The 55813-nt window shown below is 72.3% G+C and carries 52 protein-coding genes (2 of these 52 running past the window's edge); 37 read left to right on the forward strand and 15 right to left on the reverse strand.

Translation table 11 applies throughout. The annotated features are described in order from the left end of the window. Positions 1 to 139, forward strand: the 3' end of a protein-coding gene (locus ACTMTU_RS06220) for a metallophosphoesterase family protein (RefSeq protein ID WP_441262435.1). It extends 383 nt beyond the left edge of the window; only the last 139 of its 522 coding nucleotides appear in the window; its start codon lies beyond the left edge, outside the window; it ends in the stop codon at positions 137 to 139. 492 nt (positions 140 to 631) lie between these two features. Here ACTMTU_RS06220 and ACTMTU_RS06225 read toward each other — a convergent pair whose 3' ends face one another. Beyond that, positions 632 to 1333, reverse strand: coding sequence for a cupin domain-containing protein (locus tag ACTMTU_RS06225; protein ID WP_441262603.1), 702 nt, complete (start codon positions 1331 to 1333; stop codon positions 632 to 634). A 214-nt stretch (positions 1334 to 1547) separates the two neighbouring features. Then, positions 1548 to 2519, reverse strand: a complete 972-nt coding sequence (locus tag ACTMTU_RS06230; RefSeq protein WP_441262436.1) for an acetylxylan esterase — start codon at positions 2517 to 2519, stop codon at positions 1548 to 1550. A gap of 410 nt (positions 2520 to 2929) precedes the next feature. Here ACTMTU_RS06230 and ACTMTU_RS06235 point away from each other — a divergent pair, with 410 nt between their 5' ends. The 15 genes from ACTMTU_RS06235 to ACTMTU_RS06305 all read left to right on the forward strand — a co-directional run bounded on the left by ACTMTU_RS06235 (position 2930) and on the right by ACTMTU_RS06305 (position 17663). Beyond that, the gene (locus ACTMTU_RS06235; protein WP_441262437.1) at positions 2930 to 4399 is read left to right on the forward strand and encodes a cellulase family glycosylhydrolase; all 1470 of its coding nucleotides are present in this window, start codon (positions 2930 to 2932) and stop codon (positions 4397 to 4399) included. A 128-nt stretch (positions 4400 to 4527) separates the two neighbouring features. After that, complete coding sequence (locus ACTMTU_RS06240; RefSeq protein WP_441262438.1) at positions 4528 to 5829, forward strand: alpha/beta fold hydrolase; 1302 nt, start codon at positions 4528 to 4530, stop codon at positions 5827 to 5829. A gap of 32 nt (positions 5830 to 5861) precedes the next feature. Next, positions 5862 to 6608, forward strand: a complete 747-nt coding sequence (locus ACTMTU_RS06245) for a PIG-L deacetylase family protein (protein WP_441262439.1) — start codon at positions 5862 to 5864, stop codon at positions 6606 to 6608. A gap of 66 nt (positions 6609 to 6674) precedes the next feature. Beyond that, entirely contained in the window at positions 6675 to 7262 is a 588-nt protein-coding gene (locus tag ACTMTU_RS06250; protein ID WP_441262440.1) for a helix-turn-helix domain-containing protein, read from the forward strand. Between the two features lie 78 nt (positions 7263 to 7340). Next, positions 7341 to 8309 carry an NADPH:quinone oxidoreductase family protein gene (locus tag ACTMTU_RS06255; protein WP_441262441.1) on the forward strand — a complete coding sequence of 323 codons (969 nt, stop codon included), beginning with the start codon at positions 7341 to 7343 and terminating at the stop codon, positions 8307 to 8309. After that, a complete protein-coding gene (locus ACTMTU_RS06260; protein WP_441262442.1) occupies positions 8306 to 9493 on the forward strand; it encodes an acyl-CoA dehydrogenase family protein in 1188 nt (395 codons plus the stop codon). The genes ACTMTU_RS06255 and ACTMTU_RS06260 overlap by 4 nt, the downstream gene beginning before the upstream one ends. Then, complete coding sequence (locus ACTMTU_RS06265) at positions 9490 to 10563, forward strand: acyl-CoA dehydrogenase family protein (protein WP_441262443.1); 1074 nt, start codon at positions 9490 to 9492, stop codon at positions 10561 to 10563. The genes ACTMTU_RS06260 and ACTMTU_RS06265 overlap by 4 nt, the downstream gene beginning before the upstream one ends. A gap of 98 nt (positions 10564 to 10661) precedes the next feature. Next, on the forward strand, positions 10662 to 12257 hold the full coding sequence (locus tag ACTMTU_RS06270; protein ID WP_441262444.1) for an ABC transporter substrate-binding protein: 1596 nt from the start codon (positions 10662 to 10664) through the stop codon (positions 12255 to 12257). Between the two features lie 23 nt (positions 12258 to 12280). Continuing rightward, positions 12281 to 13246, forward strand: a complete 966-nt coding sequence (locus tag ACTMTU_RS06275) for an ABC transporter permease (protein WP_441262604.1) — start codon at positions 12281 to 12283, stop codon at positions 13244 to 13246. Beyond that, positions 13239 to 14105 carry an ABC transporter permease gene (locus ACTMTU_RS06280; protein WP_441262445.1) on the forward strand — a complete coding sequence of 289 codons (867 nt, stop codon included), beginning with the start codon at positions 13239 to 13241 and terminating at the stop codon, positions 14103 to 14105. The genes ACTMTU_RS06275 and ACTMTU_RS06280 overlap by 8 nt, the downstream gene beginning before the upstream one ends. Further along, complete coding sequence (locus ACTMTU_RS06285; protein ID WP_441262446.1) at positions 14102 to 15118, forward strand: ABC transporter ATP-binding protein; 1017 nt, start codon at positions 14102 to 14104, stop codon at positions 15116 to 15118. The genes ACTMTU_RS06280 and ACTMTU_RS06285 overlap by 4 nt, the downstream gene beginning before the upstream one ends. After that, positions 15111 to 15773, forward strand: coding sequence for an ABC transporter ATP-binding protein (locus ACTMTU_RS06290; RefSeq protein WP_441262447.1), 663 nt, complete (start codon positions 15111 to 15113; stop codon positions 15771 to 15773). The genes ACTMTU_RS06285 and ACTMTU_RS06290 overlap by 8 nt, the downstream gene beginning before the upstream one ends. 167 nt (positions 15774 to 15940) lie before the next feature. After that, a complete protein-coding gene (locus tag ACTMTU_RS06295; RefSeq protein ID WP_441262448.1) occupies positions 15941 to 16813 on the forward strand; it encodes a phosphatidylinositol-specific phospholipase C/glycerophosphodiester phosphodiesterase family protein in 873 nt (290 codons plus the stop codon). A 126-nt stretch (positions 16814 to 16939) separates the two neighbouring features. Beyond that, positions 16940 to 17134, forward strand: coding sequence for a hypothetical protein (locus ACTMTU_RS06300; protein WP_005307764.1), 195 nt, complete (start codon positions 16940 to 16942; stop codon positions 17132 to 17134). An 82-nt stretch (positions 17135 to 17216) separates the two neighbouring features. Next, positions 17217 to 17663, forward strand: a complete 447-nt coding sequence (locus tag ACTMTU_RS06305) for a nitroreductase family deazaflavin-dependent oxidoreductase (protein WP_441262449.1) — start codon at positions 17217 to 17219, stop codon at positions 17661 to 17663. A gap of 21 nt (positions 17664 to 17684) precedes the next feature. Here ACTMTU_RS06305 and ACTMTU_RS06310 read toward each other — a convergent pair whose 3' ends face one another. The 3 genes from ACTMTU_RS06310 to ACTMTU_RS06320 all read right to left on the reverse strand — a co-directional run bounded on the left by ACTMTU_RS06310 (position 17685) and on the right by ACTMTU_RS06320 (position 22700). Then, positions 17685 to 18266 carry an N-acetylmuramoyl-L-alanine amidase gene (locus tag ACTMTU_RS06310; RefSeq protein ID WP_441262450.1) on the reverse strand — a complete coding sequence of 194 codons (582 nt, stop codon included), beginning with the start codon at positions 18264 to 18266 and terminating at the stop codon, positions 17685 to 17687. Positions 18267 to 18537: 271 nt separating this feature from the next. Further along, positions 18538 to 19830 (reverse strand): SWIM zinc finger family protein, encoded by a 1293-nt coding sequence (locus tag ACTMTU_RS06315; protein WP_441262451.1) that lies wholly within the window; start codon positions 19828 to 19830, stop codon positions 18538 to 18540. Further along, a complete protein-coding gene (locus tag ACTMTU_RS06320; protein WP_441262452.1) occupies positions 19827 to 22700 on the reverse strand; it encodes a DEAD/DEAH box helicase in 2874 nt (957 codons plus the stop codon). The genes ACTMTU_RS06315 and ACTMTU_RS06320 overlap by 4 nt, the downstream gene beginning before the upstream one ends. 333 nt (positions 22701 to 23033) lie before the next feature. On the opposite strand from ACTMTU_RS06320, the gene ACTMTU_RS06325 reads away from it, so the two are divergent. Together ACTMTU_RS06325 and ACTMTU_RS06330 are read left to right on the forward strand one after the other, a co-directional pair. Then, the gene (locus ACTMTU_RS06325; RefSeq protein ID WP_441262453.1) at positions 23034 to 24122 is read left to right on the forward strand and encodes a fatty acid desaturase family protein; all 1089 of its coding nucleotides are present in this window, start codon (positions 23034 to 23036) and stop codon (positions 24120 to 24122) included. Between the two features lie 94 nt (positions 24123 to 24216). Continuing rightward, positions 24217 to 24399, forward strand: coding sequence for a hypothetical protein (locus tag ACTMTU_RS06330; RefSeq protein ID WP_005307749.1), 183 nt, complete (start codon positions 24217 to 24219; stop codon positions 24397 to 24399). A 264-nt stretch (positions 24400 to 24663) separates the two neighbouring features. On the opposite strand, the gene ACTMTU_RS06335 is transcribed toward ACTMTU_RS06330, so the two are convergent. From ACTMTU_RS06335 to ACTMTU_RS06345, 3 genes are all read right to left on the reverse strand, one after another. Then, positions 24664 to 25467 (reverse strand): hypothetical protein, encoded by an 804-nt coding sequence (locus tag ACTMTU_RS06335; protein ID WP_441262454.1) that lies wholly within the window; start codon positions 25465 to 25467, stop codon positions 24664 to 24666. 76 nt (positions 25468 to 25543) lie between these two features. After that, entirely contained in the window at positions 25544 to 25858 is a 315-nt protein-coding gene (locus ACTMTU_RS06340; RefSeq protein WP_441262455.1) for a hypothetical protein, read from the reverse strand. A 131-nt stretch (positions 25859 to 25989) separates the two neighbouring features. Beyond that, on the reverse strand, positions 25990 to 26619 hold the full coding sequence (locus tag ACTMTU_RS06345; RefSeq protein WP_441262456.1) for a class I SAM-dependent methyltransferase: 630 nt from the start codon (positions 26617 to 26619) through the stop codon (positions 25990 to 25992). 264 nt (positions 26620 to 26883) lie between these two features. On the opposite strand from ACTMTU_RS06345, the gene ACTMTU_RS06350 reads away from it, so the two are divergent. The 10 genes from ACTMTU_RS06350 to ACTMTU_RS06395 all read left to right on the forward strand — a co-directional run bounded on the left by ACTMTU_RS06350 (position 26884) and on the right by ACTMTU_RS06395 (position 37124). After that, on the forward strand, positions 26884 to 27729 hold the full coding sequence (locus ACTMTU_RS06350; RefSeq protein WP_441262457.1) for an MHYT domain-containing protein: 846 nt from the start codon (positions 26884 to 26886) through the stop codon (positions 27727 to 27729). A 51-nt stretch (positions 27730 to 27780) separates the two neighbouring features. Next, positions 27781 to 30363, forward strand: a complete 2583-nt coding sequence (locus ACTMTU_RS06355; RefSeq protein WP_441262458.1) for a sensor histidine kinase — start codon at positions 27781 to 27783, stop codon at positions 30361 to 30363. Then, positions 30360 to 30782: a roadblock/LC7 domain-containing protein gene (locus ACTMTU_RS06360; RefSeq protein ID WP_441262459.1), complete on the forward strand. Its 423-nt coding sequence runs from the start codon at positions 30360 to 30362 to the stop codon at positions 30780 to 30782. The genes ACTMTU_RS06355 and ACTMTU_RS06360 overlap by 4 nt, the downstream gene beginning before the upstream one ends. Before the next feature lie 41 nt (positions 30783 to 30823). After that, positions 30824 to 31336 (forward strand): DUF742 domain-containing protein, encoded by a 513-nt coding sequence (locus ACTMTU_RS06365; protein ID WP_441262605.1) that lies wholly within the window; start codon positions 30824 to 30826, stop codon positions 31334 to 31336. A gap of 178 nt (positions 31337 to 31514) precedes the next feature. After that, complete coding sequence (locus ACTMTU_RS06370; protein ID WP_441262460.1) at positions 31515 to 32129, forward strand: GTP-binding protein; 615 nt, start codon at positions 31515 to 31517, stop codon at positions 32127 to 32129. Positions 32130 to 32231: 102 nt separating this feature from the next. Then, positions 32232 to 32636 (forward strand): roadblock/LC7 domain-containing protein, encoded by a 405-nt coding sequence (locus ACTMTU_RS06375; protein WP_005307718.1) that lies wholly within the window; start codon positions 32232 to 32234, stop codon positions 32634 to 32636. Between the two features lie 109 nt (positions 32637 to 32745). Next, positions 32746 to 33798 (forward strand): DUF6397 family protein, encoded by a 1053-nt coding sequence (locus ACTMTU_RS06380; RefSeq protein WP_441262461.1) that lies wholly within the window; start codon positions 32746 to 32748, stop codon positions 33796 to 33798. A 147-nt stretch (positions 33799 to 33945) separates the two neighbouring features. Then, positions 33946 to 34974, forward strand: coding sequence for an L-threonine 3-dehydrogenase (gene tdh, locus ACTMTU_RS06385; protein WP_441262462.1), 1029 nt, complete (start codon positions 33946 to 33948; stop codon positions 34972 to 34974). A 45-nt stretch (positions 34975 to 35019) separates the two neighbouring features. After that, the gene (locus ACTMTU_RS06390; RefSeq protein ID WP_441262463.1) at positions 35020 to 36213 is read left to right on the forward strand and encodes a glycine C-acetyltransferase; all 1194 of its coding nucleotides are present in this window, start codon (positions 35020 to 35022) and stop codon (positions 36211 to 36213) included. Further along, on the forward strand, positions 36210 to 37124 hold the full coding sequence (locus ACTMTU_RS06395) for a LysR family transcriptional regulator (RefSeq protein ID WP_441262464.1): 915 nt from the start codon (positions 36210 to 36212) through the stop codon (positions 37122 to 37124). The genes ACTMTU_RS06390 and ACTMTU_RS06395 overlap by 4 nt, the downstream gene beginning before the upstream one ends. Positions 37125 to 37268: 144 nt before the next feature. Here ACTMTU_RS06395 and ACTMTU_RS06400 read toward each other — a convergent pair whose 3' ends face one another. Then, a complete protein-coding gene (locus tag ACTMTU_RS06400; RefSeq protein WP_441262465.1) occupies positions 37269 to 37778 on the reverse strand; it encodes an SRPBCC family protein in 510 nt (169 codons plus the stop codon). 342 nt (positions 37779 to 38120) lie between these two features. Between ACTMTU_RS06400 and ACTMTU_RS06405 the strand changes: the two genes are divergently transcribed. From ACTMTU_RS06405 to ACTMTU_RS06415, 3 genes are all read left to right on the forward strand, one after another. Continuing rightward, positions 38121 to 38495: a hypothetical protein gene (locus ACTMTU_RS06405; protein WP_441262466.1), complete on the forward strand. Its 375-nt coding sequence runs from the start codon at positions 38121 to 38123 to the stop codon at positions 38493 to 38495. Between the two features lie 282 nt (positions 38496 to 38777). Further along, entirely contained in the window at positions 38778 to 39218 is a 441-nt protein-coding gene (locus ACTMTU_RS06410; protein WP_441262467.1) for an N-acetyltransferase family protein, read from the forward strand. 176 nt (positions 39219 to 39394) lie between these two features. Beyond that, a complete protein-coding gene (locus ACTMTU_RS06415) occupies positions 39395 to 40162 on the forward strand; it encodes an NPP1 family protein (protein ID WP_441262468.1) in 768 nt (255 codons plus the stop codon). 148 nt (positions 40163 to 40310) lie between these two features. Here ACTMTU_RS06415 and ACTMTU_RS06420 read toward each other — a convergent pair whose 3' ends face one another. Continuing rightward, positions 40311 to 41588 carry a ricin-type beta-trefoil lectin domain protein gene (locus ACTMTU_RS06420; protein WP_441262469.1) on the reverse strand — a complete coding sequence of 426 codons (1278 nt, stop codon included), beginning with the start codon at positions 41586 to 41588 and terminating at the stop codon, positions 40311 to 40313. A gap of 237 nt (positions 41589 to 41825) precedes the next feature. Here ACTMTU_RS06420 and ACTMTU_RS06425 point away from each other — a divergent pair, with 237 nt between their 5' ends. Then, positions 41826 to 43094 carry an MFS transporter gene (locus tag ACTMTU_RS06425; protein ID WP_441262470.1) on the forward strand — a complete coding sequence of 423 codons (1269 nt, stop codon included), beginning with the start codon at positions 41826 to 41828 and terminating at the stop codon, positions 43092 to 43094. A gap of 248 nt (positions 43095 to 43342) precedes the next feature. On the opposite strand, the gene secD is transcribed toward ACTMTU_RS06425, so the two are convergent. Both secD and ACTMTU_RS06435 read right to left on the reverse strand, forming a co-directional pair. Further along, the gene (gene secD / locus ACTMTU_RS06430) at positions 43343 to 45682 is read right to left on the reverse strand and encodes a protein translocase subunit SecD (RefSeq protein WP_441262471.1); all 2340 of its coding nucleotides are present in this window, start codon (positions 45680 to 45682) and stop codon (positions 43343 to 43345) included. A gap of 161 nt (positions 45683 to 45843) precedes the next feature. After that, positions 45844 to 46266: a hypothetical protein gene (locus ACTMTU_RS06435; RefSeq protein ID WP_441262472.1), complete on the reverse strand. Its 423-nt coding sequence runs from the start codon at positions 46264 to 46266 to the stop codon at positions 45844 to 45846. Positions 46267 to 46588: 322 nt separating this feature from the next. On the opposite strand from ACTMTU_RS06435, the gene ACTMTU_RS06440 reads away from it, so the two are divergent. Genes ACTMTU_RS06440 through ACTMTU_RS06450 form a run of 3 tightly spaced genes read left to right on the forward strand, consistent with a single transcriptional unit; the run spans position 46589 to position 49010 of the window. After that, complete coding sequence (locus ACTMTU_RS06440) at positions 46589 to 47356, forward strand: ABC transporter substrate-binding protein (RefSeq protein WP_441262606.1); 768 nt, start codon at positions 46589 to 46591, stop codon at positions 47354 to 47356. Further along, positions 47323 to 48153, forward strand: a complete 831-nt coding sequence (locus ACTMTU_RS06445) for an amino acid ABC transporter permease (RefSeq protein ID WP_441262473.1) — start codon at positions 47323 to 47325, stop codon at positions 48151 to 48153. Before ACTMTU_RS06440 ends, ACTMTU_RS06445 begins: the two co-directional genes overlap by 34 nt. A 53-nt stretch (positions 48154 to 48206) precedes the next feature. Then, positions 48207 to 49010: an amino acid ABC transporter ATP-binding protein gene (locus tag ACTMTU_RS06450; protein ID WP_441262474.1), complete on the forward strand. Its 804-nt coding sequence runs from the start codon at positions 48207 to 48209 to the stop codon at positions 49008 to 49010. A gap of 66 nt (positions 49011 to 49076) precedes the next feature. Here ACTMTU_RS06450 and ACTMTU_RS06455 read toward each other — a convergent pair whose 3' ends face one another. The 3 genes from ACTMTU_RS06455 to ACTMTU_RS06465 form a co-directional block, all read right to left on the reverse strand. After that, entirely contained in the window at positions 49077 to 49727 is a 651-nt protein-coding gene (locus ACTMTU_RS06455; RefSeq protein ID WP_441262475.1) for a DUF4360 domain-containing protein, read from the reverse strand. Positions 49728 to 50028: 301 nt separating this feature from the next. Further along, entirely contained in the window at positions 50029 to 50943 is a 915-nt protein-coding gene (locus ACTMTU_RS06460) for a hypothetical protein (protein ID WP_441262476.1), read from the reverse strand. Further along, a complete protein-coding gene (locus ACTMTU_RS06465; protein ID WP_441262477.1) occupies positions 50940 to 51971 on the reverse strand; it encodes an SPFH domain-containing protein in 1032 nt (343 codons plus the stop codon). Before ACTMTU_RS06465 ends, ACTMTU_RS06460 begins: the two co-directional genes overlap by 4 nt. 142 nt (positions 51972 to 52113) lie before the next feature. Between ACTMTU_RS06465 and ACTMTU_RS06470 the strand changes: the two genes are divergently transcribed. Then, positions 52114 to 52923: a class I SAM-dependent methyltransferase gene (locus tag ACTMTU_RS06470; RefSeq protein WP_441262478.1), complete on the forward strand. Its 810-nt coding sequence runs from the start codon at positions 52114 to 52116 to the stop codon at positions 52921 to 52923. 390 nt (positions 52924 to 53313) lie between these two features. Continuing rightward, on the forward strand, positions 53314 to 55813 hold the 5' portion of the coding sequence (locus ACTMTU_RS06475; protein WP_441262607.1) for a glycoside hydrolase family 9 protein. It continues 50 nt past the right edge of the window; the window shows 2500 of its 2550 coding nt (coding positions 1-2500); the start codon lies at positions 53314 to 53316; its stop codon lies beyond the right edge, outside the window.

Raw genomic sequence — 55813 nt, forward strand, 5'->3', positions numbered from 1 at the left:
GCTCAATCCGGGCTCGCCGACCGACCGCCGACGTCAGCCGCACTGCACGTACATGACCGCCAGGGTGTCGCGCGGCAGGCTGTCGGAGGTCGAACTGCACCGTCTGCCCCGCTCCGGGGCGGCGGCCGTGAGCCCTTGAGGTCAGCGGGCCGCCCGTGGCTCCGCGAGTACGAGAGCCCGTGAGCCGTGATCTCCGTGGCTCCGCGCCCGTGCCCGTGCCCGTGAGCCTGGGGGCTGCGAGAGCCATGCCATCCGCGTGTCCGCTCCGGTGACCCGGAGCCCGGACCTGCGAGGCCGGGAGACCGGGAAGTTCGGCGGTCCGTGAGCCCGCGCCCGTGACCCTGTGGCAGCGAGAGCTCGTGAGCGTGTCGAGGTCCGTGGGCCCGGAGCCCGTGGACCCGGAGCGCGTGCCCGCGAGGCCGGGACACCGGGAAGTCGGCGGTCCGTGAGCCCGCGCCCGTGGCAACGAGAGCGTGAGCGTGTCGAGGTCCGTGGGCCCGGAGCCCGTGCCGGCGAGGCCGGGAGGCCGGGCAAGTCGGCGGTCCGTGAATATCGCGGGCCCGTGCCCCTGAGCCGGGCGGACCGTCGCGTTTCGCGCGGAAGGCCGGACGTGCGGCGCGGGGGACGCCCGTCAGCCGATGTCGTACACGTCGAGGCGTCCGCACATGCCGAAACGGCCGTGCGCGGAGGGCTGTTCGGCCCGGACCCGCGCCTCTGTCAGGTGGCCCGCGCCGCCCTGATCCAGCTCGTCGAGCTGTGCGGCCGTCGCCGCGGCGGCGGCGGCCGCGCCGTCGCGCCAGCGTTCGCGCCATGCGCCGACGAGCGGCCGTACCAGGGCCGCGGCGGCCCGGTGGAACGCGGCCAGAGGCTCGGGATCGCCGACCTCCGTCGCGTTGCGCAGCGCCTCGAATCCTTCGACGGCGAGGTCGCGACGGCGGCGGGCCGCCCGCTCCAGCTCCTCCTCGGTCCCGCCCTGCGGCAGGGCGACGGCGGCGCGGTAGGCGGCGGGGTCGGCGAGCAGACGCGGCGGCAGGGTCAGCACCGCGTCGCCCGCCTCTGGGAGGCCGCAGTTCTGCATGAGCACCACGATGGTCAGACCGCCCTCGTTGACCAGCCGGTGGATGGTGCCCGGGGTGAACCAGACCAGCGAGCCCGGCGCCAGGGTTGTCTGTTCGAACCCGGATGCGGTCAGGGTCTGCACCGCGCCGCGACCGCCGGTCACGGCGTACCCCTCCGAGCAGGTCAGGTGGATGTGCGGGGTGCCTCCACGCAGGCCGTCGGCTGCGGGCCAGTCGTAGACCCGCAGCCGCGACACGCCGATACCGCCGGGCAGCCCGCCGTAGCCGGAGGCCGGACCGGCCGGCCGTGCAACGGTCGCCGCCGCGCCGGCGGCCGTGTCCGCGGCCGTGTCCGCAGGGTCAGTCGTGCTCACCACTCGTCTCCTCCGGTCGGGCGGCGGGCCGCCGAGCTCGCATGCAGTAAGCGCTTTCCCGGGAAACGTAGGCTCCCCTGCGGACACGGTCAAGGCCGCGTCCGTGCCCCGGGCGTCAGGTCGTCAGTCGCTTCGGCAGCCAGCGCAGCCGGGCGGCTTCCTGGAACGGGCCGCCGCCCTCGTGATCGTTGAAGTCGTAGACCTCGATCTGCTTGTCCTCGTGGCCGTACGCGTTGAAGGCGGCGAACACCGTCGACGGCGGGCAGGTCTGGTCCTCCATCGCCACGGAGAAGAGCGCGGGCGCCCGGCCGCGTGCCGCGAAGTGCACGCCGTCGAAGTAGGCCAAGGTCCGGGCCGCCTGCTCGCTCCGGCCGCGGTGGGTCTTCAGGTAGTGGCCCACCTCCCGGTACGGCTCGCGGTCCGTGAGCGTCGTCGCCCGCGGGAAGTCGCACAGGAACGGCACGTCGGGTGCCACGGCCGCGAGGTCGGGCACGAGGCCGGCGGCGGCCAGGGTGATCCCGCCGCCCTGGCTGGCGCCGACGGCCGCGGTGCGGGAGGCGTCGGTCAAGGGGTGCGAGCGTGCGGCCTCGATCGCGCGGACCGCGTCGGTGAACACCCGTCGGTAGTAGTACTCGTGAGGGTCCTCGATGCCCCGCGTCAGGAAGCCGGGGTACGAAGGCGCACTGCCCACCGGGTCCGGAGTGCTGCCGGTCGACCATCCGCTGCCCTGGCCGCGGGTGTCCATCACGAAGTGCGCGAATCCGGCCGACGCGTACAGCAGATGCGTGTGCGGCAGGCCGCGGCCGCCGCCGTAACCGAGGAACTCGACGACCAGGGGCAGCGGCTCCTCGGCCCCGGCGGGCAGCACGAGCCAGCCCTTCACCGGGTGGCCGCCGAAGCCGGCGAAGGTCACGTCGTGCACGTCCACCGTGCTGAGGCCGGTCGCTACCCGCTCGAAGCGGGCGTCGAGGTCGTGGCCGCGGGCCTCCTCGAGCGTCTTCGTCCAGAACGCGTCGAAGTCCTCCGGTTCCGCGGAGGCGCTGCGGTAGGCGCGGAGCTCCGACAGAGGCAGGTCGAACAGGGCCATGGGGCCGCCTTTCCTACGAGAGTGTCAGCAGATCAACACGGGCTGCCACCACGGGGCAAGAGCCCGCCCGACAGGTGGAACGTCGAGGGCCGGACGCGCGGACCCGCCCTCCCGCGGCGGCGCGTGGCGTCGCACCGTGGCCGGGTGGCCGGGCCGCCCGCCCTCCGTTCGGCCCCGCTGACCTGCCCGAACCGGCTCGCGCCCGCACGCTGGAAGCGGCGGACGGCCGCGTGCGTGAGCCGGGCCGCATCTGTCGGACGTGCGGCGGGCGGAGGTCCTTGTTTTGTCATGCCCCTTGTCGCGGGAGCGGGGCCCCTGCTAAACCCTTCGGTTAGGAAAGTTTCCTTCCAATCATTTCCCGGCCGATTCTTCGGCCTGTCCGGCTATCCGCCCAGCCAACGGAGTCCCCCATGAGACCGGCACGGTTCTGGCTACGCCCCCTGGGCAGCATCGGCGCCCTCGGCGCCGCTCTGCTCCTCACCCTCACCACCGCACCCGCCGCACCGGCGGCCCCCACACCCGCACCGCCCGCCCCGGCGGCCGCTGTCACCCACGAGGCCGAGAACGCGACCGTCTCGCGTGGTCTGGTCGAGTCCAACCACGCCGGCTTCACCGGCAGCGGATTCGTCAACTACGACAACGTCAGCGGCAGTTACGTCCAGTGGACGGTCCAGGCGGCCCAGGCGGGACGGGTCGGCCTCAAGCTGCGCTTCGCCAACGGCAGCACGTCCGGCAGGCCCATGGACATCACCGTCAACGGCGCGCTCGCCGCCGACAACCGCGCGTTTCCCGGCACCGGCGCCTGGACCTCCTGGTCCACGACCACCGTCACCGCGGACCTCAAGGCGGGCGCCAACACCATCAGGGCGACCGCCGCCGGACCAGACGGCGGCCCGAACGTGGACCACCTCGCCGTCGAGACCACTCCCACCACCGGCGGCACCCCGGCCGGAATCAACGGTCAGCTCAAGGTCTGCGGCACCAAGCTCTGCAACCAGTACGGCAACCCGATCCAGCTGCGCGGCATGAGCACCCACGGCCTCCAGTGGTACAGCCAGTGCGTCACCAACGGTTCCCTCGACGCCCTGGCCACCGACTGGAAGGCCGACGTCCTGCGGATCTCGATGTACGTCCAGGAGGGCGGCTACGAGACGGACCCGCGCGGCTTCACCGACAAGGTCCACTCGGTCATCGAGCAGGCCACCGCCCGCGGTATGTACGCGATCGTCGACTGGCACATGCTCAGCCCCGGCGACCCGCACCACAACCTCTCGCGGGCGAAGACCTTCTTCACCGAGATCGCGCAGCGCCACAAGGACAAGACCAACGTGCTGTACGAGATCGCCAACGAGCCCAGCGGCGTGAGCTGGTCGAGGATCAAGAGCTACGCGGAGGAGCTCATCCCGGTCATCCGGCGCTACGACGCCGACACCCCGGTCCTCGTCGGCACGCGTGCCTGGTCCTCCCTCGGAGTCTCCGAGGGCTCGAACGAGAGCGAGGTCGTGAACAGCCCGGTCAACGCCTCCAACATCATGTACACGTTCCACTTCTACGCGGCCTCGCACAAGGACGAGTACCTGAGCGCCCTGTCCCGGGCGGCCGACCGCGTGCCCATGTTCGTCACCGAGTTCGGCACGCAGGACTACGCCGGCGAGGGCGCCAACGACTTCACCATGTCGCAGCGCTACATCGACCTGATGGCGAGCAAGAAGATCAGCTGGGTCAACTGGAACTACTCCGACGACAACAGGTCGGGCGCCGTGTTCAACAGCGGCACCTGCGCCGACAACGGCCCCTGGGCCGGCACCGGCTCGCTGAAGCCGGCCGGCGTCTGGGTCCGTGACCGGATCAGGACGGCGGACAACTTCCCGACCGGCTGACCCGGTCGGCCTGCCCTGTCCGGTGCCGTCGGCGAGCGCACCGCCCGCCGCCGGCCACCCCCCGGCGCCCCCGCCCGTCCGCTGTGATCCACTGGACGGGCGGGGGCGCACAGGGAACAGGAGCAGCAGTGGCCAGCTACCGGCAGCCGGGAGTCGTCCTCACCGACCACCACTTCACCGTCCCGCTCGACCACGGTGACCCGGCCGGGGAGCAGCTCGAGCTCTACGCCCGCGAGGTCGTGTCCGCCGCGGACCACCCGGACACCGGCAAGCCGTGGCTGGTGTACCTGGAAGGCGGCCCCGGCAACGCGGTCCGCCGGTTCATCGGCAAGCAGACCTGGCTGGGGCGGGCCGTACAGGACTTCCGCGTGCTCCTGCTCGACCAGCGGGGCACCGGCCGCTCCACGCCGCAGAACCGCCAGACCCTCGCACAGCGGGGCGGACCGCGGGCGCAGGCCGATCACCTCGCCCACTTCCGGGCCGACAGCATCGTCCGCGACTGCGAGACGGTCCGGCGGCGCCTCACCGGCGGAGCGCCCTGGACGGTGCTGGGCCAGTCCTTCGGCGGCTTCTGCGCGACGCACTACCTGTCCACCGCGCCGGAAGGACTGGACACGGTCCTGATCACCGGCGGCCTGCCGTCCCTCGACGCGCACGCCGATGACGTCTACCGGGCCGCCTACCCGCGCATCCGGCGCAAGGCCGAGGCGCACTACGCCCGTTACCCGCAGGACGTGGAGCGCGCCCGGCGGATCGCCGCCCACCTCGCGGAGCGTCCGGCACGGCTGCCCGGCGGCTACACCCTCACGCCGGAGGCCTTCCAGTCGCTGGGCATCCTGCTCGGCGGCGCGGACGGCAGCCATCAGCTGCACTACCTGCTCGAGAACGCCTTCGTGCGCACGGCATCGGGCCACGAACTGTCCGACGCCTTCCAGGAGGGCGTTCGTCCGGTCCTCTCGTTCGCCGCGAACCCGCTGTACGCGGTGCTGCACGAGGCCATCTACGCACAGGGCGGGCGGTCGACGGACTGGGCCGCGGAGCGGGTGCGCGCCGAGTTCCCCGAGTTCGACGCGGCGGCGGCGCTCGAGGGCGACCGGCCGCTGATGTTCACCGGCGAGACCGTCCACCCCTGGCACTTCGAGGTGGATCCCGCCCTGCGGCCGCTGCGCGAGACCGCGGAGCTCCTCGCCGCCCGTACCGACTGGGCGCCGCTGTACGACCCGGCCCGGCTCGCCGCCAACGAGGTGCCGGTGGCGGCGGCCGTCTACCACGACGACATGTACGTCGACACCGCCCACTCGCTGCGCACCGCCCGTGCCGTGCGCGGGCTGCGCACCTGGGTCACCGACGAGTACGAGCACGACGGAGTGCGGGTGAGCGGACCGCGGGTGGTGGACCGGCTGCTGGCACTCGCCCGCCAGGAGCTCTGACACATGATCAGTTGGTCCGTATCCTGCGGGACATGACCGATCAGAAGACCGAACAGCTCGAAGAGATGCCGGCCGACTGGCAGCGCGCGCTCGCGGTCGTCGCCCACCCCGACGACCTCGAGTACGGCTGTGCGGCCGCCATCGCCGGATGGACCGACCAGGGCCGCGAGGTCGCCTACCTCCTTGCCACCCGGGGAGAGGCCGGCATCGACGGCATCGCCCCCGAGGAGTGCGCGCCGCTGCGCGAGCGGGAGCAGCGGGCGAGCGCGGCCGTCGTCGGCGTCTCCGTCGTCGAGTTCCTGGATCACAAGGACGGTGTCATCGAGTACGGGACGGACCTGCGCCGGGACATCGCGGCGGCCGTCCGCCGGCACCGGCCGGAGCTGGTCATCACCCTCAACCACCGTGACACCTGGGGCGGCACGGCGTGGAACACGCCCGATCACCGGGCCGTCGGCCGGGCGACCCTCGACGCGGCCGGCGACGCGGGCAACCGCTGGATCTTCCCCGAACTCATCTCCGAGCAGGGCCTCGAGCCCTGGGACGGCGTGCGCTGGGTGGCGGTGGCGGGTTCCACCAGCCCCACCCACGCCGTCGACGCGGGCCCCGGACTCGAGAGATCCGTCGCGTCGCTGCTGGAGCACCGTCTGTACATCGAGGGCCTGACGGAGCAGGACCCGCAGGAGTACTGCCGTACGTTCCTGACCCGCATGGCCGAGATGGCGGCTCCGCGTTTCGGCGGCCGCCCGGCCGTCACGTTCGAGCTGTTCGGGCGCTGACGCCTCCGCCCCCGCAGTGCGGTTTGTTCATTTGACAAATGACGTTGCCGTTCCTGCAATGGGTGCATGAGTGATGACGACACGCAGCTGGACGCCGTACTGAACGAGGTGGGCCCCCGGCTCCGCCGGATCCGGCGCGAGCGGGGGGCGACCCTCGGTGCGCTCTCCGAGGCGACCGGTATCTCCGTGAGCACGCTGTCCCGGCTGGAGTCCGGGGGGCGCCGCCCGAGCCTCGAACTGCTGCTGCCGATCGCCCGTGCCCACCAGGTCCCGCTGGACGAACTCGTCGGCGCCCCGCCGGTCGGGGACCCGCGGGTGCGCGCCAAGCCCATCGTCCGCGGCCACCGGACGATGTACCCGCTCACCGCGCGGCCGGGAGGGCTCCAGGCGTACAAGGTGATCCACAAGCCGTCCGGGGAGCAGCCGGAACCTCGTACCCACGAGGGGTACGAATGGATGTACGTCCTGTCGGGCCGCGTGCGGCTGGTGCTCGGCGACCACGATGTGGTGCTGGGGCCGGGCGAGGTGGCGGAGTTCGATACGCGGGTGCCGCACTGGTTCGGGTGTGCCGACGACCGACCGATCGAATTTCTGAGCCTCTTCGGGCCGCAGGGGGAGCGGATGCATGTGCGGGCGCGGCCCAAGGAGGAGTAAAGGGTCTTCACGGACGGGCAAGCGACCGCTTAGTATGCGGCGCAGCACAGAACTGCCCTACGTGTGGGAGGCCCCGAAATGCAGGCATGGCGAGTGCACCGCAACGGCGAGCCGAGCGAGGTGATGCGGCTCGAAGAGGTGGACCGGCCCACGCCCGGCGAAGGACAGCTCCTCCTCAAGGTCCGTGCGGCCAACATCAACTTCCCCGACGCCCTGCTCTGCCGGGGGCAGTACCAGGTGCGGCCGCCGCTGCCGTTCACCCCGGGAGTCGAGGTCTGCGGCGAGACGGAGGACGGCCGGCGCGTCATCGCCAACCCCGCCCTGCCGAACGGCGGGCTCGCCGAGTACGTGGTCGCCGACGCGGCCGCCGTGCTCCCCGCACCCGACGCGCTCGACGACGCGGAGGCCGCCGCCCTGCACATCGGGTACCAGACGGGCTGGTTCGGGCTGCACCGCAGGGCCGCCCTGAAGGAGGGCGAGACCCTGCTCGTCCACGCCGCCGCGGGCGGCGTCGGCAGCGCCGCCGTGCAACTCGGCAAAGCGGCCGGCGCCCGGGTGATCGGCGTCGTCGGCGGCCCGGAGAAGGCCGCCGCCGCGCGGGAGCTGGGCTGCGACGTCGTCATCGACCGCCGCACCGACGACATCGTCGCCGCCGTGAAGGAGGCTACCGGCGGACGCGGCGCGGACGTGGTCTACGACCCGGTGGGCGGCGACGCGTACGCCAAGTCCGCCAAGTGCGTGGCCTTCGAGGGCCGCATCGTCGTCGTGGGCTTCGCCAGCGGCGACATTCCGGCCCCCGCCCTCAACCACGCCCTGGTCAAGAACTACTCGATCATGGGCCTGCACTGGGGCCTGTACGCCACCAAGGACCCGGGCGCCATCGGCCGCTGCCACCGGACGCTCACCGACTACGCGGCCAAGGGTCTGATCAAACCGCTCATCAGCGACCGGGTCGCCTTCAAGGACGCCGCCGGAGCCGTGCAGCGCGTTGCCGACGGCACCACCACCGGCCGCCTGGTCGTCGTTCCGGACGGAGCGGGCCGATGACGGACGCAGCCGAACTGACCGACCGCACCAGCAAGCTGCTGGCCGCGCACCCGCCGGCCACCACCGACCGCGCCGACTTCCTGAAGGCACGCTTCGACGCGGGCCTCGCCTGGGTCCACTTCCCCGAGGGCCTCGGCGGCCTCGGCGCCCCCCGCTCCCTTCAGGCCGTCGTGGACGCCGAACTGGCCGCCGCCGGAGCGCCCGACAACGACCCGCGCCGTATCGGCATCGGACTCGGCATGGCCGCGCCCACGATCCTCAAGTACGGCTCCCAGGAGGTGAAGGAGCGCTTCCTGCGCCCCCTGTGGACCGGTGAGGAGGTCTGGTGCCAGCTGTTCAGCGAACCCGGGGCCGGCTCCGACCTGGCGGCGCTCGGCACCCGCGCCGTACGCGACGGGGACTCGGGGGACTGGATCGTCGACGGCCAGAAGGTGTGGACCTCCAGCGCGCACGTCGCACGCTGGGCGATCCTCATCGCCCGCACCGATCCCGACCTGCCCAAGCACCGCGGCATCACCTACTTCGTCTGCGACATGACCGACCCCGGTGTGGAGGTCCGGCCGCTGCGCCAGATCACCGGCGAGGCGGAGTTCAACGAGGTCTTCCTGACCGGCGTGCGCATCCCCGACGCGCACCGGCTCGGCGAGGTCGGCGAGGGCTGGAAGGTCGCGCAGACCACGCTGAACAACGAACGCGTCGCCATCGGCGGCATGCGGCTGCCCCGCGAGGGCGGCATGATCGGCCCCATTGCCAGGACCTGGCGCGAGCGCCCCGAGCTGCGCACCCACGACCTGCACCAGCGGCTCCTCACACTGTGGGTCGAGGCCGAGGTCTCCCGGCTCGCGGGGGAGCGGCTGCGCCAGCAGCTCGTCGCCGGCCAGCCGGGCCCCGAGGGCAGCGCGATGAAGCTCGCGTTCGCCCGCCTCAACCAGGCGATCAGCGGCCTGGAGGTCGAACTGCGCGCCGAGGAAGGGCTGCTGTACGACGACTGGACGATGCGCCGGCCCGAGCTCGTCGACTTCACCGGACGTGATGCCGGCTACCGCTATCTGCGGTCCAAGGGCAACTCGATCGAGGGCGGCACCACCGAGGTGCTGCTGAACATCGTCGCCGAACGCGTCCTCGGGCTTCCCTCCGAGCCGCGCAACGACAAGGACGTCGCCTGGAAGGACCTCGCGCGATGACTGATCTGCTCTACTCGGAGACCGAGGACGACCTGCGCGCCGCCGTGCGGTCCCTCGTCGCCGCCCGCGGCGACACGGCGGCACTCGCGGCCCGCGCCGAGGCCGGCTCACCCTACGACCCGCGGCTGTGGAGTTCGCTCGCCGCCGAGATGGGCGCCGCCGGGCTGCTCGTCCCCGAGAAGCTCGGTGGCCAGGGCGCGTCCCACCGGGAGGCCGCGGTCGTCCTGGAGGAGCTGGGGCGGGGCGTCGTCGCCGCGCCGTACCTCACCAGCTCGGTCGTCGCGACGCAGGCGCTGCTGTCGCTCGACACGGAGACGGAGGCCGTGGCCGCGCTGCTCGCGGAACTGGCGGAGGGCCGGCGCACGGCCGTCGTGGCCGTGCCGCTGTCCACGGCGCCGGACGGTCCGCTGCCCGACGGCGCCGGGCGTATCACGGGTGTCGCCGACGCGGCGACGGCCGATGTACTGCTGGTGCTCAGGGCCGACGGGCTGTACGCGGTCGAGGCGGCGCAGGCCGTCGTCGAACCGCTGACCCCGCTCGACCTCACGCGTCCCCTCGCGGCCGTCACCGCCGGGGAAGGCGGCACGCGACTGGCGGACGCCGCGGCGGGCTCCGCTGCCGTGCGCCGTGGCCTGCTCGCCGGGGCAGGCCTGCTCGCCTCCGAGCAGCTCGGTCTCGCGGAGTGGTGCCTGGAGGAGACCGTCCGGCACACCGGCGAACGGCACCAGTTCAACCGTCCCGTCGGCTCGTTCCAGGCGCTCAAGCACCGCATGGCGCAGCTGTGGCTCGAGGTCGTCTCCGCGCGGGCGGCCGCTCGTGCCGCCGCCGACGCCCTGGCGACCGGCAGCCCGGAGGCGGCGCTGTCGGTGGCCGTCGCCCAGGCGTACTGCTCACGGGTCGCTGTCCACGCGGCCGAGGAGTGCGTGCAGTTGCACGGAGGCATCGGCATGACCTGGGAACACCCCGCCCACTTGTACCTCAAGCGCGCCAAGGCCGACGAGATCGCGCTCGGCACGCCCGGACGGCACAAGGAGGCAGTGGCGGCCCTCGTCGATCTTCAGGCTCCGTAGACGCGGGCTGTAATACCCCCCGTTCCGTCGCGCCCTTACATGCTGTTTAATGCGAGACGTTTGCAACAACAGCTGATCTTCAACAGGGGTGGACGTTCATGACGGGCCGATCGATACGGGCTGCCGCCGCCACGGCCGTGGCCGCCGCGCTGACCTTCGGCGCGGCGGCCTGCTCGAACCCGGGCGGCGGCGCCGCGGGGTCGGGCGCGAAGGACTCGGCGGTCGTCGGCATCGCCTACGAACCGGACAGCCTCAGCCCGCTGCTCGGCTACGGCAAGGACGGCAATTCCAAGATCTTCGACGGGCTGCTCGCCCACGACAAGGACATGAGGCTCCGGCCCGCCCTCGCCGCCGAGCTGCCCGAGGTCGGCCCCGACCGCCTCACCTACACGTACAAGCTCCGCAAGGGCGTGAAGTTCAGCGACGGCACACCCTTCAGCGCCAAGGACGTCGTCTTCACCTACCGCACCGTCCTGGACGAGAAGACCAACAACGCCTCCAGGACCGAGCTCGACGCGGTCAAGGATGTCAGGGCCGAAGGCGACGACACCGTCGTCTTCACACTCAAGTACCCCTACGCGCCCTTCGCGCAGCGCACCGTACTGCCCATCGCCCCGGAGCACATCGCGGGCCGGCAGGACGTCAACACCGGCCCGTTCACCACCAAGCCGATCGGGACCGGCCCGTACATCCTCACCGGCTGGTCCAAGGGCGAGAAGATCAGCTTCAAGGCCAACCCGGACTACTGGGGCGGCGCGCCCGCGGTGAAGAAGTTCACCATGGCGATCATCAAGGACGACGACGTCCGCGCCACCCGGCTGCGCGCCGGTGACCTCGACGGCGCCATCCTGCCGCCCAACCTCGCCAAGGGGTTCGAGGGCGAGCAGGGCAGGAAGACGCACCGCGCCACCACGTACGACTACCGGACCGTCACGCTCCCCACCCACAACAAGGTCGCGGGCGACACCGCGGTGCGACGGGCGCTCGACATCGCCGTCGATCGGCAGGCCATGGTGGACAGCATCCTCGACGGTGCCGGAAAACCCGCCTACGGCCCCGTCCCCACCGGCAACGAGTGGTTCGCCGAGGGGACGGAGCGCCGCCACGACCTCGCAGGCGCCAAGAAGATCCTCGACGAGGCCGGCTGGAAGCCCGGCAAGGACGGCATCCGCGTCAAGAACGGCGTCCGCGCCGCGTTCCCGCTCTGGTACCTCACCGGCGACAAACTCCGCCAGGACCACGCCCTCGCCTACGCCTCCGACGCCAAGAAGGCCGGCATCGACATCACCACCAAGGCCGGCACCTGGGAAGTCATCGAACCGCGGATGGAACACGACGCCGTGCTCGCCGGCGGCGGCGCGCCCGGCGACCCCGACTTCGACCAGTACCTGCTGCTCAACTCCGCCCTCGCCGGCGACGGCTTCAACAACATGGCCGGGTACGACAACCCGGCCGTCGACAAGGCACTCGACACCGGCCGCCGCACCGACGAGAAGGCCGCCCGCAAGGCCGCGTACGACACCGTCCAGCGCGAACTGGTCAAGAACCCCGGATACACCTTCCTCACCCACATCGACCACCTGTACGTCGTGAACGACACCTGGGACGGCCTCACCACCCAGACAGAACCGCACGACCACGGCCTGGCCTCCGGCCCGTGGTGGAACGTCGAGGACTGGACACCGAAGAAGTGAAACGCGCCGTCCCCGCCGCGGCGATGGCGCGGATGGCGGGACGGCGGGCGCTGCTCGCCGTCCCCGTCCTGCTGACCGTGACCTTCGCCGTCTTCGCCGTGGCCGCCGCCTCGCCCTTCGACCCCGTCAAGGCCTACACCGGCAGCGCCGGCCTCACCGCCTCGCAGGAGAACCTCGACCAGATCCGCGCCAACCTCGGCGTGGACCAGCCGCTCGTCACCCGCTGGTGGGACTGGCTGACCTCCGCGCTGACGGGCGACCTCGGCGACTCCAGCGTGATGCGGCAGCCGGTCGCCGACGTGATCGCCGAGCGGATCGGCTGGTCCGCGCTGCTCGCCCTCACCGCCTTCGCGCTGGCCATCGTGCTCGGCACCGCCCTCGGCGTGCTCGCCGCCCGTCGCCGCGGCGGACTCCTCGACCGGTGCGTCAGCTCACTCGCGTACACCCTCGAGGCCGCACCCGCGTTCTGGCTCGGCCTCCTCGCGATCTGGTTCTTCGCGCTCGAACTCGGCGTCCTGCCGGCCGGCGGGCTCACCGACACGGCCAGTGACACCGTGACCGCCGGACAGGTCGCCACGCACCTGGTGCTGCCCGCCGCGGTCCTCGGCGTCAGCCAACTGCCGTGGTTCTTCCTCTACGTGCGCCAAGGCGTCGGCGACGCCCTCGACGAGGACCCGGTGCGCGGCGCCCGCGCACGCGGCCTCGCCGAAAGCACCGTGCTTCTCGGCCACGCGCTGCGCTCCGGCATGCTGCCCATGCTCACCCTCATCGGTTCCCGCGTACCCGAACTCATCACCGGAGCCCTGCTCGTGGAGACCGTCTTCAGTTGGCCGGGCATCGCCGCCGCGACCGTGCAGGCCGCCACTTCCGTGGACTTCCCGCTGCTCGCCGCGCTCACCGTGCTCGCGACGGCGGCCGTCCTGCTCGGCAACCTCCTGTCCGACCTGCTGTACGGACTGGCCGACCCGAGGGTGGGCTTCCATGGCTGACCTCGCCTGGAAGTCCCAGGGCCGCACCCGCCGCTCCACGCGCACCGTACGCGTCGCCGTGTCCACCGTGGTCGTAGTGGCCGTCGCGCTGGCGGTCCTGCTCGTCCCGCCGCTCGTGCAGCTCGACCAGCAGGCCGTCGACCTGTCGATGAAGCTCCGGCCGCCGTCCCTCGCCCACCCCTTCGGCACCGACGACGTCGGCCGCGACCTGCTGCTGCGCTGCGTCTACGGACTGAGGGTCTCGCTGCTCGTGGGACTGGTCGCGGCCCTTGTCGCCACCGTCATCGGCACCGTGGTCGGCGCGGCCGCCGCGGTGTTCGGGGGCTGGACCGACCGGGCCCTGATGCGGCTGGTGGACACCTTCTCCTCGGTACCGCACCTGCTGCTCGGCATCTTCGTCGTGGCCATGTTCCGTCCGGGAGTCGGGCCGGTGATCGTGTCCGTCGCCCTGACGCACTGGCTCTCCACCGCCCGCATCGTCCGCTCCGAAGTGCTGTCGCTGCGCGCACGCCCGTACATCGACGCGGCGATCAGCGGCGGCGCGACCCGGTGGCGGGTCGCCGCACGCCATCTGCTGCCAGGGGTGCTGCCGCAGGCCGGACTCGCGGCCGTGCTGATGGTGCCGCACGCGATGTGGCACGAATCGGCGCTGTCGTTCCTCGGCCTCGGGTTGCCGACCCACCAGGCGAGCCTCGGCAACCTGGTGCAGTCCGCCCGCGGTTCACTGCTCGCCGGCGACTGGTGGCCGACGCTGTTCCCCGGCCTGTTCCTGATCGTTCCCACGCTCGCCGTGGCCGGGCTGGCCGGTGCCTGGCGCGAACGGCTCAACCCCCGCCGCCGATCGGAGCTGATGCTGTGACCGTGCCGTCCACCGACCCGTCGCCGGCCGTTGGGCCCGAGACCCCGGCCGCCTCCTCCGCCTCCTCCGCGGCGCGGCGCGTGCTTGCCGTGCGCGGCCTGTCCGTGCGCTTCAAGATGCGCGACGGGCGGCATGTGGCAGCCGTCAACGACGTGGCGTTCGACCTCGCGGCCGGAGAGTGCCTCGCACTCGTCGGAGAGAGCGGCTGCGGCAAGTCCGTCCTCGCCTCCGCCCTCCTCGGACTGCTTCCCGCGAACGCCCGGACCGCCGGGTCCGCCGTCATCGACGGTGTGGAACTGCTCGGCGCCGGCGAACGCACCCTCGCACGCACCGTGCGGGGACGCCGGATCGGTCTCGTCCCCCAGAGTCCCGCCGCGCACCTCACCGCCGTGCGGACCGTCGGCGCGCAACTCACCGAGACCGTGCGCGCGCTGACCGGGCTGCGCGGCGCCGAGGCCCGCGAAGCCGTCCTCACGGCAGCGGCACGGGCCGCGTTCCCCGCCGGCCACCTCGACCGGTACCCGCACGAGCTCTCCGGAGGACTGGCACAGCGCGCGGCCACCGCGATCGCGCTCGTCGGCGACGCGCCGCTGCTGCTCGCCGACGAGCCGACGACCGGCCTGGACCGGGAACTCGTCGACCACACGGCCGACGAACTGCGCCGGCACGCCGACGAAGGGCGCGCACTCCTGCTGATCACCCACGATCTCGCGGCAGCCGCCCGGACGGCCGACCGGGTCGCCGTCATGTACGCCGGCCGCATCGTCGAAATCAGGTCCGCCGAGACCTTCTTCGGCGGCCCCGGACCGCGCCACCCGTACGCGCGCGGTCTGCTGAACGCCCTGCCGGAACGGGAGTTCGCCCCCATCCCCGGCCTGCCCCCCGAGCTGGGCGACCTGCCGGCCGGCTGCGCGTTCGCCCCCCGGTGCGCCCGGGCCGACGACGCCTGCACGGTCCTGCCCCGGTTCGACGGCGGCGTCGCCTGCCACCATGCGGAGGACCGGCATGTTTGAACTGCGGGACGTCATCGCCGGGTACGACCGCCGCGAGCCGGTCGTACGTGGCGCCTCACTGACCATCGCCCCCGGCGAGGCGGTCGGCCTGCTCGGCCCCAGCGGCTGCGGCAAGTCCACCCTCGCGAAGGTCGCAGCCCTTCTGCACCGGCCGGCCGCCGGCCGGGTCGTCATCGACGGCGAACCCGTGAACGGATGGCGCCACGCGGCCCCGCGCACGCTGCGCACCGCCGTTGGTGTCGTCTTCCAGCAGCCCCGGCTCTCGGCGGACCCAAGGCTGCGGCTCCGCGAGGTGATCGCGGAGCCCTTGCGGGCCGCGGGCCGAAGCCGAGCCGACGCCGCCGCCCGCGCGCTGGAGACGGCGGAGACCGTCGGTCTCACCGGCGAACTCCTCGGTCGGCGGCCGCACGAGGTGAGCGACGGCCAGCTCCAACGCGCCTGCCTGGCCAGGGCGCTGGTGCTGCGGCCGCGCTGGCTGGTCTGCGACGAGATGACGGCCATGCTCGACGCGTCGACGACCGCCGCGCTGGTGAACGTGGTCGAGGACTACCGCCGCGAACACGGGGCGGGCCTGCTCGCGGTGGGCCACGACCGCGTCCTGCTCGACCGCTGGTGCGACCGCACGGTCGAGTGGTCCCGCATCGCGCAAGCGTGAGCCCTGAGCGGCGTACGACCTTGTTCCCCGGCAGGGCCGGCCCCGGACGGTGGGCCGACGCGCCACATGACGGATGGCCGAACTCTTGGTGCCACCCTGCCCATTGAGGCCGGCCCGACGGATACTCACCGGTGTCCCTCCCGACCCGCAGAGCCCGGAGGTCATCAGTGCCGACCACTCGTCGCACAGCCGTCACCACCCTCGCCGCCGCACTCGCCGGTGCCGCCGCGGTGCCGTCCCAGGCCCGCGCCGCGGCACGCAGCGGCGCACCGGACGCGCCGGCGCCGCTGCGCAGGGCCCACGCGCACAACGACTATCTGCACGAACACCCCCTGCACGACGCGCTGTCGCACGGCTTCACCAGCCTCGAGGCCGACATCTTCCTCGTCGACGGCGAGCTGCTCGTCGCCCACGAACCGGCCGAACTCGACCCCGCCCGCACCCTGCGCTCGCTCTACCTCGATCCACTGCTCGCCCGGGTGCGCGCCAACCACGGCAGCGTGTACCGGGGCCGTCGCCGCCCCGTCCAACTGCTGATCGACATCAAGACGGACGGCGTCGCGGCCTACCTGGAGCTCGACCGCCAACTGCGCGAGTACCGGCGCATGCTGAGCAGCTGCGCCCACGGGCACGTACGCCTCGGCGCGGTCACCCCGGTCATCTCCGGGGACCGCGCGGCCCGCGCGCCGATGGAGGCGCAGCGGGTGCGGTACGCCTTCTACGACGGCCGCCTCGACGACCTCGCCGCGGCCGATCCCGCTCCGGCCACCTTCATCCCGCTGATCTCCAGCAACTGGACGCACAGCTTCAGCTGGCTCGGCACCGGTGAATTCCCGGCGGCGGAACGCGAGAAGCTGCACACTCTCGTCACCACGGCCCACCGGCGCTCCCAGCGGGTCCGCTTCTGGGCCACGCCCGACCTCGAGGGGCCGGCCCGCGACGCCGTCTGGCACGAACTGCTCGCCGCCGGCGCCGACCACATCAACACCGACGACCTGGCCGGTCTGGAGCGCTTCCTGCGCGTTCACGACCGCGGGTGACCACCTTTCCGCCCGATCTCCGAGATGCACCCGTACGGCGGACACGCCAGTCGGCCGTACGGGACCTCCGCTGCGCCAGACTGGCCGCCGAATGCCGCAATTCCGGCGCGGCGAAGGAGGTTGGCGATGGCCATTTCGATCTCGGTGGTGCTGCTCCTGCTGGTGCTCGCAGTGATTTTTCTGCGGAGCGGAGGGCTGAAGATGAGCCACGCGGTCGTCTGCGCGCTGCTCGGCTTCTTCCTGGCGGGCACCAGCATGGCGCCGACCATCCAGGAGGGCATCGCGGCCACGGCCAACGTCGTCGGGAGCCTGCGTCCCTGAGTAAGCAGCCCGCAGGCCGGGCATCCGCACGGCGAACCGGTGCCGAACCGACGGCAGAGCACAAGGCGATGGGAAGAACGCAATGCCACTCGAGGGTGAGTACGAGCCGAGCCCCGAACAATGGGTCCGCGATCAGGTCGAGGAGTACGAGAAGTCCGGCGGTACGAGCGGCACCACGCTGCGCGGGATGCCGGTCGTCATCCTCACCACCCGCGGTGCCAGAAGCGGAAAGATCCGCAAGACACCGCTGATGAGGGTCGAACACGCGGGCGCGTACGCCCTGGTCGCCTCCCTGGGCGGATCGCCCAAGCACCCGGTCTGGTACTACAACGTCAAGACCCACCCACAGGTCGAGCTCCAGGACGGCCCGGTGCGCAGGGACATGACGGCGCGTGAGGTGACCGGCGCGGAGAAGGCCGTGTGGTGGGCGCGCGCCGTGGAGGCGTTCCCCGACTACGAGGGTTACCAGCAGAAGACCGAACGGGAGATCCCGGTCTTCGTCGTCGAGCCGCCGGACCGGGACCGCTGATCCGCCAGGACCGTCGCCGGATCAGGAAAGGTTGACGAGGCGGATGTAGCGCACCCAGTCCCAGTGGGGGCCCGGGTCGGTGTGGGTGGCGCCGGGCACCTCGGAGTGGGCGATGATGTGCGCCCGGTCCTTGGGGATGCCGTAGCGGTCGCAGACCGACGCGGTGAGCGCCGCGGACCGCTCGTAGAGGGCATGGGTGAAATACGCGGGCCGGTCGACCCAGCCCTCGTGCTCGATGCCGATGCTCCACGTGTTGTAGTTCCAGTTGCCCGCGTGCCAGGCGACGTCACGCTCCCGCACGCACTGCGCGATGTGTCCGTCGGAGGAACGCACCACATAGTGCGCGGACACCCGCCTCGCCGGGTCACGGAAGATGGCGAGCGTGTCCTCGTAGGTCTCCTGGGTGACGTGGACGACGACGTACCGCACCGGGTAGGCGGTGGGCCTGCTGGAGGCCGTGTAGTTGGCGGACGAGGCCGGCCGCCACTCGGCTGACGGGTAGTCCGTCACCGCGGTGGTGCCCGCCTGCGCGCGGGGCGCGGGCAGCAGGGCGTGGGCGGCGGCCGTCGCGGCGGCGCCCCGAAGCAGAGATCTGCGGTCCATGGGCCTTCTCCTGGTGGGGGTGTGCGGGGACACGGCAGGACAAGGCCGATGAGAGCCTTGGGCACCACGGTACTGGCGACCGGGTGAACGGCGGAAGAACGCGACCGCCCAACTGCCCGTAGCTACAACGGAATTGGTGATTGGCCGCCGGGGCGGCCCCCGGCCGTTCGCGCGGCTGCGGCGAGGGCAGTGCGCACGGACCGTTCCGGGCCCGGTCGCGTACGGGCTCCGGGACGCCCACGCAGTCCCGGAGCCCGTACCCGACGGTGTGTCAGTCGGCCTCGCCCGACGCGCCCGCGAGGGCCTGTTCCGGGTCGGGCGACCCGGGTCCGGCCGGCGCCCAGGCGCCCCGCTCCTTGCGGAAGGGCCACCAGTTCCCGTCGCGGCCCAGGCGCAGCTGCTCGCCGGTTCCGACGACCGTCCACCGTGCGGGGCCCGAGGGGCGCAGCCGAGGGCGGTCCGGCTCCGCCGCCCACGCCGCCGCCAATGCCGTCGCCGCACGCGTCTGCTGCTCCTCGTCCGGTGCGAAGTCCTCCTCGAGCACCGCGAGTCCGGCGGCCCCGCCGTACCGCCACGCCCGTGCCGCGAGGTCGAGATCACCGCGGGTGCGCTCCGTGCCGGCGGCCAGCCGGGCGGCGATCACCGGTCCGGGGACCGACGCGGCCATCCGCACCGCGTCCTCGCCCCGCGTCAGGACGGGCTCCGGAGGCTGCCCGGCATGGCCGGGCGCCAGTGCCTGGGCCAGCATCCGGTGCGCGCGTGCCGCCGCGTCGGCGGCGAGGAACTCCAGCGCCGCGGCGTCCGGACCGCCCTCCGGAGCCGTCCCGGTATCGAGGGCCGGAGCGGGGCCGGGCCCGTCGGGCAGCGCCGGCGGAGCGGGCAGCGGCGGCAGGATGCCGTCGGCCGCGAACGTCTCGTCGGCACGCACCCCGGCCGGGTCCGCCGCGTTGTCCTCGTCGTCCGCCCGGCCCGCCGCCGGCGGGTTCGCCCGGGCGACGCTCCGCAGCTGAAGTTCGTCCAGTACGCGGCGCTCCCCACGTCCGCGCATGAGCAGCAGTACGAACGGGTCCTGGTCCAGCAGACGCCCCACCTCGTAGCAGAGCGCGGCCGTGTGCGGACAGTGGTCCCAGGCGTCGCACGTGCATTTGGGCTCCAGGTCACCGATCCCCGGCAGCAGCTCCACGCCGGCAGCCGCGGCGTCCTCCACAAGATGCGGCGGCATGTCCCGGTCGAGCAGCGCCGCGATGTGCCCCGCGCTGTCCGTGGCCACGTCGAGGAAGCGTTCCCAGTCCTGCTCGCCGAGTTCCTGGAGCAGTACGTCGCTGCGGTACGCCGTGCCGTCGCGGTCCCGGACCACCGCGGTGATCCGGCCCGGACGCACCGAGACGGCCCCGACCGCCCCCTCCCGTGCGTGCCGGCGGCCCTTCTTCAGCTGCGCGCCGTCAAGTGCCGTGTCCTGAAGGGCCTTGAGCCAGGCCTGCCCCCACCATGTCTGCGCGAAGCCCCTGCCACGCGCGGGCGGGAGGGCGTCGAAGGTCCGCGTCAGTGCCTCGGGTCCGGTCATCGTCCCGCTCCTCGCAGTTCCACCAGGCCGGCCAGCTCGGCGTCGGTCAGTTCGGTGAGGGCGGCCTCGCCGGCCCCCAGCACCGAGTCGGCCAGGTCCTTCTTGCGTTCCAGCATCTGCGCGATGCGGTCCTCGATCGTTCCCTCGGCGATCAGCCGGTGCACCTGCACGGGCCGGTCCTGCCCGATGCGGTAGGCGCGGTCGGTCGCCTGTGCCTCCACGGCCGGGTTCCACCAGCGGTCGAAATGCACCACATGCTCGGCCCGGGTGAGGTTCAGACCGGTGCCCGCCGCCTTCAACGACAGCAGGAACACGGGCACTTCGCCGTTCTGGAAGCGGTTCACCATCGCCTCCCGCTCGGGTACCGGCGTGCCGCCGTGCAGGAACTGCGTCCGCACGCCCCGCCGGGCGAGATGCCCCTCGAGCAGCCGCGCCATCTGCACGTACTGGGTGAACACGAGCACGCTCGCGTCCTCGGAGAGGATGGTGTCCAGCAGCTCGTCCAGCAGTTCCAGCTTGCCGGAGCGGCCCTCGACCCTGGGCCGTTCCTCCTTGAGGTACTGCGCCGGATGGTTGCAGATCTGTTTGAGCGCGGTGAGCAGCTTGACCACCAGACCACGCCGTTCCATGCCGCCGGCCTCGGAGATCGCGGCGAGCGTCTCGCGTACCACCGCCTCGTACAGGCCGGTCTGTTCGGCCGTCAGCGACACCGCGCGGTCGGTCTCCGTCTTGGGCGGCAGCTCGGGCGCGATGCCGGGGTCGGACTTGCGCCTGCGGAGCAGGAAGGGCCTCACCAGTGCGCCCAGTCGCCGGGCGGCAGCCGGGTCGGCGCCGCCCTCGACGGCCTGCGCGTAACGGCTGCGGAAGGTGCCGAGCCGCCCGAGCAGGCCGGGGGTGGTCCAGTCGAGGATCGCCCACAGCTCGGACAGGTTGTTCTCCACCGGCGTTCCGGTGAGCGCCACACGGGCCTTGGCGCCGATGGTGCGCAGCTGCCTGGCGGTCGCCGAGTAGGGGTTCTTGACGTGTTGCGCCTCGTCGGCGACGACCATGCCCCAGTCGGCCTCCGCGAGCCGGGCCGCGTCGAGGCGCATGGTGCCGTACGTGGTGAGGACGAACTCCCCGTCACCGAGCCCTTCGAGGGACCGGGCGGCGCCGTGGAAGCGCCGTACGGGCGTGCCGGGAGCGAACTTGCCGATCTCCCGCTGCCAGTTGCCCGTCAGGGACGTCGGGCAGACCACGAGGGTCGGACCGGCGGCCGAGGGGTCCGTCTGCCGGTGCAGATGGAGGGCGATGAGCGTGATGGTCTTGCCGAGTCCCATGTCGTCGGCGAGGCAGCCGCCGAGGCCGAGGGACGTCATCCGGTGCAGCCAGTTGAGGCCGCGCAGCTGGTAGTCGCGCAACGACGCACGGAGCGCCGCCGGCTGACCGATCTCCTGCGGCCCGCCCTCCGGTTCGGCGAGCCGTTCGCGGAGCCGTTCGAGCGCGCCGGACGCCTCCACCTCGACCGTACGTCCGTCGACCTCCGCCGTGCCGGTCAGCACGGCGCCGAGCGCGTCCACGGGGGACAGCTTGCGGTCCTCGCTCTCGCGGGCGCGCCGGGCCTCCGTCGGGTCGATCAGCACCCACTCGTCACGCAGCCGCACGACCGGCCGGCCCGCCTCGGCCAGCTGGTCGAGCTCGGCCCGGGTGAGCCGGTCCTCACCCAGGGCGAAACGCCAGTTGAAGGACAGCAGGGCGTCCGACGACAGGAACGAGGGGAGCCCTGACGACTCCTGGCCCGCTGCCTGCTCGCCGTCGTCGGGCGGGCCGATCACGGCGCGCGCCGTCAGGCGCCGGGCGAGCTGCCGGGGCCAGTGCACCTGGACTCCGGTGGCCGCGAGCGCCCGTGACGCGTCCCCCAGCAGCTCGGTGACCTCCTCGTCGGCGAGGTCGACGGCGTCCGGCACGGCCGCCTGCAGCAGCGGCGTGAGCGAAGGCCAGGCGTGGGCCGCCCGGCGCAGCGCGAGGAGGGCGTCGAGCCGGGCCCGCGGCCCGAACGCGGCTGCCAAGGACCCGGATCCCGCCCACACGTCGGCGGCATCGGCCACGAGCGCCGGGTCGCTGACGCTGTGGATCTGGAGGACGGCACGGAACCGGGGAGCGTCGTCCGCCGGGCCGGCGTCCTCCAGGCCCGGCAGTTCGACCCGCAGCGAAAGTCGTACCCCCCCGTCGTGCCCGGCGGCGATGTCCGCCGCCCAGGCCCGCAGCCCGGGCAGATGCTGCGCCTCCGGCGCGGCGAACGCCGTTGCTCCGGCGGCGAGCGGAGCGGCGGGGGAGCGGGGCAGCCCGTCCGCGACCGCGTCGAGGAACTGGCGCAGCAGGCGCTCAGGTCGGGGCAGCAGCAGCGTCCCGGCCGGTTCGTTCACGGGTACGGCGTGTGCGGCGGGCGGCATGGAGGCGGCCAGCGTACGCATCCCCTCCAGGTCCTCGGGTGCGAGCGGTCCCATCCGCCAGGCATCCATGCCGGTGGGGCTCAGGCCGGGCAGGAGGAGTCCGCGGGCGGCGAGTTGGAGGGCGAGGAGCGAGGCCGCTCCCCAAAAGGCCGCGGAGCCGGAGGAGTCCGCCCCGGCGCGGGCGCGGGTGAGGACGGGCAGTGCCTCCGGTACGGCCAGCAGCAGCGCCGGCACGGTGACCGTACGGGGGCCGGGGACGACGACGGTGAGCGGGGCGAGCCCGGCGTCGTCGACGGGCAGCTCCTTGCCGTCGGAGCGCCAGAAGGCGAAGCGGCCCGTGCGCGCGGGATCGCCCGGGAGGAAGATCGCCGAGCAGGCGGCGAGGGCGTGAAGGGCGGAGGAGTCGACAGCGGGGGAGGAGGTTCCCGAAGGGAGCACATGCACGACGATGACGCATTCCTCAAATTTGACTACCGCAGGACGGAAGCGCTGAGGGTACACCACCGCCACGAGTTCACGGCGGCCGTCACGCGGTGATGTGGCTCACTCCACGCCGTCGACGGGACTGCCGTACCGTCGGGGGTACAGCCAGCGCCACCCCGACGGGCGGGATTGCCCCCGCCGAGCCCCGGGTGGTGGCGCCATCGCCCCCAAGGGCCCCGGTCCATACGTTTATCAGGCCGGAACAGTCGGACAGTTCCCGCATCCGGCGCAGCAACTTTCTTTCGCGCGCGTCCGGCACACCCGCCGTCCACAGACCGGAGACCCACCATGCCGCAGGGCACCGCCGTCCTTCCCCCGCCCACCGCCGCCACCGAGGTCCCCACGGGCCGCCGGTCCGGCGCGGGCAGCGAGTTCGCACCGCTGCTGCGCACGGTGAAGGAACAGGGCCTGCTGGAGCGCCGCACCGGCTGGTACGCGCGTGGCATCACCGTGAACCTGCTGGCCCTCGCCGCCGTCGTCACCGGCGTGGTGCTGGCCGGTGGCTCCTGGTGGGTGCTGCTCCTGGCACCGCTGCTTGCGCTCTTCTCCACCCGTGCCGCCTTCTTCGGTCACGACGCCGGCCACGCGCAGATCGCCGCGGACCGGCGCAAGAACCGGATCATCCAGCTCGTGCACGCCAACCTGCTCCTCGGCATGAGCCAGGAGTGGTGGAACGACAAGCACAACCGGCACCACGCCAACCCCAACCACGTCGACAAGGACCCGGACGTCGCCGCCGACGTCCTGGTCTTCAGCGAGAAGCACGTGGCCGGCCGCGCCGGGCTGCGTGGCTGGCTCACCCGCCACCAGGCATGGCTGTTCTTCCCGCTGACCACCCTCGAGGGCATCGCCCTCAAGATCTACGGTTTCCAGGCGGTGTTCTCCCGCGCCGGCGGCCGCCAGAAGCGCGGGGAGCGTGTCCTCGAAGGCGCGCTGCTCCTCGCCCACGTCGCCGGGTACGCCGCCCTGCTGCTGACCGTCATGCCCGTCGGCCAGGCCGTGCTGTTCGCCCTCGTGCACCAGATGGTCCTCGGCCTCCACCTCGGCATGGCCTTCGCCCCGAACCACAAGGGGATGGAGATGCCCGACGAGGAGACCGGCAAGGACTGGGGCCATCTCCGCCGGCAGGTCCTCACCTCTCGCAACATCCGCGGCGGCCGCGTCACGGACTGGTTCCTCGGCGGCCTCAACTACCAGATCGAGCACCACCTCTTCCCGAGCATGCCCCGCCCCCACCTGAGGCTCGCCCAGCCGCTGGTGCGCGCGCACTGCCGGGCGCTGGGCATCCCGTTCACGGAGACCGGGCTCGTCGAGTCCTACCGCCAGGCCCTCACCCACCTCCACGAGGTCGGCGAGCCGCTGCGGCGGACCGCATAGTGGAAAAGCCGCGCGGGACCGCATAGTGGAACCGTGGGGCGAGTGCGCACGTTCTCACAGCAGGAGCGGCCACAGCCGCGGAGGAGGCGTCGAAATGTCGACACGTACGAAGATCGTGATCGGGGGAGTGGCCGTAGGCCTGCTCCTGATGCCGCTGCTCGGATTCTGGCTGTCGCTGCTGGTGGTGCTCGGCGTGCCGGCGGTGGCGTACCTGATGCTGGACCCGAGCCAGCGCCGCAGACTGCGGCGCGTCTCCCGCAAGGAGATCGGTCGCTGAGCACCGCCGTGGCGGCGCCCTGACGACCTTGAGGCCCGCTCCGCCCCCGGCGACCGCCGGTGGGCGGGGCGGGCCCGTCGCGTAGAACGGGGGCCGGTGACGGTCACGGCCGGTGTGCCCCCGCGCGGGCGGGCCGGAAGTCGTCTCCGGCCGGGGCGTGCGGTGCTCGCCGTACCCGACGTGATCCGTGGGAGGGCCGGAGGCGGTCCACGGCGAGGGCTTCCGTGCTCGCCGTGGCCGACATGGTCCGGTGGCCGGCCCCGCTCAGGAGGGGTGGACGGCCACCTTCTCCAGCGCCTCCAGCAGCCCGGGCAGCTCCGGGCCGCGGCCCACCGGCACGACCTCGCCCGGCTCCTCGTCCAGCAGCAGGAAGGCGATGTCGTCGGTCTTGGCGACCATCGACCAGCCGGGGCCGTCGGCGCGCAGCATCCGGGCACCGCCAGGGGCGAACGAGGAGCGCACCCGGCCGGGCGGCGGCGCGGACTCCACATAGGCCCTGGCCTGCTCCAGGACGCGGCGCACCTGCTCGCGCGGCCGGTGGCTCCCGCTCTCCGGAGCGTCCGCGGACGTCCCCGCGTCGGCGTCGTCGATCTGTCCCCGCCACTGCGCCCACCGCAGCGCCACCTCGTCGGCGCCCAGCCGGCGCTGGGCGGGACCCCAGGCATTCATGTCCGGCGGGGCGAGCGGCGGCCGGTCACCCTCCTCGGGGGCGGGGTCGTGCGGCGCCGGCACCCCCGGCGCGGCGACGGCGACGGCCAGCGGCCAGCCCGGCAGTGCCGCGACCACGCTGTGCTCGTCGGGCGACAGGTCGTACTCCATACCGCAGTCCCACGAAGCGATGGCGACGGCCACGAGAGACACGTCGTCGACCACGACCGTCCAGCGCGCGCCGGCGGCGTCCTGCCCGAGGACCAGCCCGTACCCCTCCGCGTACGGCTCCAGGCCGAGGGCCTGGCAGGCGGCCGGGTAGTCGTCGCCGAGCACGCTCGGGAACTGCGCCGGCGTGAGCAGCACCGCGGTCAGTACAAACAGCGAGTCGTCGTCGACGGTGTCTTCCGCCCCGGCCACGGCCACCTCCCCATCCCATCGTTTCGTCGGCGCACCTTAACCAGTGGGTAACCCGCGCGTCGAGTGTCGGCGGCCGCTAATTCGATCCGGCGGGCTGGGCTCCGGGGAGACCGAGAAGCCCGCGCGCGACCACCTCGACCGGCTCGTTGCGCTCGCGGGCGAGAGCGACCACGGCGCGGCAGGCGAGCTGGTTCACCCCGAAGACGAGAGCGTCCGGGGCGACCCAGCCGGCCGCCTCGTCCAGGCGGTCGTCGTCGTCCTCTATGGACGCCGTCACATAGGCCGCTGCGGCCTCGAACAGATTGTGCTGTCGCGCGGACGGCCCGGGGGCCTTCGCCCGGGACGGACGGGAGGCGAGGAAACTACGGAGCCGAGCGAGCACGGTGACCACCTTCTCCGGGGCGGCTGGACACCGCCGGTCGGTTCAAGTGTTCCACCGCCGCAGCCCGTTCGAACGGCGACGGGACCGTTTACGGGCCGCGCGTGCCCGACCGGTCCCGGACGCCGGTGATGCGCAGCCGGTCAGCTGCCCGGCAAGCTCTCCTGACGGACCGCCAGCGCGAGGAAGCGGTCGTCCTCGTCGACGTAGGACGTCATCCGCCAGCCCGAACCGGCCAGCAGCGGGCGCAGGTTGGGCTCGGCCCGCAGATCGTCGTCGGTGATCACGCGGCCCTGGCGCGCGGCCAGCGTGGCCCGGCCGACGGGGTGGAACAGGGCCAGCCGGCCGCCCGGCCGCACGACCCGGGCCAGTTCCCGCAGGTTCTCGGCGGGGTCCGGCAGGTGAGAGATCAGCCCCGCTCCGAAGACCACGTCGAGCGAGCAGTCGGTCAGTGGCAGCCGGGCCACGTCGCCGAGCAGCAGCCGGCCGCTCCGGTCACGTCCGGCGATCCGGGCCCGGTGCAGCATCTCCGGGGTCAGGTCGATGCCGAGGACCACACCGTTGGGACCCACGGCGGCCCGCAGGGGTTCAAGGGCACGCCCCGTGCCGCAGCCCGCGTCGAGCACCGCGTCCCGGGGGCGCAGCCCTGTCTCGGCGACGGCGGCGGCATACGCGGGGCCGTCGTCGGGGAAGCGGCTGTCCCAGTCCGCGGCCCGGGCGCCGAAGAACTCCTGGACCCGGGTGTGGTCATGCGCTGTGCGGTCGACGGCCATGGACCCATGATCCGCCATACCGGGCGGGTACGTCACGGCGGTGGCGCCGCCGGTTTCCGACCGGCTGTGTCCGCCCGGTCCGGCCGTGGACCGGCGGCGCCCGCGGGATCCGCGACGCGCGGGATCCGCCGCCCGACACATGACCGCACTGTGCACACGTTCGAGCGCGGCACGATCGTTCAGAAACATCTACCTGTCATATTCCAGCAGCTTTCGAACTGCGCCCCCGGCGCGCGCCCCCCTCGGGGCTAGCGTCCCTGGGCCATGGGACACCTGGACCACGCGGCCTTCGGCCTGCTCACACCTGTGCTGTCGTACCTGATGGCTGTCATCGGCGCCGCCCTCGGGCTGCGCTGTACCGTGCGTGCCCTCTCCGCCACCGGCCGATCCCGGCGCAACTGGCTCATCACCGCCGCGTCCGCCATCGGCACCGGCATCTGGACGATGCACTTCGTCGCCATGCTCGGCTTCGCCGTGCGCGGCACCGACATCCGTTACAACGTGCCGCTGACCATCCTCAGCCTCGTCGTCGCCGTGCTCGTCGTCGGCGCCGGCGTGTTCTGCGTCGGCTACGGCCGCAACCGCACCGCGGCCCTGCTGATCGGCGGACTCGCCACGGGGCTCGGCGTCGCCAGCATGCACTACCTGGGCATGGCGGCCCTGCGGCTGCACGGCACCGTGCACTACGACCCGCTCCTCGTCGCCCTGTCCGTCGCCATCGCCGTGGTCGCCGCGACCGCGGCGCTCTGGGCGGCACTGAACATCAGGTCGGCGATCGCGGTGGCCTTCGCGTCGCTCGTCATGGGAGCGGCCGTCAGCAGCATGCACTACACGGGCATGCTCGCCGTCGGCGTGGACGTCGCCCCGGCCGAGGGGAGCCTGCCGGGAGCCACGGCGATGCAGTTCATCTTCCCCCTCGCCGTCGGTCTCGGCTCGTACCTCTTCGTCACCTCCGCCTTCGTCGCGCTCTCCCCGACCGCCGGCGAACACGCCGCCTACACCTCCGCCCAGCAGGCCGAGCCGATCGCCCACACCGCGACCGGCACGTCCACCGATCCGAGCACGTCCACCGCACGCACCACGCCCACCACGCCCACCGCCACCGCCTAGCCGGTCCGGGCGGCGCTGCCGCGCCCAGCACGTATCCGGAACGAGGAGCCCATGCGCACATCCCGTACGACCCCGGACGGCGAGTCGCCGGTCCCGCACCCGCCACCGCACGGGCCGGCGGTCCGCGGGCGGCGGGCCCATGCCGGGCCGCCCGCGGTCGAGCACACCGGACAGGAACCACGCCCCCAGCAGCCCCCGTGGCCCGTCTCCCGCCGGACTCTGTTCCAGCGGCCCAGGACGGTCCGCGCCAAAGTCATCTCGCTGCTCATGGTGCCCGTCCTCTCGCTGCTGGCCCTGTGGGGCTTCGCCACGGTCACCACCGCACAGGACATGGCGCGACTGAGCCAGGCCCAGCGCATCGAGGACGAGGTGAGCGCACCCGTCGCCCTGGCCGTGGGCGCCCTCCAGGCCGAACGGCGCGCCGCCCTGCAACAGTTGAGCGGCCCTTCGAAGGAGCGGGCGTCCGCGCTCGGGCTCGAGGCCCGCCGTACCGACGACGCGGTGCGCCGCCTGCGGCTCGACGACGTGCACACCGTCGCCGACGGCGGTGACACACCGCAGCCCGTCGCCCGGCGCCTCGGCCGCTTCGTCTCGCTGGCCGGAGAACTGGACACCCTGCGCACCGCCGTCCTCGAAGGCAGGACCACCTGGGACAAGGTCTACAGGGCCTACACCGACACCGTCGGCGCCGCGTTCGACGTGGCCGGAGCCGTCGCGGGCATCCAGGACCACGGGCCCGGCGCCGACGCGCGTGTACTCCTCGAGTTCGCGCGGGCGGGCGAGATGCTGGCGCGCGAGGACGCCCTCGTCACCTCCGCGCACATCGACGGAACCTTCGACGAGGACCGGCTGCGGACGTTCACCGGCACCGTCGCCGCGCGCACCGCTCTCGTCGAGGGCGCCGCCGCCGACCTGCGCGGCCCCGAACGTGCGGCCTGGCGCGAACTCACCGCACAGCCCGCGCACCGGGCACTGCGCACGGCCGAGGACCGGCTGTCGGCCGCGACCGCGGGACGCAACGCCGCCACGGCCGTCGCCGCAGGCGACTGGGACCGGGCGTACACCGCCGTCGGCGACGGTATGCGCGACATCGCCGCACAGGCGCGCCGCGGTGCGGCCGAGCGCTCCGACCCGCTGGGCGGAGGCGTCTTCACCGTCGCGGGCGCGGCGGTCCTGCTGGGACTGGTCGCCGTCGCCGCGTCACTCGTCATCTCCGTCCGGATCGGGCGCGCCCTTGTCGTCGAACTGACCGTCCTGCGCAACAGCGCCCTGGAGATAGCACGCCGCAAACTGCCCCACGCCATGCGCCGGCTGCGCACCGGCCAGCAGATAGACATCCGGGCGGAGGCCCCGCCCGGCGCGCCGGCGGAGGACGAGATCGGACAGGTCTCGGAGGCGCTCGGCACCGTCCACCGGGCGGCCCTGAGCGCCGCCGTGGAGCGCGCCGAACTGGCCGACGGCATCTCCGGCGTCTTCGTCAACCTCGCCCGTCGCAGCCAGACTCTGGTCCACCGCCAGCTCACCCTGCTGGACGCCATGGAACGGCGCGCGGACGACCCGGGCGAACTGGGCGACCTCTTCCGGCTCGACCACCTCACCACCCGGATGCGCCGCCACGCGGAGAGCCTGATCATCCTGTCCGGCGCCGCCCCGGGGCGGGCCTGGAGCAGGCCGGTCCCCCTGACCGCCGTCGTGCGGGCGGCGGTGTCGGAGATCGAGGACTACGCGCGCGTCGAGGTGCGCCGGTTGCCGGAGACGTCCGTCACGGGCGCGGCCGTCGCCGACATCACGCATCTGATGGCGGAACTGGTCGAGAACGCAGCCCAGTTCTCCCCTCCGCACACCAAGGTGCGGGTCACCGGCGAGCCCGTGGGCAACGGCTATGTCCTCGAGATCGAGGACCGCGGGCTCGGCATGGGCAAGGACGTGCTGGCGGAGGCCAACCGCAGACTCGAGGAGTCGGAGGCCCTCGACCTCTTCGACAGCGACCGGCTCGGCCTGTTCGTCGTCAGCCGCCTCGCCGCCCGCCACAGCATCAAGGTCCATCTCCGGGCATCGCCCTACGGCGGCACCACCGCGGTTGTCCTGCTGCCCACCGATCTGCTGCAGCACGCCCTGCCGGGGGCCGACGGTGAGCGCGGCACCGCCCGCGCGGAGGCGGAGCCGTCGCGCGGCGCCCCGCACCCCGGCCTTTCCACGTCGGCCTCGACCGCGCCCACCTCATCGGCGCCTGCCCCCTCGGCTCCCGCGCCCACCCCGCCCCGGACCGCACCCACCGCACCGGTCACCGCTCGGGCCCACCGTCCCGCGATCGGGGCCCCGCCCGGGCAAGGGGCCCCGCCGGGACAAGGGGCGCCGCCCACCCTGAGGGCACTGCGACTGCGGGACACCCCCACCGGGACCGGCGACGGCGAACTCCCGCGCCGGGTTCGGCAGTCGCACCTGGTGCCGCAGCTGCGCGAGGCGCCACGACCCGAGGAGCACCGCGGCCCGGCGGCGGCCGACGACGCCCCCGAGGAGCGCACCCCCGAACTGGTCCGCGACCGGATGACCGCGTACCGCAACGGCTGGACCAGAGGCGGCGGCAGCGCACCCGGCCCGGCCGCCCCAGGCACCGAAGGAGACCACGCATGACCGAGCACGAGACAGCCGCGGCCCACTACCGGTTCGGCGACCTCGACTGGCTGCTGGAGGATCTCGTACAGCGCGCCGGGCAGGTGCGGCACGCCGTCGTGCTGTCCAACGACGGCCTGCCGGTGGGCGCGTCCCACGCGCTGAGCCGCGAGGACGCGGAACACCTGGCCGCCGTCGCCTCCGGTTTCCACAGCCTCGCCAAGGGCGCCGGGCGGCACTTCCACGCCGGAGGAGTACGGCAGACGATGGTCGAGATGGACGACGGCTTCCTCTTCGTGGCCGCCGCCGGCGACGGCTCCTGCCTCGCCGTTCTCACCTCCGCCACGGCCGACATCGGCCTGGTCGCCTACGAGATGGCCCGCCTCGTCAAACGCGTCGGCGAACACCTGCGCACGCCGCCGCGCGTCGAAGCGACATGAGCGGCTCGGGCAGCGGACCGAACGGCGTCGGGCCGAGGGACGTGCCGAGCGGCGTCGGGGAGACGGGCACGGGGCCCGCGGGCTTCGGGCGCGGGCCGGCGGGCTTCGGGTCCGCCGCTTTCGGGGAGGCAGGCGCCGGTCCCACGGGTTCCGGGCCGGGAGGCGTCGGGCCCACCGGCAGCCAGTGGTACGACGCGGAGGCCGGCCCTCTCGTCCGCCCGTACGCGATGACCGGCGGGCGCACCAGGCCGGGCCCCAGCAACGTACGGTTCGATCTCATCGCGCTCGTCGTCGTGGACACCGACGGCCCCGGCCCGGACGAGGAGTCCCTGCTCGGCCCGGAGCACCGGGTGCTGCTGACCCTGTGCCGCTGTGAGACCCAGTCCGTGGCGGAGCTCGCCGCCGACGCCGACCTGCCCGTCGGTGTCGTGCGGGTGCTGCTCGGTGACCTGCTCGAAGCCGGGTTCGTGAAGGTCCGCCGGCCGGTGCCGCCGGCGCAGCTGCCCGACGAGCGGATCCTCCGAGAGGTGATCGAGGGACTGAGAGCGCTGTGAGGGCCGGGAGCCGGCGCCGAGGGCCGGCGGCACGGGGCCGTGCGAGCGGTCCTCCAGTGTCAGGGCGTGCGGCTCCGTTCCCGTTCCCCGCGTCAGCGCGTACCCGACGTCCCCCGGCCCCCCGCCCGCAGGGGCATCCGATGTTCACCCGCACACCCACTCCGGAGAGAAGCGACCGATGGTTTCCCAGATCCTGGACGTCACCAGCGAGGACAGCACGGCCCTCGCGCTGAAGATCCTGGTCGCCGGCGGCTTCGGCGTCGGCAAGACCACCCTCGTCGGCGCGGTGAGCGAGATCCGGCCGCTGCGGACGGAGGAACAGCTCAGCAAGGTCGGCCGCACCGTGGACGACACGGAGGGCGTCGACCGCAAGACCACGACGACCGTCGCCATGGACTTCGGCCGCATCACCATCCGGTCCGGCCTGTCGCTGTATCTGTTCGGGACGCCCGGCCAGGACCGCTTCTGGTTCCTGTGGGACGAGCTCTCCCAGGGCGCTCTCGGCGCGGTGGTCCTCGCCGACACGAGACGACTGTGCGACTGCTTCCCCGCCGTGGACTACTTCGAGCACCGCCGGATCCCGTTCGTCGTCGCCGTGAACTGCTTCCCGGGTGCGCGTACCTTCGCCGTCGAGGACGTCTCCCGGGCCCTCGACCTGGACGAGGGGACTCCCGTGGTGCTGTGTGACGCCCGGGAACGCGACTCCGGGAAGGAGGTCCTGGTGCGCCTCGTCGAGTACGCCGGACGCTTCCACACGGCCCGGATCCTCGGTCCGGCAGAGCAGCAGCGGTGACAGCGGCCGCCCGGCGCACCTTGCCCTGCGCCGCGCCGTGCGAAAGGCTTACGGGCGAACGCGGGGCCACGGGGAACGTACGAGCGGGGAGGACGAACGACCATGGCGTTGGACAAGGGACTCGACTGGCTGCTGGACGACCTGACGAAACGGGTCGAACACGTCAGGCACGCACTCGTGCTGTCCAACGACGGGCTGGTGACCGGTGCCAGTACCGGTCTCGCGCGGGAGGACGCGGAGCATCTCGCCGCCGTCTCCTCGGGCCTGCACTCCCTCGCGAGGGGATCCGGCCGCCACTTCCGCGCCGGCCGGGCACGCCAGACGATGGTCGAGTTCGACGAGGCGCTGCTCTTCGTGACGGCGGCGGGCGAGGGCAGTTGTCTGTGTGTCCTCACGGCCGCAGAGGCGGATGTCGGCCAGGTCGCGTACGAGATGACCCTCATGGTCAACAGGGTCGGCGAGCACCTGGGCGTCGAGGCGCGCCAGCCCGGCGGCAGCCCGTTCTGACCCCTTCCGGCCTGCGGCGGAGCAGGTTGTCCACAGGGCGCGGCGGGATGTCTTCGCTTCGGGCTACGGTCGTCACCGAGAGTATCCACAGCTCACGGGGGAGACCGCCATGACGGTACGGCAGACGTCCACGACCAGCCTCGCGCTCGGCAGGGCCGCGCAGGAACTGGCGTTGAAACGGGGCGAGTTGGAGCTTGCGCTCCAGCTGGGCCAGGTGCGTGCGGCACAGGACGACAGCGGAGGGCCGCCTCGCGTCGAGCGGCGGGAGATCGACCGGCTGCGGGCCGGGCACGGCTTCCCCGCCGCGCTGCGGGAGCGGCTGCGGACGGTCGGCACGGTGGACGGCGCGGAGCTGGCGTCCATCAGCCAGGGCCGTTTCCTGCGGCTGGCCCGCACCGGTCATTTCGCACCGGTGTGGTTCTACGTCAACCGCTACCACGCCGTGGTGTGGCTCTATCTCGCCGAGGAAGTGCTGGACTTCACCCGCGACCATGCGTCACTGCTCACCGGCAGGACGCCGCCCGAGTTCCGCGCGTTGCTGGCGGCCGGCGAGGACAGGCGGCCGCGTAATTGGCGGGGGCGGCGGCTCGGCCAGTTGCTGCGCGCGAGTTCCGATCCCTGGCGGCGGGCAGCGGCCATCGCCGCGGTGCTCGACCCGGTGACCGTCGCCAAGACCGTTCCCGATCCCTACGAGCGCTCCCGTCTGAGTGTCCTCCGCCCGGAGATGGTGCCCGCACCGCCGAAGTCGCCGCGCGGGAGGGAGATCGTGGATCGCCTGGTGACCGCCGACCACCCGGACGAGATCCTGTGGCACAGGGCGAGTCTCGCCGAGGCGCTGCGGGAGGCGCGCGAACACTCCGCGGCCCCGCGTCGCGCACCACGTGCACCCGGTGCGGCACTCGCCCGCGCTCCTCACGGGACTCTCCCACTCGGAGCCCTCCACCCCGCGGCCCCGCATGCCGCCGTGGGCAAGGCCGGCCGCCCCGCCCCCGTGCAGCACCCGAGGAGCTCCCGTCCCTGGAGCCGGCCTTCGAGCGTCCGGCCCTCCGGCGCCCGGCCTTCGGGTCCGGGGGCCTCGGGTGTCCGGTCCGGGCGCCGCTCGCGGGGGACGGCACGTGCCCTGCTGGGGCGGCTGTGGCGGACCCGGGCAGGGCGGGCATGAAGCTGCGCTGTTGGCCCGCTTAAGAAAACCTCGATGGACGTGACGCTCCGAGCTGGGCAAATTGGAGCCCGTCCACTGACCGGGGCCTTATTTTCGATATCCGGTCACCGCGACCGCCTGTCCGTCACCATGCCTGGAGCCGCGCCGATGAAGGCACTTGTCAAGCAGCATGCCGAGCCGGGCCTCTGGCTCATGGACGTGCCGGAGCCGGAGACCGGACCGGGTGACGTGCTGATCAAGGTGCTGCGCACCGGCATCTGCGGCACCGATCTGCACATCAGGTCCTGGGACGGCTGGGCCCAGCAGGCCGTGACCACCCCGCGTGTCCTCGGGCACGAGTTCGTCGGCGAGGTCGCCGCGATCGGATCGGACGTCCAGGACATCGCCGTCGGCGACATCGTCAGCGGCGAGGGCCATCTGGTGTGCGGCAAGTGCCGCAACTGCCTCGCCGGCCGCCGTCACCTGTGCCGCAGCACCATCGGCCTCGGCGTCGGCCGGGACGGGGCGTTCGCCGAGTACGTGGCGCTGCCCGCCTCCAACGTGTGGGTGCACCGCACCAAGGTGGACCTCGACGTCGCCGCCATCTTCGACCCCTTCGGCAACGCGGTGCACACCGCGCTCTCCTTCCCTCTCGTCGGGGAGGACGTACTGATCACCGGTGCCGGCCCCATCGGGATAATGGCCGCGGCGGTCGCCCGGCACGCCGGCGCGCGCAATGTCGTCATCACCGACGTCAGCGAGTCGAGGCTCGCGCTGGCCCGCAAGGTCGGCGCGACCCTCGCGGTCAACGTCGCGGAGACCGACATCGCCGCGGCGCAGCGGCAGCTCGGTCTCAAGGAGGGCTTCGACATCGGCCTGGAGATGTCCGGCCGCCCCGAAGCCGTACGCGACATGGTCGACAACATGACGCACGGCGGCCGCATCGCGATGCTCGGCCTGCCCGCCCAGGAGTTCGCCGTCGACTGGTCGAAGATCGTCACCTCGATGATCACCATCAAGGGCATCTACGGACGGGAGATGTTCGAGACGTGGTACGCGATGACCGTCCTGCTCGAAGGCGGTCTCGACCTTAGCCCCGTGATCACCGGCAGCTACGGCTACCAGGACTTCGACGCGGCCTTCGACGAGGCCGCCACCGCCCGCAGCGGCAAGATCATCCTCGACTGGACCGTCTGAGTCCCGTATCCCCGCGTCCGAGCCCCAGACCTAGGAGAACCCCTCATGTACGCGTCCGTCCGCGACGACCTGCGTGCCACGATCGACGAGATCCGCGATGCCGGTCTCTACAAGCCCGAGCGCGTCATCGGCACTCCGCAGAGTGCCTCGGTCGCCGTCACCGCGGGAGGCGCACCGGGCGACGTCCTCAACTTCTGCGCCAACAACTACCTCGGTCTCGCCGACCACCCCGAGGTCGTCGCCGCGGCCAAGGACGCGCTCGACCGCTGGGGCTACGGCATGGCGTCCGTCCGCTTCATCTGCGGCACCCAGGAGATCCACAAGGAGCTCGAGCAGCGCCTTGCCGCGTTCCTCGGCCAGGAGGACACGATCCTCTACTCCTCCTGCTTCGACGCCAACGGCGGCGTGTTCGAGACGCTCCTCGGCCCCGAGGACGCCGTCATCTCCGACGCCCTCAACCATGCCTCCATCATCGACGGCATCCGCCTCTCCAAGGCGCGCCGCCACCGCTACGCCAACCGCGACCTCGCCGACCTCGAGCAGCAGCTCAAGGAGACGCAGGACGCCCGCCGCCGCCTGATCGTCACGGACGGCGTCTTCTCCATGGACGGCTATGTCGCCCCGCTCGCCGAGATCTGCGACCTCGCCGACCGCTACGACGCCATGGTCATGGTCGACGACTCGCACGCCGTCGGCTTCGTCGGCCCCGGCGGCCGCGGCACGCCCGAACTGCACGGGGTGATGGACCGCGTCGACATCATCACCGGCACCCTCGGCAAGGCCCTCGGCGGCGCTTCCGGCGGCTACGTCGCCGCCCGCGCGGAGATCGTCGAGCTGCTGCGCCAGCGCTCGCGCCCGTACCTCTTCTCCAACTCCCTCGCCCCGGTGATCGCCGCCGCCTCCCTCAAGGTCCTCGACCTCCTGGAGTCCGCCGGGGACCTGCGGGACAAGCTCGCCGCCAACACCAAGCTCTTCCGCACCGAGATGGCGGCTGCCGGTTTCGAGATCCTGCCGGGCGACCACGCCATCGCGCCCGTCATGATCGGCGACGCCGCCGAAGCCGGACGCATGGCGGAGCTGCTGCTCGAGCGCGGCGTCTACGTCATCGGCTTCTCCTACCCGGTCGTCCCGATGGGGAAGGCCCGGATCCGCGTCCAGCTGTCGGCGGCGCACTCCACCGAGGACGTGACGCGGGCGGTGGCGGCCTTCGTCGACGCACGCGCGACAATGGGCGGGTGATCGACCCCCGGCGGCTGCGAATCCTGCGGGCCGTGGCGGACCACCGTACGGTGACCGCCGCGGCCTCCGCGCTCTACCTGACCCCCTCGGCCGTGTCCCAGCAGCTCAACGCGCTGGAGCAGGAGACCGGCCACGCCCTGCTGATCCGCAGCGGCAAGGGTGTGCGTCTGACGGCGGCGGGCGACATCCTGCTCACCCACACCCACGCCGTCCTGGCACAGCTGGAACGGGCGGAGGCGGAGCTCGCCGACTACGCGGGCGGCGTGGCCGGAGAGGTGAGCGTCGCCGCGTTCGCCACCGGCATCGCCGAGGTCGTGGCCCCGGCCATAGACCGGCTCTCGCAGACCCGCCCCGGCATTCGGGTACGCGTGCGGGACGCTGAGGGCGACGAGAGCCTGCCGCTGGTGCTCGACGGGGAGGCCGACCTCGCGGTCGCGGTTGAGTACCGGGGCGCCCCCGGCGCGGGCGACCGCCGGCTCGCCCGGGTGCCGCTGTACGCGGAACCGTTCGACGCCGTGCTGCGCGCGGACCATCCGCTCGCCGCGAAGGACCGTGTGGAGCTCGCCGAGTTCGCCGACAGCGACTGGATCGGGCCCTATCCGGGCAACCCGTGCCATGACATGGTGCTGTTGGCGTGCGAGCTGGCCGGGTTCGAGCCGCGTCTGCTGCATTCTTCCGACGACTTCCGCGCCGTCGTCGCTCTCGCCGGAGCGGGCGCCGGGGTCGCGCTCGTGCCGCGCTCCGCTCTGCGCGGCATGGAGCTGCGCGACACGGTCGTACGTCCTGTCGCGGGCCCGGCGGCCACCCGTCGGGTGTTCGCCGCGGTCCGCCGTGGCGCGGAGGACCATCCGCTGATCCGGCCGGTGCTCGACGCCCTGGCGCACACCGCGCAGGGTCTGTCCACGGACTGACCGACGGCGTCCGGCGCCGGACGGGGCGCACGGGCCGCGATCAGGGGGCGGCCCCACTGCGGCAGAACTGCCGGGGACCACCCGGCCCTGGGCGGGCCGGCTGGGGTCTTTTGTTCGGATCCGGCCTGATCCCGACGAGAGGCCCTAGGAGACCTCGGCCTCCATCGCCTTCTTCAGGTTCTCCAGTGTCGTACGGATGTTGCGGCGCTGGAACTCGGCGAAGGTGTGCCCCCGCGTCGCCAGCCTGTCGAAGGTGTTGGCGACGACGTCGGGCCAGGCGCGGCGGTCGTCGATCCAGGTCTCCGTCACCCGCGTCCCGCCGCCGGCGGCACGCTCGAAGCGGTACTCCCAGGTGGCGATGCGTCCGGGCAGCACAGGCCGCCGCCTGCCGATGGCGCGTACCCGGAACGCGAACCGCTCGCCGGGATCGGCGGCCGTGACGGTGCAGCGGGTGGTCCAGCTCACCGGCCCGCGCGTGTTGCGGCCGTCGAAGACCATGCCGACGTAGGCCTGTTCGCCACCGCTGCGCACCGTCGCGCCGCGGTTCTCTGGGCTCCAGCGCCCCATCAGCTGGGGATTGCTCACATGCGCGTAGATCATCGAGGGGGCGGCGCCGATCACGACGCTGTCCGAGACGCTGAGTATGCGGACCATGCGTACGACTCCGATCATCGTGGGCGTCCGACGCTATCGCGCCGCGTCCCGTCGTCGTGCCGAGGGGCGGCCGTGTCCAAGTCAGCGCGGATTCCCTGCTGTTGGGCAACGCGGTGCAAACGCGTACGGCGTGCGGCGGCGGCGGCGAAGGGTGGGGCGAGGCCGTGGCCGGCCGCGTTCCGGCGCCGTGACAGTACGGCGGACTGCCGCTGGGGCGAACAGAGGGCCGGGGCTCGAGCGAGAAGTCTCCGCGGGAGCACGTCGTGGCGCTTTGCGGACCGGCCCCGTGGGCAGCTTCAATACGGCCAAACCTCTCATAAGGCGCGTGATCGGAGAATCGCGATGCTTACTCATGCGGTTGACCGGGGAGTCCTGGTCGTCACGATCCGCGTCGACATCGACATCACCGCCCGGGCGGTCACGGCGGAGAACGTCGCACGTCTCGTCCGCTGCCATCTGCCGCTGCCCGTGGTCGTCGTCCTCGCGGCGCCGATGGTGGGCGCCGCCACGCTCAGCGCGGTGCTCCGCGTCCATCGCGCGTGCAGCGGTCTGCGGGTCCCCCTGTCCGTCGCCACGCCGAGCGCCGCCGCGCGTCGGGTGCTGAGGGCGAGCGCCGATCCCTCCCGCTTCCCGCTGGGTGTGTTCGCCACGGCCGACAGCGCGATCGCCGCCGCGGCCGCCGCGGCCGCCGCCACCGCCCACGACGCCTCGGCATGACAGGCGGCTCCTCGGCGCGACGGCGTGCGGGGCGACGGGGTCACCGCTGCACCACCCATGTGCGGTCACGGTCACCGCGTCCACGGCCGTCCCGACGATCACGGCGGGCGGCGAGGTCCGTGGCGGTCGGCATGAGGTGACGGCCCGCCCCGGCGGTAGGCGTGGCTCGCGGCGGCGGGGGAGACCGTGATTGCGGGCGGGGGATCAGCCGCGTCCTTTTGTCATCTCGCGGCAACGCTATTGCAGTTGACGCACTCGCGGTGGACACGGTCTTCTGTGGCCGTGTCCCCACTCCGCATCCAGCAGGTGGACGGCGATGCCATGCTCCGTGACTGGCAGCACGTCCACAACATGATCATCCCTTCGCACCTCCTGTCGCTCGACGAGGTCCATGAGCGCTCCGGGCGCCACCGCCTGACCGTGGCGTACCTCGGCGACGTCCTCGTCGGCTGCTCGACCGTTCGTCCGCCGGCGGACGGCACGTCGACCGCCACGGTGATCTCCAGGGTGCTTCCCGCTCACCGTCGCCAGGGGATCGGCGGCCGGCTCTACGAGCGGGAGTTGGCAGAGGCGCGCGCACTCGGCGCGGATGTGATCGAGACGGTCGTCCTCGCGTCGAACGAGGACGGGCTCCAATTCGCCCGGTCCCGGGGGTTCACCGAGATCGAACGGTATCTGCTGCCGGGCGACAGCGTGCCCTACGTCGACCTCCGGCTGGCCTGAGGGCCGGTGCGCCGGGCGGCGCGCCGAGTACCACGCACGGTGCGACGCTGCCCATTGCCTCCGCCCCGGGACGGTGACGGGCAAAGTGCTGTCGCGTCAATGCGGTTGGCCGAGATTGAGATGGGCATGTCAATTGAGCCGCGTGCCCCACACCGCCGGCCGACCAGGAGGACGCATTGCGCAGCACATCACGTATCCGCAGGGTCTCGCTCGTTCTCGGCAGCGCCGTCGTGCTCGTCATGGCGTCTTCCGGCAGCGCTGTCGCCGCCCCGCCCACGGCCTTGCCCGCCAACGCGGACGGACTGGAGCAGACCTTCCAGCCGGCCTACGACTACGACACGGACGGGTGCTATCCCACACCCGCCATCGGACCGGACGGGACCATAGCCACCGGACTCAACACGACCGGTGCGGTCAACGGCCAGTGCCGTGACGCATGGGACCTCGACAACACCAACGGATACGCACGCCACAAGTGCAACAACGGCTGGTGCGCGGTCATGTACGGCCTCTACTTCGAGAAGGACCAGGCCGTCGCCGGCAGTGGACTCGGCGGTCACCGCCACGACTGGGAGCACGTCGTGGTATGGGTGCAGAACAACGAGGCGCGGTACGTGTCCACGTCCGCCCACGGCAACTTCGACATCCACGGCCGGGACCGCATCCGGTGGGACGGCACACACCCCAAGATCGTCTACCACAAGGACGGTATAGGCACGCACTGCTTCCGCCCGGCGAACTCCAACGACGAGCCGCCGGAGAACCACTACCACGGATGGCAGTTCCCCCGCCTTGTCGGCTGGAACGGCTACCCGGCGGGCCTGCGCGACAAGCTGAGCCAGGCTCAGTTCGGCAGCGCCGTCTTCGGCCTGAAGGACGGGAATTTCAACTACCACCTGGAGAAGGCCAAGCCGGCCGGTATCCCGTTCGACCCCCACGCCTGAGGACCCCGGGATCGGACGCCCGTTTCGCGGTCGTCCGATCCGGCACCCGAACGGTCACCGGGCCGCGGGTCCTTCACGGGCGGCCCGGCGGACCGTGCGGTGGCACCGCACCGGCCCGGCGGAGCGGCCGCTTCAGCGCGTCAGCGGTTCATCTGGTGACCGTCCACTTCTGGTTGGCGCCCCCGGTACACGTCCAGAGCTGGAGCCGGGTTCCGTTGGCGGAGCTGTTGCCGCTGGCATCGAGGCACTTGTTCGCCTGGGGGTTGACGATGTCGCGTGCCGCGTTGGCGTCCCATCGCTGGGCCGCCGTGCCGTTGCAGTCCCAGAGCTGTACGGGGGTGCCGTCGGCGGTACCCCCGGAGGCGGCGTCGAGGCACTTGCCGAGCGCCCGGATGGTGCCGTCGGTTCCCACGCTCCACCGCTGCGCCGCGGTGCCGTTGCAGTCGTAGAGCTGTACGGGGGTGCCGTTGGCGGTGTTCGCACCCGCCACGTCCACGCACTTGCCGCCGATGCCGGTGATCGGCCCGCCGGTCGCCGGGCTGTCACCCGTGGTGACCCGCACATGGTCCACGACGAGCTGCTGGGGGAAGACGGTGCTGCCGTCGGGGTCACCGGGCCAGTAGCCGCCGACCGCGAGATTCAGGATGATGAAGAACGGCTTGTCGAACACCCATTGGCGGCCGCCCAGATCGGCCGGCGTACGGGTCTGGTAGACGTTGCCGTCCACCGACCACGTCACCTTGTTCGGCGACCAGTCGACGGCGAAGGTGTGGAAGGCGTCCGCGAAGGCCTGGCCGCCGGGGAGCGTGTATCCGGCGCCGATGCCGCCGGACCCCGAGTAGCCGGGGCCGTGCAGGGTGCCGTGGACGGTGGACGGTTCGAAGCCGACGTTCTCCATGATGTCGATCTCGCCCGAGGCGGGCCAGCCGACCTGCCCTATGTCGTTCCCGAGCATCCAGAAGGCCGGCCACATGCCCTGCCCGCGCGGCACCTTCAGCCGGGCCTCGACCCGGCCGTAGGTGGTGGTGAACTTGCCCGCGGTGTTCAGCCGGGCCGAGGTGTACTCGCAACGTCCGTACCAGCACTGGTAGTTGCCGGGGTTCTCGCGGCGGGCGGTGATGACCAGGTGGCCCTGCCCGTCGAGTGCGGCGTTCCGGTTGCCGGCCGTGTAGTACTGCCGCTCGTGGTTGTTGACGTTGTCGCCGGTCTCGATCTGCCACTTGCCGCCGTCGACGGCGGCGCCGGCCGGCCCGTCGAAATCGTCGGAGAACGTGACGGCGGCGGCCTCGGCCGCCGGCCGGAGAGCGGGGTCGGCCTGTGGTGACGGTGAGGGCGCGCCGGTTGCCAGGCCGGTGCCGACCGTGGCCAGGACCAGTACGGAGACGACGGTCGCGAGCAGGCGCCGTGGGGAGCGCGGGGAGTCCATGACTCTCCCTTCCGATGCGTGAGGGAGGAAGGGGCTCCTGTCATGGATATGACAGCAGCTTAGTTCATTACGTGATTTAAGAAGTGAACTAAGCGGGTGTCAAGAGTTTGGTACGGACCTGACGGGGCGGCCCCCAGGTGTCACCATCCTGCAAAATCGAGTGCTTGCAATCAAATGCGTCTGCAACTATTGTGGACGCTCGTAAGGCGCACTCACAAACCTCTGAAAGGTCCTCCCATGCCTCTTGCGCTGCTGGCCCTGGCTGTCGGTGCCTTCGGCATCGGCACCACCGAGTTCGTGATCATGGGGTTGCTCCCCGAGGTCGCGGCCGACTTCGGGGTCTCGATCCCCACCTCGGGTCTGCTGGTGACCGGCTACGCCCTCGGCGTGGTCGTCGGCGCCCCGTTGATGACCGCACTCGGTGCCAAGGTGTCCCGCAAGCGGATGCTGATGCTGCTGATGGGGCTCTTCGTCGTGGGTAACGTCCTGTCGGCCATGGCGCCCACATTCGGCCTCATGCTCACCGGCCGGATCGTGGCCTCCCTGGCACACGGCGCGTTCTTCGGCATCGGCTCCGTCGTGGCGGCAGGACTGGTCGCCCCGGACAAGAAAGCCGGCGCGATCGCGATGATGTTCACCGGCCTGACCGTCGCCAACGTGGTCGGCGTTCCCGGGGGGACCCTGATCGGCCAGTCCATCGGCTGGCGCACCACCTTCATGATCGTCGCCCTGCTCGGCGTCATCGGCCTGGTCGGCATCGCCCGCCTCGTCCCCGACATGCCGAGGCCGCAGGGCGTGCGGCTGCGCGACGAGGCGGCCGCGTTCAAGAACGCGCAGGTGCTGCTGGCCATGGCGATGACCGTGCTCGGCTTCGGCGGCGTGTTCGCCGCGATCACCTACATCGCGCCGATGATGACCGAGGTCGCCGGCTTCGCCGACACCTCCGTCACCTGGCTGCTCGTCCTCTTCGGAGTCGGCATGGTCGGAGGCAACCTGCTCGGCGGCAAGTACGCCGACAAGCACCTCATGCCCCTGCTCTACACGACACTGACGGCACTGGCCCTGGTCCTGGGCCTGTTCACCGTCACCGCGCACCACAAGGTCCTGGCCGCGATCTCGATCCTGCTCATCGGCGCCCTCGGTTTCGCGACCGTGCCCCCGCTGCAGAAGCGCGTACTGGACCAGGCCCACGGTGCGCCGACCCTGGCCTCCGCCGTCAACATCGGCGCCTTCAACCTCGGCAACGCGCTGTCCGCGTGGCTCGGCGGCATCGTGATCGCCGCCGGCATGGGGCTCACCGCACCCAACTGGGTCGGCGCCGTCCTCGCCGCGGCCGCGCTCGTCCTCGCGGTCCTCTCCGCCTTCCTCGAACGCCGGGAGTCCCGCGGAGGCAGCCGTCTCGTCGCCGGGTCCACCACCGCCGGTCCGGCCACCGCGACCGCCGGCACCACGCCCGCGGCCGTGACGACCGCAGAACCGGCACCGGTCACCGCGGCACGCCGCTGACCCACGCCACCACCGCGGAACCGCGCCGCGCAACCGCAGGAACCAACCAGCGGAGCCACGCCGCACACCGCACGACGCAGTCAGCGGACCACGCCGCGCAACCGCAGGAATCAACCAGCGGACCGCACCGCGGACGAGGACCTCGCGGTAGAGCCGCCTGACGCCCGTGGAACGCGGCCCGGCCCGCCCGCCGCCGCTGTGGCATCAACCGCCGCAGCGGCGGCGGCGCATGTCCGGCCGTGTCCGGGTCAGACCACGGCGCCCGAACGGTCCCGGTCCCTCGCCCTGCCGCGCTCCTTCGCCGGTTTCGCGCGCCCGGCCCCGCCGGTCCCGCGTGACTCGGGGTACCGGGACTGGAGTACGAGCGCCACGGGCATCGCGGTGAAGACGGTGGACGCCATCCCCAGCACCACTCCCGCGATCAGGGCGATCGAGAAGTCGGCCAGCGAGTCACCGCCCAGGACGGCCAGCGCGGCGAGGACGAACAGCGCGCCCATGCCCGTGTTGACCGTCCTGGGCAGCGTCTGCGCCACGGCCCGGTCCGCCAGGGACTCCAGCGGGATCGAGCCGCCGGCCCTGCGGAGTTCCCGCAGCCGGTCGAGCACGACGACCGTGTCGTTGACCGAGTAACCGACGACGGTCAGCAGCGCGGCGAGGAAGACGCTGTCCATCGGCTTGCCGAGCCACGCGAACAGACCCACGACGAGGGCCACGTCCTGCGTCATCGCGACGACGGCGGCCGTCGCGAACGTCCACCGGAACCGCACGGACAGGTACAGCAGCTGTGCCGCGACCGCGACGCCGAGCGCGATCAGCGCGTACAGGCGCAGCTCGCTGCCCAGACTGGGCCCGATGAGATCGTCGCGTTCCACGGTCAACTGCCCTGCCACGTCGTCGAGCGCGCCGCGGATCCGCTCCTGCTCCTCGTCGCCGCTCTCCTTGGTGCGTACGGAGATCCCGTTGTCGTCGGTCGACTGCACGACCGCGTCGGGGAATCCGGCGCCGACGACCGCCTCGCGGGCCGTGTCCGCGTCGACGGACCGTTCGGCCGCGTACTGCACGACCCGGCCGCCCGTGAACTCCACCCCGAACTCCACACCGCGCACGCCGATTCCGGCGACCGCGAGGAGCAGCAGCCCCGAGCAGATCCCGAGCCAGCGGCGCCGGTGTCGCATCAGGCGCGGCGTACGCCGGGCGAGCCGCTCACGCAGCCGCCCGGGCCCGGCCATGCCGGTCAGCCCGGGACGGCGCCGGACGTACGGGACGCTCAGCGCCCACTCGGCGAGCAGCCGCGTGATCAGCATGGCCGAGACCATCGACGCCAGCACGCCGATCGCGAGGGTCACACCGAAACCCTTCACCGGGCCGGTCGCGAACACGAACAACAGCCCGGCGGCCAACAGCGTGGTGATGTTCGAGTCGGCCACCGCGCTCCACGCCTTGCTGAACCCGGTGCGCAGCGAGGACTTCAGGTCGCGCCGCCGGGCGCCACCTCCCCGGCCTCCCGGGCGGGTGAACTCCTCTCGTGCGCGTTCGAAGACGAGCACGTTGGCGTCCACGGCGATGCCGATGGCCAGCACGAACCCGGCGAGTCCCGGCAGGGTGAGCGTCGCCCCGAGGGCCACGACGGCGGCGTACGAGATCAGCCCGTACAGCGCGAGCGCCACCGTGGCCAGCAGGCCGAGGAGCCGGTACACGACGATGACGAACAGGCCGGTGCAGAGCAGTCCGATCACCGCTGCCGCCGCGCTGGCCCGGACGGCCTCCGCGCCCAGGGTCGGCCCCACGGTGCTCTGTTCCACGGTCGTCACCGGCACGGGCAGCGCGCCTCCCTTCACCAGGGCGGCCAGGTCGCGGGCCTCGTCCGGGGTGAACCCGCCGGTGATCTGCGCGGATCCGCCGGCGATGCCGGCACCGCAGGGCACGCTGCTCTGCATGCCCGGCGCCGACACCACCGCGTCGTCGAGGACGATCGCGACCCTGCGCGCGGGATCGGCGGGCGCCGCGCAGGCCGCCTCTCCCGTGATCCGGGCCCACTGCTTCGCCGCGTCGCCGCGGAACGAGAGATCGACGGTCCAGCCGCGGCCCTCGAGGGTGTCGAGCACCGCCTCCGCGTCCTCGACCCCGTCACCGGTGAGGGCGGGCGGGCCGAGCCGTAGGAACTGCCCCGGTGCGTCGGGGTCGGCGAGGACGCGCGAGCCGTCCTTCCCAGGAGCGCCCGCGGGCCCTTCAGAGGTGCCGGTGACGGGGTGGAAGGTCAGCTGCGCGGTGCGGCCGATGACCTTCGCGGCCTCGCGCGGGTCCTTCAGGCCGGGAAGTTCGACGACGATGCGCCGCTCACCGGAGCGCGCGAGGGAGGGCTCGGTGACACCGAGGCCGTCGACGCGCCGGCGCAGCACCTCCATCGCCCGGTCGGTTGCCTCCCGGTCGGCGGTCACGGTTGGGGAGTCCCGGGTCTCGAGGACGATGCGGGTTCCGCCCCGCAGGTCCAGACCGAGCCGGGCCGGTGTGGTCAGGGCGACGTACAGGGACACGGCGACGACGGCGAGCGCGATCAGCGCCCGCCAGAACGTTGCGCGAGATGACATGGGTGCTCCACGGGCAGCACGCAGGCGCGCCCGGCGCCTGCGCTGAATGGGGACGCGAGGAAGAGGACGTCACGCTCACCCGTCCGCGGACACGCCGCGGTGCCGGACGGCGGACGCCTTGGGGCCCTGTCGGCGGATCGGCCGGTACAGGCCCCGGAACGTCAGCTGCGCCGGGTGGAGGGAGGACCGCGGGTGTGCCGCGGGTCGTACACGCCGGAGGGCGGAGCCCGCTCCTGGCGCGGGCCGGCCGTCTCACGGCCGTGCAGGGGATGGGCGTGCGCGGACACCGGAGCGCCGGGCAGCGCCGGGGGAGTGCCGGGCGGCCGTTGGGTGTTCTCCGCGGCCAGTAGTTGGGGGACCGCCGCGACAGGCCGGGCCTGGAGTGTGTTCGGCACGGTCCGGTGCGCCGCGACGGGGCGGAGGGGGGTTCCCGCGATCGCCTTGGCAGGCGCCACCGCGACGGGGCCGGCGACGGGCTGCGCACCGTGGCCGGCGGTGCCGGTGAGAAGGAGGAACACCGACCAGACGCCGAAGAGGGCCGCCGGCAGTGCGGTCGCGAGGACGAGCCGGACCCGTCTCCCCATCCCGCCCTCCCTCACCGGTCGTCGCTCCCTGGGGACGTCCGGGATCCCGCCGGACGTCTGCCGCCGCTCAGCCTAGAGCCTGGCGGGCGCACCACCGCCGCGGGTGTCGGTCTCCGCGGAGTGTCCGAAGGGTGGAACACCTGATGGACGGCTCCGGCGCACCACGCGTCCCGTGGCTTACGATCTCGGCGGACGGTCGCGGACCGCGGCCTTCCGTGTCCCCCCACTCCTGGAGGTCATCGTGTTCGGGACGGCCAGCGGCCATCGCAGCCACCGCAGCAGCTTCCGCGTCCGCGCCACAGCCGGTGCCGTGGCCGCCGGGATGTTCCTCGCCGTCGGATGCGGCTCCTCCGACGAAGGGCCGGGCGAGGCCGCGGGAGGCGTCCCCGTGGTCGAGAAGGGCAAACTGACCACCTGCACCCACCTGCCCTACCCGCCGTTCCAGTTCGAGCAGGGCGGGAAGGTCGTCGGCTTCGACGTCGCGCTGATCGACCTGGTGGCGAAGAACCTCGGCGTCGAGCAGAAGATCCTCGACACGCCGTTCGAGAACTTCAAGACCGGCGCGTTCCTCAACTCCGGGGAGTGCGACCTCGCCGCGGCCGGTATGACCATCACCGACGACCGCAAGAAGAACGTGGACTTCTCCGTCCCCTACTTCGACGCGACCCAGGCGCTGCTGGCGACCAAGAAGAGCGGCGTGACGTCGCTCGACGAGGTCAAGTCGGGGAAGAAGAAGCTCGGCGCCCAGGCGGAAACCACCGGGGAGAGCTACGCCAAGAGCCAGGGCTTCGACCCCGTCGCCTTCGAGAGCTCGGACGCGGTGCTGAACGGGCTGCGCACCGGCCAGGTCGACGCGGTGATCATCGACTACCCCGTCGTCCAGGGCTGGCTCAAGGACAAGGCGAACGCCGCCCAGTTCGCCCTCGGCCAGAACATCGAGACCGGTGAGCAGTACGGCTTCTCGGTGAAGAAGGGCAACGACAAGCTGCGGGCCGCCATCGACAAGGCGATCGAGGACGCCCGGGCCGACGGCACCTACGACAAGCTCTACGAGCAGTGGATCGGCCCGCTGCCCAAGGCGCAGTCGTGACCTCACGCCTCACCCGCCGCCAGCGGCGGCGGGTGTCGCAGGGCATCCAGTACGCGGTCTTCGTCGCGGCGCTCGTCGTGATCGGCCTGCTGGCCGACTGGGACCGTCTGCAGAACCAGTTCGCGCAGAAGGACCTCGCCTCCGAGCTGTTTCCCGCCATCATCACCACCGCGCTGCGCAACACGGTGGTCTACACGGTGTCCGGTTTCGTCTTCGGCCTGGTGCTCGGTCTGGTCATCGCGCTGATGCGGTTGTCGTCGGTCGCCCCCTACCGGTGGGTGGCGGGCGTCTACATCGAGATCTTCCGCGGTCTGCCCGCACTGCTGATCTTCATCTTCGTGGGTGTGGCCGTGCCGCTGGCCTTCCCCGGCACCGAGATCCCCGGCGGCACCTACGGCAAGGTGGCCCTCGGTCTCGGTCTGGTCGCCGCCGCCTACATGGCGGAGACGATCAGGGCGGGCATCCAGGCGGTGCCCAAGGGGCAGATGGAGGCCGCCAGGTCGCTGGGCTTCTCGCACGCCAGGGCCATGGTCTCGGTGATCATTCCGCAGGCGTTCCGGATCGTCATTCCCCCGCTGACCAACGAACTGGTCCTGCTCTTCAAGGACTCCTCGCTGGTGCTGTTCCTCGGAGTCACCCTCGAGGAGCGCGAGCTGACCAAGTTCGGCAGGGATCTGGCCAGCCAGACCGCCAACTCCACGCCGATCCTCGTCGCGGGGCTCTGCTACCTCCTGGTGACCGTGCCGCTCAGCTTCGTGGTGCGCCGCCTCGAGGCCCGCGCCGACAAGGCGAGGTGAGGGTTCACATGCCGGTCGGGTCACAGTCGTCGGGAAGCGGGAGCAGCGGGATCATGGACAGTTCGGACCGTTCCGAGATCGAGATCCGGGGCCTGCACAAGTCGTTCGGTGACAACCATGTGCTGCGCGGCATCGACCTCGACATCGCCCGGGGCGAGGTGGTGTGCGTCATCGGCCCGTCCGGTTCCGGCAAGTCGACGCTGCTGCGCTGTGTGAACCTGCTGGAGGAGCCGACCGCCGGCCAGGTGTTCGTGGGCGGCACGGAGGTCACCGACCTCGATGTCGACATCGATGCCGTGCGCCGCCGGATCGGCATGGTCTTTCAGCAGTTCAACCTCTTTCCGCACATCAGCGTCACGGAGAACCTGACGCTGCCGCAGCGGCGGGTCCTGCGCAGGGACAAGGCGAAGGCCGCGGAGGTGGCGCGGCGCAACCTGGAGCGGGTGGGCCTCTCCGACAAGGCCGACGCCTTTCCGTCGCAGCTCTCCGGCGGCCAGCAGCAGCGGGTGGCGATCGCCCGCGCGCTGAGCATGGGACCGGAGGTGATGCTCTTCGACGAGCCGACCTCCGCGCTCGACCCGGAGCTGGTGGGCGACGTCCTCGCGGTCATGCGCCAACTGGCGGCCGAGGGGATGACGATGATGGTGGTCACCCATGAGATGAGCTTCGCCAGGGAGGTCGCCGACCGTGTGGTCTTCATGGACGGCGGGGTGATCGTCGAGGAGGGGCCGGCGGAACGGGTCGTGGGGGACCCGCAGCACGAGCGCACCCGCAACTTCCTGATGCGCATCCTGGATCCGGCCGCCGCGGAACGGCCGGGGGAGACCGGCTCGGAAGGCCCCGCCAAGGAGCTGTGATCCGCGCACGGGCGTCTGCCCGGTGCCCCGGCCGGGCGGGGGCGTTCCCGGCCGGGGCCGCGCGGATCAGCGTCCCGGGCACTCCTTCCAGGCCAGGTGGTAGATGGTGCTGATGTCGCCGTCGGTGGAGTCCATGGTCATGAAGCTGGTCTGTGACGGGTCCGACGTGCCCGCGCTGACCCGCAGTTCCGTGTTGATGTTGAAGTTGCGCTGGACACCGCAGGGCGCCCACACCAGCTGCGCCCAGTCCGTCTCGTCCGTGGCCTGCCAGTTGTCGTCGTACGGGCCGCGGAACGAGTGCGTGCGTGACTCGGTGTTCGGCGAGCCCTGGAAGTAGTACGACGCCTTCTCGGCGCTGCTCGCGCCGGGCTGGAGCGAGGCATAGCCTCTGTAGTCGGCGCTGGCGACCGCGTACGTGAAGCCGTGCGGCACGTGCACGATCAGATTGAGCTGGCAGTTCTTGCGGAACGCGGTGCTCGGGGCGCCGCCGCCGACCTGGGCGAGGTAGTCGCTGTACGTCACGGTGAAGGCCGTGTTGTCCTGTGAGACGGCGACGGCGGCCGTCCCCGCGGGACATCCGGAGCCGTTGACCGTCGCCACCTCGATCACGATCTTGTCCGGCGGCGGGTCGGTGATGACGGACGGGCTCTGTTGCGAGGGGATCGCGGAGGCGAGCAGCGCGGCCAACGCGCCGCTCACCAGCAGTCCACCGGTCATGGTTCTCCAATCCATTGCTGTCGGTGCCGGGCGGTCCGGGCATGGGGATGCCCGGCCGTCAGGTGGGGGGTGCGGCCGTCCGCTCGCGTGGCGTGGGCCGTCACGGACCAAGTGCGCTGGACCGTCCTGTGATTCGGCCGTGCGTGCCGGACTTGTTGAAACGTCATGCACATGACATATTCGGCCGAGGCTCCCGGGGCGTTCGCGGCCCGGGAGTTGGTCGAATGGTAGAAACCCATGGCGGGAAGGACCAGAGCGATGTCCGGCCATTCGGCGGGCCTGCCCGGCGGCGGCCTTCGGCTCAATCCAGCAGTCGCAGCGAGGTGTCCGCGATGCCGAGCGACACCGACTGGCCCCATGTGAGGCTCAGGGCGTCGCTCTCCATGCCGTCGCCGAAGACGACCAGCCGGTCCGACTCCACGGTGATCCGGAGCCGTTGCCCGCGGCCGAGCACACCGGCCACCCGGCTCGTCCCGGTCGTGGGGGACGGCCAGGCCTCCCTGACGAACCACGCGAGCCGCGGCTCGGCGGGACCGGGCAGCGCGAGCGTGCTGCCCCGCTCCTGCCACAGTGAGCGCAGCCAGCCGGTCGCGCCCGTCCCCGTGCCCACCAGCACGCCCGACGACGCCTGGGCCTCCCCGCCGGATTCCTTCCGGCCCGGTCCCTCGCCGTCCTCGTCCAGCCGGTAACGGGCGGTCTGGTGGCCGGGGCGGCCGAGGTAGATCTCGTTCAGCGCCGGCAGCCGCTGGGTGTCGTCGGCGACGGCCTCCACCATGGTCAGCTCGTCCGCCGAGCGCCCGGGCAGCACGGCCGAGCGGAGCAGCCGCCGGGCGTCCTCGACGCGATGGCGCACCAGGACCCCCGGATTGCGGCCCGGTTCCGTGTCGATCCCTACCACCGGCTGGCCCGACAGGTACTTGGCGGTGTTGGCCACCAGTCCGTCCTGTCCCACCACGACCACCACGTCCTCGGGTGCGAACAGGAACCGGTCGAGGTCGCCGCGCTCCACCCTGGTCTGCCGCCACTGGAGCGGAACGGCGGCCGCCACCGCCGCCAGCGCCTGCTGTGCCCGATGGTGCCGCCGGGCCACGTCGCGGATGCTCCGGCCCCGCGACGCGAGGAAGAAGTCGGCCTGGCCATGGGTCCCGTGCCGCGCGAGCAACTCCTCGTACTCAGTGGTCCGGTGCACCAGGACGGCCCGCGGGGCCAGACTCACGAGCCGCCTCCGCCGCCGGCCCCGCCCGGCTGCTGCTGTCCGCCGAGCCGGGCGAGCAGGCCGGTGAGAACGTCGGGGGACAGGGTGACGCTGTCGATCCGCGGCAGGTTCTCGGCGAGCCGGGTGACCGCCAGGGCGTGCAGGGTGGCGGGATCCACGTCGCCGTGCACCCGCAGCCAGGCCGCCTGGGCCCCGGCCCGCGCCGCGCCGACCGCCTCCGCCGCCTCGGCCTCCGCCCGGGCGAGGCGCACCTTCCGCTTCGCCTCCGCCTCCGCCCGCACCGCGTCGGCCGCCGCGCTCTCCTCGGCCTGGCGTCGTGCGTTGGTGCCGTTCTGCTCGACCAACTGCTCCTCGCGACGGGCCAGTTCGATCTTGCTGGCGAGTTCGTTCTCCGCGATGGCGCGCTCGCGCTCCACGGCGACCGCCCGGCGTTCGTACGTCGCGCGGTCCGCCTCCTGCTGGATCTGCTCGCGTGCCGGGGTCCGCAGGGCGCGCTCGACCTCCGGCTCCGGCCGGATCGCCACGACCCGCACGGCCACCACCTCGATACCCGTCGCAGGCAGCCGGGGCTCGGCGGCCAGCCCCTCCGTGATGCGCCCGCGTACGGACGCGACTCCGTCGGCGAGCGCCGACGACAGCGGGGTGCGCGCGAGAACGTCGAGCGCGTGCTGCTGCGCGGTCTCCGTGAGCAGGGTGGCGATCTGCTCCAGCGGTGCGGCGCGCCATGCCCCGGTGTCCGGGTCGATGGAGAAGTCCAGACGGGCGGCGGCCGTCGACGGCTCGCTGATCCGGTACGTCACGGTGGCCTGCACCGAGACGTCCTGGAAGTCGGCGGTGCGGGCGTGGAACGACACGGCCAGCTCCCGGTCGTCGACCGGCACTTCGGAGAGCGCCGCGGTGAGCGCGCGGAACCAGAAGCTCAGGCCCGTGCCGTCGTGGGCGAGGTGTCCGCGCCTGTGGTGGCGGACGTGGGCGGTGGGCGCGGCGCGCAAGTGGCGCCAGCCGAGACGTGCGGTGATGTCGGCCATGACAGGACCCCCCTCTTTTCGTCCCTGTGACGATATTCCTTCCAGGGGTTATCGTCAATACGACGAAAGGCGGTGGTCGTGGTCGTGCCCGAGAGGGGAGCACGGACTCCTGACGGCGCGCCAGGCGCTACGCTGATCCGCGATGTTCACCGAACACGGCCCCACGCTGCGCGAACTCGCCGTCCAGGCGCTCTCCTCCATCGAGCACGGCTACGACCTGCTCGCCCCCAAGTTCGACCGCACGCCGTTCCGCACCTCGGACCGCCTGCTGGACGCCGTGGCCGGCACTCTGCGCCCGCTCGGCCCCTTCGCCGCGGGCCTCGACATCTGCTGCGGGACCGGTGCGGGCGTGGAGGTGCTCAGCCAGGTGTGCCGGGAGCGGGCCGTGGGCGTCGATTTCAGCGCGGGCATGCTCGCCGCCGCGGCCTCCCGGTCCGCCGCGGCCGTGCCCCATCTGCCGGCCGCGTCCGCTGCGTCCGCCGGGGACGCCGGGGATGCCGACCAGCCGGGCGTCGGCCGGGACGGGCCGGCCGTCTCCTGGGTACGGGCCGACGCGCGGGCGCTGCCGTTCGCGCCCGCCTTCGATCTGGCCGTCAGCTTCGGCGCGTTCGGCCACTTCCTGCCCAGGGAGCGCCCGCTGCTGTTCGCCCAGGCGCATGCCGCGCTCCGCCCCGGAGGCTGCTTCGCCTTTCCGGTCATGGCGCCGCCCGGGCCCGACTCGCTGCTCTACTGGACCCTGCTCGGATTCGACGCCGCGATGCGGATCCGCAACGCCCTCTGGCGGCCGCGGTTCGTCATGTACTACCGCACCTTCCCGCTCTCCGCCGTGCTCGGGGACCTCGGCCGCGCCGGATTCACCGTGGAACTCCTCCCGTTGACGGAGCTGGGCCGGCTCCCGGACGGCAGCCCCCGCGCCCGTCTCGTCGTCGCCCGCAAACCGCGGGACGTCTGACCTGGCGGAAGGCTCCAACGGCCCGGCGCTCTTCGCTTCACCTTTCCCGGCCCTCCGGGCGCCCGGGCTCTCGCCGGAACCGCTGGGTGAGCGCCTGATGCCGCCGCCGCATCCAGTGCGCAATCGCTGCTGCTGGACGAGATCGAAGTCACGACATCTTGACGCCACGTCGCTCACCCCCGACATTGGGAGCGCTCCCACACCCCGCGTGCGCTCCCGTGTCCCAGCCCACCGCGCACCCTTCCTACTCCCCAAGAGGACCTTGGCGTGTCTCATCATCAGCCCCGATCCCCCCATCCGACCCGTACGGCCCGTACGCCCCGCCGCCCCGGCGGGCGCAGACGCTTAGCGCTGAACGTCGCCACCCTCGCCGGCCTGCTCGCCGGGGCCATGGTCGTCGCTCCCGCCACCGCCGCAGAGCCGGCCGACGAAGGACCCGAACTCATCGTCAACGGCGACTTCGCCGGCGGCACCGCACCGTGGTGGTGGACGGAGAACAGCCCCGGAACCGTCGTGGACGGGCGCCTGTGCGCCGATGTTTCCGCCGGCACGGCCAATCCGTGGGACGCCATCATCGGACAGAACGGGCTCGCCCTCGCCGCCGGTGAGGGATACACGCTCAGCTACTCGGCGACGTCGACGGTGCCGGTCACCATCCGTACCAATGTGCAGATGAGTGTCGATCCCTGGAGCACGGAGCTCGCCGCGACACAGCAGGTGGGGGAGAGCGCCGAACGCGTCAGCCACACCTTCACGGCGGCGGCCGACCACGATGCCGCACAGCTTGTCTTCCAAGTCGGCGGCAGTGAAAAGGCGTTCACCTTCTGCATCGACGACGTGTCCCTGCGCGGCGGCACCGCACCGCCGCCGTACGAGCCGGACACCGGCTCGCCCGTCCGCGTCAACCAGGTCGGCTACCTCACGAGCGGCCCCAAGAGCGGCACCTTCGTCACCGAGGCCACCGAGCCGCTGACATGGACGGTCAACGCCGCCGACGGGACACGGCGCGCCAGTGGCACCACCACCCCGGCCGGTGTGGACCCCACCTCGCGCCGACACGTCCACACCTTCGACTTCAGCACGGTGACCACCGCCGGGGACGGCTACACCGTCACGGTCGGGGAGGAGAAGAGCGAGCCGTTCGCGATCGGTGACGACCTCTACGACTCGCTGCGCACCGACGCGCTCGCGTACTTCTACCACAACCGCAGCGGCATCGAGATCGACGCGGACATCGTCGGCGAGGAGTACGCCCGCCCCGCCGGGCACGTCGGCGTGAGCCCCAACCAGGGCGACAACGACGTGCCCTGCCAGCCGGGTGTGTGCGACTACCGCCTGGACGCGCAGGGCGGCTGGTACGACGCCGGTGACCACGGCAAGTACGTCGTCAACGGCGGCATCTCCGTGGCCCAGCTGATGTCCACCTTCGAGCGGACGCTGACCGAGGAGCACGCCGACGCCGCCCCGCTCGGGGACGGCAAGCTGCGGCTGCCGGAGCACGGCAACGCCACTCCCGACATCCTCGACGAGGCCCGCTGGGAGATGGACTTCCTGATGCGGATGATGGTGCCGGCGGGCGAGCCGCTGGCCGGGATGGCGCACCACAAGCTCCACGACAAGGCATGGACCGGCCTGCCGACCCGCCCCGACCAGGACCCGCAGCCCCGCGAGCTGCATCCGCCGACCACCGCGGCGACCCTCAACGTGGCCGCCACCGCCGCGCAGTGCGCCCGCCTCTTCGCGCCGTACGACGCCGGCTTCGCGGCCAGGTGCCGTACGGCGGCGGTCACCGCGTGGAACGCGGCCAAGGCCCACCCGGACATCCTGGCCGACCCCGACGACGGCACGGGCGGCGGCGCGTACCCCGACAACGACGTGCGGGACGAGTTCTACTGGGCGGCGGCCGAGCTGTTCCTCACCACCGGGCAGGACGCCTACCGCCAGGAGGTGCTGCGCTCACCACTGCACGGCGACACCGACATGGTCTTCCCGCGCGGCGGCATGTCGTGGGGCTCGGTCGCGGGCCTGGGAGCGCTGGACCTGGCGACCGTGCCGAGCAAACTGACGGCCGATCAGCTCCAGTCGGTGCGGTCCATGGTGACGCGGGCGGCCGACGGGTACGCGGCCGACTCGGCCGAGGCCGCGTACGGCCTGCCCTACGCACCTTCCGACGGCCACTACGTGTGGGGCTCGAACAGCCAGGTCGCCAACAACATGGTGGTCCTGGGCACGGCCCACGACCTGACCGGCAAGGTCGTGTACCGCGACGGCGTGCTGCGCGGGCTGGACTATCTGCTCGGGCGCAATCCGCTCAACCAGTCGTACGTCACCGGGTACGGCGAGCGGGACTCGCGCAACCAGCACCACCGCTTCTGGGCCGACCAGCTCGATCCGTCCCTGCCGAACCCGGCACCCGGTTCGCTGGCCGGCGGCCCCAACGACGCCATCCAGGACCCGGTCGCGCAGAGCAAGCTGAAGGGCTGCGCGCCCGCGATGTGCTACATCGACCACATCGAGTCGTGGTCGACGAACGAGATCACCGTCAACTGGAACGCCCCGCTCGCCTGGGTGGCTTCCTACGTGGACGACCTCGGCGGCGGCGGCGACCGCAAGCCGGCCTGCGAGGTCACCTATACCTCGACCCGCTGGGACGGCGGCTTCACCACCCAGGTCGTGGTGAAGAACACCGGCACCCGGACGGTCAGCCCCTGGCAGCTGTCGTGGACGTACTCCGACACGCAGCGCGTGACCGACCCGTGGGGTGCCACCGTTTCCCAGACCGGCCCGGACGTCGTGGCCAAGTCGCTGAGCTGGAACTCCAGCCTGGCTCCCGGTGGAACCGTCCGGTTCGGCTTCAACGGCAGGTCGAGCGGACAGGTGAACGACCCAC

The sequence above is a fragment of the Streptomyces sp. OZ13 genome (assembly GCF_052068155.1).
Lineage (GTDB): Bacteria > Actinomycetota > Actinomycetes > Streptomycetales > Streptomycetaceae > Streptomyces.

Excerpts from the sequence above, each read along its gene's own strand:
- ACTMTU_RS06300 (WP_005307764.1), top strand. The coding sequence starts at position 16,940 with ATGGCCATTTCGATCTCGGTGGTGCTGCTCCTGCTGGTGCTCGCAGTG.
- ACTMTU_RS06355 (WP_441262458.1), top strand. The coding sequence starts at position 27,781 with ATGCGCACATCCCGTACGACCCCGGACGGCGAGTCGCCGGTCCCGCAC.
- ACTMTU_RS06315 (WP_441262451.1), bottom strand. The coding sequence starts at position 19,830 with ATGACCGGACCCGAGGCACTGACGCGGACCTTCGACGCCCTCCCGCCC.
- ACTMTU_RS06440 (WP_441262606.1), top strand. The coding sequence starts at position 46,589 with ATGTTCCTCGCCGTCGGATGCGGCTCCTCCGACGAAGGGCCGGGCGAG.
- ACTMTU_RS06275 (WP_441262604.1), top strand. The coding sequence starts at position 12,281 with ATGGCGCGGATGGCGGGACGGCGGGCGCTGCTCGCCGTCCCCGTCCTG.
- ACTMTU_RS06270 (WP_441262444.1), top strand. The coding sequence starts at position 10,662 with ATGACGGGCCGATCGATACGGGCTGCCGCCGCCACGGCCGTGGCCGCC.
- ACTMTU_RS06250 (WP_441262440.1), top strand. The coding sequence starts at position 6,675 with ATGAGTGATGACGACACGCAGCTGGACGCCGTACTGAACGAGGTGGGC.
- ACTMTU_RS06375 (WP_005307718.1), top strand. The coding sequence starts at position 32,232 with ATGGCGTTGGACAAGGGACTCGACTGGCTGCTGGACGACCTGACGAAA.
- ACTMTU_RS06380 (WP_441262461.1), top strand. The coding sequence starts at position 32,746 with ATGACGGTACGGCAGACGTCCACGACCAGCCTCGCGCTCGGCAGGGCC.
- ACTMTU_RS06255 (WP_441262441.1), top strand. The coding sequence starts at position 7,341 with ATGCAGGCATGGCGAGTGCACCGCAACGGCGAGCCGAGCGAGGTGATG.
- ACTMTU_RS06265 (WP_441262443.1), top strand. The coding sequence starts at position 9,490 with ATGACTGATCTGCTCTACTCGGAGACCGAGGACGACCTGCGCGCCGCC.
- ACTMTU_RS06310 (WP_441262450.1), bottom strand. The coding sequence starts at position 18,266 with ATGGACCGCAGATCTCTGCTTCGGGGCGCCGCCGCGACGGCCGCCGCC.
- ACTMTU_RS06435 (WP_441262472.1), bottom strand. The coding sequence starts at position 46,266 with ATGGGGAGACGGGTCCGGCTCGTCCTCGCGACCGCACTGCCGGCGGCC.
- ACTMTU_RS06245 (WP_441262439.1), top strand. The coding sequence starts at position 5,862 with ATGACCGATCAGAAGACCGAACAGCTCGAAGAGATGCCGGCCGACTGG.
- ACTMTU_RS06305 (WP_441262449.1), top strand. The coding sequence starts at position 17,217 with ATGCCACTCGAGGGTGAGTACGAGCCGAGCCCCGAACAATGGGTCCGC.
- ACTMTU_RS06455 (WP_441262475.1), bottom strand. The coding sequence starts at position 49,727 with ATGACCGGTGGACTGCTGGTGAGCGGCGCGTTGGCCGCGCTGCTCGCC.
- ACTMTU_RS06350 (WP_441262457.1), top strand. The coding sequence starts at position 26,884 with ATGGGACACCTGGACCACGCGGCCTTCGGCCTGCTCACACCTGTGCTG.
- ACTMTU_RS06450 (WP_441262474.1), top strand. The coding sequence starts at position 48,207 with ATGGACAGTTCGGACCGTTCCGAGATCGAGATCCGGGGCCTGCACAAG.
- ACTMTU_RS06405 (WP_441262466.1), top strand. The coding sequence starts at position 38,121 with ATGCTTACTCATGCGGTTGACCGGGGAGTCCTGGTCGTCACGATCCGC.
- ACTMTU_RS06390 (WP_441262463.1), top strand. The coding sequence starts at position 35,020 with ATGTACGCGTCCGTCCGCGACGACCTGCGTGCCACGATCGACGAGATC.
- ACTMTU_RS06230 (WP_441262436.1), bottom strand. The coding sequence starts at position 2,519 with ATGGCCCTGTTCGACCTGCCTCTGTCGGAGCTCCGCGCCTACCGCAGC.
- ACTMTU_RS06260 (WP_441262442.1), top strand. The coding sequence starts at position 8,306 with ATGACGGACGCAGCCGAACTGACCGACCGCACCAGCAAGCTGCTGGCC.
- secD (WP_441262471.1), bottom strand. The coding sequence starts at position 45,682 with ATGTCATCTCGCGCAACGTTCTGGCGGGCGCTGATCGCGCTCGCCGTC.
- ACTMTU_RS06235 (WP_441262437.1), top strand. The coding sequence starts at position 2,930 with ATGAGACCGGCACGGTTCTGGCTACGCCCCCTGGGCAGCATCGGCGCC.
- tdh (WP_441262462.1), top strand. The coding sequence starts at position 33,946 with ATGAAGGCACTTGTCAAGCAGCATGCCGAGCCGGGCCTCTGGCTCATG.
- ACTMTU_RS06425 (WP_441262470.1), top strand. The coding sequence starts at position 41,826 with ATGCCTCTTGCGCTGCTGGCCCTGGCTGTCGGTGCCTTCGGCATCGGC.
- ACTMTU_RS06370 (WP_441262460.1), top strand. The coding sequence starts at position 31,515 with ATGGTTTCCCAGATCCTGGACGTCACCAGCGAGGACAGCACGGCCCTC.
- ACTMTU_RS06290 (WP_441262447.1), top strand. The coding sequence starts at position 15,111 with ATGTTTGAACTGCGGGACGTCATCGCCGGGTACGACCGCCGCGAGCCG.
- ACTMTU_RS06345 (WP_441262456.1), bottom strand. The coding sequence starts at position 26,619 with ATGGCCGTCGACCGCACAGCGCATGACCACACCCGGGTCCAGGAGTTC.
- ACTMTU_RS06280 (WP_441262445.1), top strand. The coding sequence starts at position 13,239 with ATGGCTGACCTCGCCTGGAAGTCCCAGGGCCGCACCCGCCGCTCCACG.
- ACTMTU_RS06400 (WP_441262465.1), bottom strand. The coding sequence starts at position 37,778 with ATGGTCCGCATACTCAGCGTCTCGGACAGCGTCGTGATCGGCGCCGCC.
- ACTMTU_RS06330 (WP_005307749.1), top strand. The coding sequence starts at position 24,217 with ATGTCGACACGTACGAAGATCGTGATCGGGGGAGTGGCCGTAGGCCTG.
- ACTMTU_RS06465 (WP_441262477.1), bottom strand. The coding sequence starts at position 51,971 with ATGGCCGACATCACCGCACGTCTCGGCTGGCGCCACTTGCGCGCCGCG.
- ACTMTU_RS06420 (WP_441262469.1), bottom strand. The coding sequence starts at position 41,588 with ATGGACTCCCCGCGCTCCCCACGGCGCCTGCTCGCGACCGTCGTCTCC.
- ACTMTU_RS06470 (WP_441262478.1), top strand. The coding sequence starts at position 52,114 with ATGTTCACCGAACACGGCCCCACGCTGCGCGAACTCGCCGTCCAGGCG.
- ACTMTU_RS06325 (WP_441262453.1), top strand. The coding sequence starts at position 23,034 with ATGCCGCAGGGCACCGCCGTCCTTCCCCCGCCCACCGCCGCCACCGAG.
- ACTMTU_RS06360 (WP_441262459.1), top strand. The coding sequence starts at position 30,360 with ATGACCGAGCACGAGACAGCCGCGGCCCACTACCGGTTCGGCGACCTC.